The sequence below is a fragment of the Psychrobacter fozii genome (assembly GCF_003217155.1).
Lineage (GTDB): Bacteria > Pseudomonadota > Gammaproteobacteria > Pseudomonadales > Moraxellaceae > Psychrobacter > Psychrobacter fozii.
In genome coordinates, this window is record NZ_QJSU01000004.1 from 173015 (window position 1) to 230685 (window position 57671).

Sequence of the window (57671 nt, forward strand, 5' to 3'; positions counted from 1 at the left end):
GCTACCTCAGAAATATAATTCAATCTCGCTTGCTTATAACCCTAACGACAAGAATAGCGGTGATAAAGAAATAGATATCTATACCTTTAATAATAAAAATAATTTTAATGACTTTGCTATCTCAGCACGTATCAATTTAACTTATCAAGATACTGTTAAGGCAACTATTAAAGAGGACTACCTCGTATTTGAGCAAGGCAAAACGACTAAACGCTTTGTTCCTGAAATAACAAACGAAGACGATTCATCATTAGAAGATATGGAAAACCTTGCTGTATCACCCAAAACTATTTATCAGAATATAGCGGGTAAACCCTTTGTTGAACCGTTCGTCAATCCGAAAGACTATACTTTTGATAATAATATAAAAGCATATGTCGCTATTAATAAATGTCGTACAAGCTGTCCAACAGAAGAAGAGTATGGTTATTTTGATATTTTCTACGAATATCAATTATTAGAAGATATTACAGTGCAGCAGAGTAAATTTAAAATAGCGAACACAGTTGCTGTTCCTTTGGCTTTAGAAGAGTAATGCTAATCAAGCCTAATTAAGGATGGTTCATGAAAAATTTTAAGACCTCATTACTACTATCAACACTATTGTTAGCGACTAGCAGTTATGCTGAAACGACAAATAATGAAGAGATAGAGGTAGAAGTCAATACACGTGACCAGTGTGGTTACTATTATAGAGAGACATTAAGCCATCCTCTCATCAAACGTGACGCTGCCGTAACCATAGATAAAGAAGCTGCTAAACTCATTCAGCTAAAGCGTCAGTTCGCTGATAAATACATTATGAATGCTGATATTGCAACCTTTAGCGAAACAGGCAGCATCTCTGATTATGACAGTTATGCTCAAATGCAGGACTTGATAGACAGAGGTCATGTCATACCACAGGAAGTCGCTGTAAAAGAACTAATAAGCTTATTTGGCTATTATTACTTAGGCGAATACGTGCCAAAAGATGACTATCAAGCCATCGCTTACTTAGAAAAGCTAGTTGAATATTATGATCATGCCCGTCCAGAGTATGTTGACGAGCTGATACTAGGCGTAGCTATGTCCTTAGATGGAGGCATCAGCAAGGCCAATCCGCTTTGGAGAAATGATGATCCAACTCAAGTATTCAATTTACTCATAAAAGCAGGGTCACTCGATACAGAAGTGATGATGATTGATGAAGACTTTGACAGCTCAGATGCTGATTGTGTCAAAAACGTACTGCCTAAGATTGAAGCGCTGGCTAACCAAGGCAGCCGCTTGGCCATTCATAGGCTAGCAAAGCATTATAAAAAGTTGAGCGCTAAAGGCACTGAAGCAGATAATGAGAAGATGATGTATTGGCAACAAAAAGCTGAAGAAAATCCCTTAATAGGCATCAAATGGTCCATTTAATTTAGGACATATCATTGAAATACACAAACAATAAAAATGACGGAGGTCATGTGCAATATACCGCAATCATCAAAGACGGTGGTTTGTTTATCCCAAATGTATTTTCAGACCTAAACGATGGTGGCTCGCATATCGTACAAGTCGAGGTTGATATTGCAGCGGTGCGTCAGCAGTTAGAGGCGAGCGAAGCACCAAAGGCAGCCGTCACCAAAAAAACTGTCGCAAAAGCAGCCAAAAAACCAGTATCGAGAGCAGCTAAAAAAGACTTAAAAACAGCAGCGGAAGAGTCTGATGTGAGTACCCTCCGCAAAAGCGCACTCGATGAATTAGAAGCGCTCGATGATAGTGAGCTGAGCGAGATATTCAAAGCCTATATGAACGATGGACAAGAGTCGTCACAGATATCGTTAGAAAACTTGTAATACAATTAAATGAAAGCCAGTCACAACTATATAAATCAATAACCGTATCAATTATAAAGGCAGTCTCATGACCTACTCGATTTTTTCACAGACACCAAACAATGCGCTAAAAGAGCCAATGTTCTTTGGTAATCCAGTCAACGTAGCGCGCTATGACCAACAAAAGCACCCTATCTTTGAGCAATTGATTGAAAAGCAACTCTCGTTCTTTTGGCGTCCAGAAGAAGTTGATGTGTCAAAAGACCGTATGGACTTTGGCAACCTGTCTTCGCATGAGCAGCATATATTTTTGAGTAACCTCAAATACCAGACCCTACTCGACTCTATCCAAGGCCGTAGCCCAAACGTGGTGCTATTGCCGCTCGTGTCTATCCCTGAGCTTGAGACTTGGATTGAGACATGGTCATTCTCTGAGACCATTCACTCACGCAGCTATACTCATATCATTCGTAATATCGTCAACGATCCAAACATCATCTTTGATGACATCATGCAAAACGAGCACATCTTAGAGCGTGCCTCGGATATTGCACAATATTACGATGATCTGTACCGCAACTCGCAGCTATATAGCTTGTACGGCGCTGGTACGCACAACGTCAATGGCGAGGAAGTGACTGTTGATTTGCGATCTCTGAAAAAGCAGATGTATCTGTGTATCGTCGCAGTCAACGTCTTAGAAGCCATTCGCTTCTATGTGTCGTTTGCTTGTTCATTTGCCTTTGCTGAACGTAAATTAATGGAAGGTAATGCTAAAATCATTAAGCTGATTGCTCGTGATGAAGCACTGCATTTGACGGGTACGCAGCATATGCTCAACCTCATGCGCAATGGTCGTGACGATCCTGAGATGGTCGAGATTGCCGCAGAGTGCTATGAAGAAAGCATCGAGATCTTCCGCAAGGCTGCCGAGCAAGAAAAAGAATGGGCAGGTTATCTGTTCAAAGATGGCTCGATGATTGGTCTAAATAAAGACATTCTTTGCCAATACATCGAATTCATCACCAACTTGCGTATGGAAGCCGTTGGCCTGCCAGCCGTGTTCCCGAACTCGAAATCAAATCCGATTCCATGGATCAATACATGGTTGTCGTCTGACAATGTGCAAGTGGCTCCGCAAGAGACAGAAATCAGCTCTTACTTGGTTGGTCAGATTGACTCAGACTTATCAGACAGCGACTTTGATGATTTTGAATTATAAGAGCTTTGAATTATAAGATCTTTGAACTGTAATAGTTTTACGCTTTAATAGTGTTTTAGGTGTCAACAGTACTTTAGGCATTAATAGTGTTTTACGCTTCGATGGCTGTAGGATATAGCAGCAAGATAGTCAAATCCAAATAGGATGAATTATGACGTGGGTAATGACCAGTAAGCAGCAGTTTTACTTGCATGACGATGAGAGTCTGCTCGATGGACTGCTGCGCACCGGACATGAGGTTAATTATCAATGCCGCGAGGGCTATTGTGGGAGTTGCCGAGTCAAACGTATCGCAAGCTCACATACGGTCGACTATCCATTTGAGCCACTCGCCATGATTGACGAGGATGAGATACTGCCTTGCTGTTGCCGTGTACAAGGCGTTATACATATCAATCATGAGCCTATCGTAAAGTAGAGAAAAACAAATAAAAAGCGCGCTATCTTATATAGATAGCGCGCTTTTTTTATACTAATATCTCATTGCTATGAGCGATGACGAGAGATGTTAAAGGTAACTACTGAGGAGCACCATCATTCTCAAACAGTTTTAGCAGCTCTTCACGCATACGGTCACGCTCTGCTTCCGACATCATTGGAACGTTCTGCTGTTCGCTTTGTAGATCAGGCTGAGCAAAGCTCTCAGTTTGCACAGAAGCAGGAAGTGCAACAGGCTCTTGCTCTGGACGTACTTCTAGCGAGATGGTGACCTGCTTGTTATTACCATTACGCAATATCTGTGCATCAAGCTGTGTATCAGGAGACTTGCGAGCGACATATTGGATCAACGTGTTGGCATCCGTCATCTCAATACCATCAATGGTCAAGATAATATCACCCACGCGTAGACCACTCTTCGCAGCTGGGCTTTTATCAATGACGTTTAGCACTTCTACACCCGTTGACGTCTCTAACTGCGTTGGATCACGTAGCTGTGATTGTATCTCGATACCCAACCACCCTCGACTGACCTTACCATCTTTAATCAAGGCATTCATAACCTGCTCTACGATAGAGGTAGGAATGGCAAAACCGATACCGAGAGAGCCACCAGATTGTGAAAAAATCACGGTATTGATACCAACCAACTCACCGCGAGCATCCACCAATGCGCCACCTGAGTTACCAGGATTGATCGCAGCATCCGTCTGAATGAAGTCTTCAAACTTATTCACACCTAACCCAGTACGACCTGTCGCTGAAATGATACCTTGGGTCACAGTCTGACCCACCCCGAACGGATTACCAATCGCCAATGCCAAATCACCCACACGAATAGGATCTTCGCGGAATCCTAACGGCGTCAATCCTGTCATATCAACTTTAATTACGGCCAAATCACTGTCTGGATCGGTACCTACCACTCTAGCGCGGCTCTTACGACCGTCATTAAAGGCAACCGTAATCTCATCGGCTTTTTCGACGACATGGGCATTGGTCACGATATAGCCATCTTCTGACACAATCACACCAGAGCCTAAGTTGGTATTGCCTTGCTCTGCTGATTGGCCACCATGATACTCAAAAAACCGACGCAGCACAGGGTCATCCATATAAGGATGCTCTGCTACTGTCTGTGTGGTATAGATATTGACGACCGACTGGGATGCACGGGCGACCGCATTATGATAAGAGGAGATAGGTGCTGGCGTATCGGCAACAGGTTCTGACGCTTGCTGATCAGCCGCTGAGGTTCTCGGCGGCTCCCACTTAGCCTCTGACGTCGATTTCATACTCGTAAACAACCAGATAAACGCTGCCAGCACTAGCAGCAATAAGACCCAAGGTAACCATTTTAATAAAGAAGTCTTGTTATTGGTGTTCCGGGATGACGACATATACAACCTCTATAAATTTAATACAAAAAATGATGATAAGTAATGAGTGTACACTGCTGCTGATTTGATTCTTTTTATTTAATACTAAAACCAGTATTGATGCCACGCTCTAATAAGACGCTATCAATCAGTACAGCTCACGCCTACAAATTATAACCGCCAACCATACCAAATGGTAACGTATCGTGTACCATTTCAGTTAGTAGCTTTGTCTACTCTTTTACAACACCATGTTAAAATGATTATTATAAAAAACTATGGATTATTTGCAATCATTTGACCGATTGCGACAACAATAAGGGCATACCATGACGGCTATCGACATTTCGACAGAATCAACCAACACCACCATAACAGTAGAGGCGCTAACGCAGTTTTGTGACGACTATTTGTCAGCCAACGCATTTAAAGATTATGTACCCAATGGCTTACAAGTGGATGGTGGGCGACCTATCCAACGTATCGTCACGGGTGTGACCGCTTGTGAAGCGTTGATTGATGCGGCTATCGCTGATAATGCCGATGCGATCATGGTACATCATGGTTACTTCTGGAAAGGCGAACCTGCCACTATCACAGGTATGAAAGGTCGACGTATTCGCAAATTGATGCAACATGGTATCTCTATGATTGGCTATCATTTACCGCTAGATGCCCATCCTGTCGTTGGCAACAATGCCATGCTCGCTGAGATGCTAGATCTGACCATCACTGGGCCACTCTATCCTACTGAATCGCACCCAGTTGGCAATATTGCCACTTGTGTACCACAGAGCGTCGATGATCTTATCGCGAAGATTACTCAAGCATTAGGACGTACACCACTACATATCGCAGCTGAATATCATGAAAACTCATCTTCTAAAACAAGTAATAGATTGATAGAACGTATCGGTATCTGCACAGGTGGCGCACAAGATATGATCGAACAAGCTGCATTGATGGGCTGTGACGCGTTTATCTCTGGTGAAATCTCTGAGCGCACCACCCACATCGCACGTGAGCTTGGGATTGATTACTTTGCCTGCGGACATCACGCAACAGAACGAGGCGGCATTCAGGCACTGGGTAAGATAGTATCTCAAGAATTTGGCGTCCCTGTAACCTTTATTGATATCGACAACCCTGCTTAAAACCTCAGTTTAAAATCTTAGGTATTATCTCTAGATTCAGAGTTCTTTGTGGGAATTGAAAGTTGAAGCGACTATTTCAATTCTCACAATCAATGTTTTACCTTAATTAATGCACCAAAAAGGATGCCTTTTCTGACCGTCTGTAGCCCTATTGTTAAGTTTTATCGCTAATTTCTTAACCATACTTGAATAATCGGATGAATATCCGCATATTATTACTTGAAGAAAGAACGTCTTGTCATGAGACTTCCCATTTATTACAGCTTCCGGTTATGGCGCTTAAATGATGGTAAATATCTAAAATCTCATTGTTCTATATGATAAATGAGCTGATATGGCTCAGCCAAAATACATTTTTATGGCTGACTACTCCTGAATTTTAGTGTTGCAATAATGGTTTAGTGATACCTGATTGATAGCTTATTTCGATAGATATTCTATTCACTATCAAACAGACTTATCTGCTGACCTTTGTTGCTGAACAAAATATTTGAGTTGTTATTTACTCCACTACAAACCATTTAAAGAGTAGATAGCGACTGATTTGACGTAGAAAAAGTTGGATACTCAGAGTTATTGGTATTCCTTCTATTTTTGCGTTTTTGTTTCAATAACTTATTTCATGACCTTACCTATGTTTAATATATAGTTGTTTTAGTATTAGCCTTATCTGTTCACTGTTGAAGGAATCATTTGATTTATACCCTTCTCGGTGTTGTGCGTTTTTGTGATTTAGATTGATACATTAGGGGCAATATTTCAGCTCTGAATGTGTCTGCCAACAGATAATTAGCTAGTAAAAGACGATACCGCTCATGCTAATAAAGCAGCGATTAGTGCTATTGTTATTAAAAGCACTGTTATTAAACAAGTAATCTCACGCTTATACTATTAAGAAGTGTGAGATTATTTAAATGTGACATCGATGTATGCCTCTGTTATTAGCATGCACCCATGAACGTTTTACGGTAAGCAGGATGGCTAAAATCAGGAGACATCCATGCAGCGTATTACTTATCGTGTAAAAGTATCTGCGCAAGGGGCCAAACGCCGTATTTCTTATTTACTGCGTCCATCTAAACGCCTACTAAACACTAAAAGTAACATCGTTTCATCCGTTACCCCAATGACATCGGCCCATTTTGCCAAAACAAAAAAATTGGTGCAGTTGTCTAGTATTGCCCTTCTCTCTTTACCTGCTGAGAGTTTGACTATCATGGGTTCGCCAGTGCCAGCCTATGACAATGTCATGCTACAGAACACTTTAACCATTGCTGCTGTCCCAGGCGACAGCACTTATTTTGCAACCGATGGCTTTCAACATGGCTTCGGCTTTGATCTGGTACGTACCTATGCTGACGAGCTGGGCGTCGATGTCAATCTAAAAGCTTACGCCAACGAAGAAGCGGCATTAAAAGCGCTAAGATCAGGCGAAGCAGACATGGCGCTGACAACCGCCAGCACTAAGCTAAAAAGCAGCTTTAATCTGTCATCGATTAACGTGAGCTGTGGTTATGATGCCAGCTTGACTAAAAACGGCTTACACCCAAAGGTCAGCTGGACGTTTAACTCGTCTAATGACCCGCTATCAGAAAAAGCCAGTTACTTCTTATGTGACAGTATTAAGCTGCAAAATACGCAAAAGCTTGCGGCCTTTTACAATCAAAACTTGCTAAAAGACGCCTATAGTCAGGATCATTTCCAAAAGACGCTAACTGAGAAGTTACCAGACTACCAGTCTTCGTTTGAAGAGCAAGCACGCAACTATAATCATGATTGGGAGCTGTTGGTAGCCATGGGCTATCAAGAGTCACATCTAGATGCGGATGCAGTGTCACCAACCGGTGTACGTGGCCTCATGATGCTGACCAATAACACGGCCAAAGCAATGGGTGTATCAGATCGTGTTGATCCATACCAAAGTATCGGTGGCGGCGCACGTTATCTAGAGCAAATGAAAGATGACTTCGCCGATGTACCAAAATCGGATCGAATTTGGTTTGCGCTGGCAGGCTACAACATGGGACCCAATGCGGTAAAAAGTATTCAGCGCACCTTACAAGCGCAAGGTGTTAATGATAAAAGTTGGGCCAATGTCTATGCATACCTCGCTGAAAACAGAGCGTCTAATAGCCGCTACGGTCAAGCGATGCATTATGTGAGTAATATCAGAAGCTACCTTGAGACGATTAAGACGCAAACTGTCTAATTGTCTTTGTCAGCTCAGATAGCCATATAAACCTTGCAATAAAAAAGCTGCTCTTATTATAAGAGCAGCTTTTTTGTGACTAACCATCTACTTTCAAGCAACCTGCTTTCAAGCGACACACTTTCAAGATGCTTGTGCTTATTTTTAGTAATAAGCTATTGCTTAGCGATTAGGCACTGTCAAACGCTGACCACGCTGTAGCATGGTATCTGCTGCGATATCGTTCATATCCGCCAACTCCTGCGTAGATACGCCATATTTGCGTGCTAAGCCAATCAAGCTATCTCCTGACCCAACCGTATAGCTCACTGTGGCTTTTGGTACTTTGAGTGTCTGTCCACGTTGTAACTGTGCGTTGGTCGCCAGACTGTTGGTCGCAGCCAAGTCTTCTACCGAAACACCAAATTGACGAGCCAAGGCAATCAGACCATCACCTGATTTTACTTTATAGCTTTCCGTGTTGCTCAACGTCTTACCACTGCTGCTCGCGGTGCTAGTGCTACTACTCGTAACGCTACTGCTTTGATTACTAGAAGACGCACTGGCGACACTGCCACTGGCAGGAATGGTAATAGTACGACCAAGTATGAGATTAGAGTTGGTGTTCAATTTGTTCGCTGATGCCAAATCACTTAAGCCAATATTGTAACGTTTGGCCACACCTGTCAAGGTATCACCGGATTTTACTTTATAGCTGACAGCTTTATCGTTTAACTGACGATCGACCAGTTCTTTAGAAGCTGGTACTTTGATGGTTTGACCGCGTTGTAAACGAGCTTTTGCATCGAAGTTACTGTTTACTGCAGCAAGCTCCGCTGCACTAACGCCAAGGTCATTGGCAATCCCAATTAAGGTTTCACCAGATTTAACTTTATAGTTAGTGGTTGCCACTGAGCTTGAACTGCTTTGGCTACTAGCGCTGCTGCTAGTGCTAGTAGACGCCGAGCTAAAGTCAACGCTCGCTGGTACTTTAAGTGTCTGACCAACATACAATGAGCTTGTGGTACTGATACCATTAAGACTGGCTAAGGTATCAGTAGATACATTGAATTGACGCGACAATGCAATCAGGCCATCGCCTGCTTTTACTTTATAGTTTTTAGTCGCAGTGCTTGATTTGGTCGGTTTGGTAGAAGGCGCTGCAGATGTGGTTGCAGGCGCAGTCACTTTACCTGGTATCAGCCATAGCTTTTGGCCTCTACGCAGATCAGAACGGCTGCTCAGGTTGTTATAAGTTGCTAGTTGAGTGACTGATAAACCAAAGCGATTGGCCGTACCAATCAGCGTATCACCACTTTGTACTGTGTAACTCTCTGGTTGGCTATCTTCTGTACTGCTCGCACTGCTTATTGGCTCGATGCTTTTTGCATTGTATAGATACAAAGTGCTACCCGATAGTAAACTAGCGCTAGCATCTATTTGGTTCCATTCTGCAATATCACGCCAGCTCACACCAGCACGACTGGCAATGTTAGATAAGGTATCACCACGTTTGACGGTATAAGTGGTACGCGTGCCTTGTGGTTTTGGTTTACTTGCCGACGTCTGTGCAAAACTCAGCTTTTTCTCTGTACCACTGGCTTCTAGAATCGATTGCTGCGTTTGAACTGCTGATAGATTGATATTGCCATCAGCATTGATGACGTTGGTTTCCGATGTGCTACTACGGATTTGATTGGCAATAAAATCACGCTCTGCATTGCTTAGCGGTGGCTCTTGGACAATCGTATTGTTTTGCGTAATCTGCGCAGAGGTAGTTGGCAGACTGTTGCTGCTCTTAAGCTCAGCATTGATTTTATTGGTCTCTGCGGCACTTAATGGTGGCTCAGTACGTGATGGCGTATTACCATATGAAGAGCTACTGGTTGGTGTGACTGACGGCGAGATATAACTGGTTGTCTGCTGTGGCACACTCGCACTAGCCGCATAATCAGCCAACGCACTGCCGGTAGATGGCAATGAAGTACCACTATACGGCTTATTGTTATAGCTTGGCGTAGTAGTCGTCGTACTTGGCGTATTTACTGCGGCCAGTACGTTGCCGGTACCGTTGCCTCTTAATGTGCTCAATTTGGCATCAGTCGTTAGGCTGACATCATTAGGAATGATAACGCGCTGCGGACCTGAAGAATCAACTCGTCCAGAGGTAAGTGCTGTATTCAACTTTTCTAGCTCGTCGTAAGTCACACCTGTCAATTGCGCTACTTCAGATAAGCTGACACCATAATTTACTGGCACACTACGGAAATGCTGACGGTTAGCAATGGCTGGCAGGTATACGCCATACTGTTCAGGCTTAGCGACGATTTCGGCCACTGCCAAGAATCGTGGCACATAGTTCATCGTTTCAGTAGGCAGTCTAAGCGACCAGTAGTCCGTAGGTAAACCTTGAGCTCTATTGGCATCAATGGCTTTTTGAATACGACCAGGGCCAGCGTTATAGGCGGCCAATGCCAATTCCCAACTGCCAAACTGGTTATGTAGCGCGGTTAAGAAATCATAAGCAGCACGAGTCGATTCGATAACATCACGGCGGCCATCATAAGTACTGCTTTGGTTCAGACCATAAATACGACCCGTACTTGGAATGAACTGCCACAAGCCTGCAGCCGCTGCACTACTAGTACCGCTTGGATCGTAGGAGCTTTCGATGACTGGTAATAATGCAAGCTCAGTTGGAATATTGCGGCGCTCAGCCTCTCTCACCGTATGATAAATATAACGACTGGCACGCGCAGTTAAGCGGTTTAAATAATCTTGTCTACTGGTAAACCAGCTTTTTTGTCCTTCAATACGCTGATTATAAATCGGTTGGCCACCATTCATACGATAACCAGCACGCAAGCGATTCCACAAATCACCATATTGCTGAATAGCAAGCTGATTGCCTTCTACCATTGTCATGTCAGAGGCTTCTAATAAGTCTGCCAATTCGTCTAAGCTATCTGCATCCAAATACGCAGTTGAGTAATCAGTACTCGTGGCAGCAGTCTGATTGGCGGCAGGCTTAGTAATAACCGATGAGCTATTGGTCGCACCATTGTTTTTTACCGTCGACGTATTGCTACACGCACTGATAAGCAAAGTCGAGACGGCAAGCGTTAATGGCAACGCAATAAATGAGCGAGAGGTTGATAGCACAGTAGACATGATATTAAGAGTTTCCTAACGACAAGAAGTGATGAGATAGAATTGCTTGATAGTATAATATGCAATATAAAGCAAAGACCAGTTAATATAAAAAGATAATAGTCATAAGTTGAGTCGACATCTAGATTGGTCTACTAAGACGCCAGATTATTCCGTCCATGCAGACAATCATGCAAACAACCAACATCGTACAGAATTAGCAGGCTTCAATAGATAATGGTTGTCTTTTTAGTAGATAGTAACTGTGTTTTTGAATGAAGCAGCTTTTTGAATAAATCAGATTTCTAAATAAACCCGTTCAATACCAAATTGGTGTTAATGACTGAATGGTTCATATAGCGTGTAATCAATGCTGAATCGCTAGAGCATGTCCTTAATTTTAGAACACGCTCTAGGGTGTGTCCTCATTTTAAAAATGGTGATAAAAATGAGATAAATTGCAGTCAAACAAGGAAAATAGCACAAGTAATATCGAGATATTAGTTAGCTATTTGACACCGTTTGGCAAGATTTAGCCATTTTCAACCCATTTAGATTACTATCGATTAAATTGAGGACACGCCCTAATAAGCTGGCTAGTTAATCGTTATTTGTGATACCGCACGCAGCAACACTGCATTGCCAGTTGATAGCGCCAAAGTCACTCTAGATGTGGTGACGAACGAGACCGTTTGACCGTCTTTTACCCAACTTTCATTAGTGGTGACATTGGCTTTGGCCTGCTCGCCCGTAATGACAATGTTGTCTACAGAGATGTCATAGCGATAGTTAGAGGTGTCATTCCAGCTATTTTGTAGCAGTTTCAAATAAGCATCTTTGTCCAAGCTAGTAGACTTACCCTTTCTAGACAACGAAATCAGCGCATCATCAGAGACGAGACGAGCAACCTGACTGACATTTCGGCTATTTGCTGATGACTTCATTGCTGAGGCATAGTTCTGCACCAACGCTTCGGTCATGGGCGCCGCTTGCGCACTGATACTTACGGTACTTGCAATAGCCACTACAGCAGCCACGCCTGCGCCTTTGATTAACAACGCCAAAAGCCCTTTTCCCCATAATCGTTTCATGATAATCCTTAGCAATACAGTTTCCGTTGTTGTCATATATTGACGACTAACGTGTTTCTATCATTTGATTCAACATATTACCTAGTTATGTAATCATAAACTAAGCGAATGCTGTTGGCTCTCATGCTTTGGTTCAATAGCGATACTTCTTAGCTAATGAGACTTCTCAAATAGTGATACTTTTTATACAGTAATAATCTTCAGCTAGCTAGTGATACCTTTCAGTAACTGTCTTTATCATAACCATATATTTAATAGTCGTGACAGCGTTGTTGTATCATAGAGTGAGCCTATCATTTAATTCTCACAGCTATGTGACACCCTGTGTAATTATTGCGAATGTCAAAACAGGCATATTCATCACCTTTAAAGTACGAGTAATATCATGATCTTATAATAAGTACGCATCAGCGAAGACTGAGTCATCTCTTTCGAACTATAACTCAACCTTCGCTTCAGCTTCAAACCACTACCTGTCAATCGACACCAAGTCTGACGGTGCTATTTTAAAGCCTGGTGTCTGCACTATTATTATCATAGCGCTCATCATCACTGAGCTTCATACCCAGACGCTCTACTCGTCTGTCCATCATTTGTCGAGCCAGTGCCTGCATGTCTTCAACGCGATCTATCTCATCAACAATCTCTAGACCCAATAAAGTCTCAAACACGTCTTCTAAAGTAACCAGACCTTTGACCTCGCCATATTCACCGACAGTAATCGCGATATGGATGCGGTTCTTTAGCATGAGCTCTAATAAATCAAACAGTTTCATTTTGGAAAATACAAAAGTGATTTCACGTTTGAACTGAGTCAATGGCTTATCTACAGCGTGATTCACTTTTGCTAACAACATATCTGTTTTTAATACAAAACCAGTAACATTGTCCAAGTCACCATCATAAATTGGTAATCGTGAAAACGTCAGCTTTGGGCGATCAACCAATAATTCGGCGACTGTTTTATTTTCCTCAAACGCGAGCATTACCGAACGCGGCGTCATAATATCTTCAACTTTAATGGCGCCAAATGCCAGTAAGTTACGAATGATCCGCGACTCTAAAGGATCAATTTGTCCTGACTCTTCACCGATACTCGCAAGTGCTGCAAACTCACGACGACTAAATGCTTGAGGTTCTTTGCCACGCACCAGTAGTTTTGTCAAACGCTCTGATACCCAAATGAGTGGGTACAACAGCAGAATAATACCACGGACAAAATAAGCGACAATGCCACTCAACTGACGCCAGTAGACTGTACCTAGTGTCTTTGGAATAATCTCAGATAAGAATAAAATAGCCAATGTCATAATGGCAGAGAATAGACCAAACCATGCACTACCAAAGACAATCGTTGCCTGAGCACCAGCACCGATAGAACCCAATGTATGAGCGACGGTATTCAATGTCAAAATAGCTGCCAACGACTGGTCAATATTATCAACCTTTAACCGTCTGAGCATATTTGCTTTTTTTGGGTTAGTTTCTTGAACGTCAGCGATGTAGGACGGTGTCATGCTTAGTAATGCGGATTCTGCTAAGGAGCAAACAAACGAGATACCGATGGCCACAACCACAAAGAATATCAATAACAGAATATTGATCGCTGTGGGATCTGCTGAAGCATCAGCAGCAAATGCCGGATAAGGTAGTAGCATTGCGAGTAACGCTAGTAGCCCAAAAATAGGCTTCATGCTTCTAAGACGCTTAAAATAGTGCAGCGTCGGAGGAGGTTTGGCTGACGCTTCTTTAAAAGCGCGCGGACGACATAAACGAGGTACAAACATAAAAGTGGTGAACAAGTTGGGTAACCTAAACAGAAAAGAGAAAAAGGAATTTTAAGCAAACAGCAACAGATATAGAGAGCAAATAACAGCACCAAAATAAAAATACATAACGGTATCTGCCAATACTTTCTAGATAGCTCTTTAAAGCTAACTTCACACTGTCTGTTAGGCTTAATGACATTCCAATAAATAGTGGGCTAAACACAGCCAATTATTGCCATTTGATAGTAGCACTGATGCTGATATTTCACAATAAGTCGCTTTTTTTAAGTCTTTGCTTTTTGATACCTTGTATTACGCTACGATTGCCTAATATCCACTAAATATCTGAAATTTGCTATAATCGCAGCACTTTGTCATCACTTATCGTATTACAACAGAAATAACTTATGCGTTGCATTAGAAATACTGTCGTCAGAAATACTGTTATCAAAAATACGGCCACTAGAAGTAATGACCGCTGGCTTGACGATTACCTTAAGAAAAACGTACTCAGGCTATGATTAACAGTTACCAAGTCTGGGATTTTTTGTTACTATGCGTTTAATTTTATTATTATCCATGACTTACTGAGAGAAACTATGTTCTTATTTATTCAAGCTGCTCATGCTGCCGAAACTGCAGGTGCTGCGTCACTATTTGGTCAGATTCTACTGCCTGTTGCTTTTTTTGCGATTTTTTACTTCTTGGTTATTCGCCCGCAGTCTAAGCGTACCAAAGAGCATCGTGCCATGGTCAATGCTTTGAGCGTTGGTAGTGAAATCATTTTTGCTGGTGGCTTAATGGGTCGCATCAAAAACCTAGAAGGCGACTATGCAGTGGTTAGCTTAAATAATAATACTGATATCAAAGTACAACGTGCTTCTGTTATCTCAGTATTGCCTGCTGGCACTATCGAAAGCATTTAATCATCAATCATTTCTATGAATGAATGATTGTTTGATGGTCGTATCATCAGTAGATGTCACGACTAAAAATGACCGTATATTATTTACGGTCATTTTTCGCTATAAAGAAATGAGACAAAGCGGTCTTGTAGACTGCAAGATAGTCTATATTTACTCTTATTGAGTAGGTTGTTTTTATTTTTTGTTTTACTATCACCGCGGATGATCGCAACGGTACATGATGATGGCTTTTATACGCAGCATTAGACCTTTGCTATCGCTAACTTCCCATCTGCTAACTTGTGGCCTACGTCGCCAGTTGTTTATCAACTTAAAGAAGTGATTATGCAATATCCCGCTTGGAAATACTTACTTATTACCGTCGTGATACTCATTGCCGGTCTATATGCTGCCCCTAACCTCTATCCTGACGAGCCCGCTGTGCAGATTACGAGTGCTGCTGCAGGTACACAGCTGTCTGAAGAGATATTAACGCAGTCGCAAAGCTTACTCAAAGATGCCGGTTTGGATAACCATGACGGCACATTTGAAGGCAATAGTGCACTGGTTCGTCTTGATAATTCAGTCGATCAGCTAAAGGCGCAAGAAGTGCTACGTCAAAATTTGGGCGAAAACTATGTGGTCGCTCTAAACTTAGCACAGACAACACCGCAGTGGCTACGTGACATCGGCGCAAAACCGATGAAGCTTGGTCTTGATTTACGTGGTGGTGTGCGCTTTGTACTCGAAGTCGATATGGACAAAGCACTTGAGCAGCGTCTGACCGGTGCTAGTAGCGACATGCGTCGCGAGCTACGTGCTGAACGCATTGCAGTCAAAGGTATCAAGACCGAAGATCAAAGCGTGGTACTACATTTCGCTGATACAGACACTCGCAATCGTGCACAAAACATCCTACAAGGATCGATGGGCACCACGTTTAGCTTGCAGTCTTCTATTGACGATCAAGGTCCTGCATTACTCTTATCGTATAACGATGCGACACTTGACGAAATCAATAGCTATGCCGTCAATCAAAACTTGACGACGCTACGCAACCGTATTGCTGAACTGGGCGTTACTGAAGCCCTAGTGCAATCACAAGGTGCCAATCGTATCGTCGTAGAATTGCCAGGTGTACAGGATACTGCAGAAGCAAAACGTGTCCTTGGACGTACTGCAAACCTTGAATTCCGTATGGTCGCAGAAGATGCCGACAACTATACAGGTGGTATTCCTCCAGCGGGCACCGAAGCGTTCCCGTTTGAAACACTAGATGGCTCGCCTGTACTGCTTGAACGTCAAGCGATTGTCAGCGGTGATAAAGTAACCAATGCTCAAACTGGCTTGGATGAAAGCGGTCTACCTGAAGTAAGTATTACCTTGGACAGTGCTGGCGGCAAGCTCATGCAGAACGCCACACGTACGGCTGTTGGTAAACAGATGGCTGTATTGTTCATTGAAAACAAACAAAGAATCACTTACGAAGAAGACCCAGTAACTGGCGAGACTGAAGAAATACGTACGCCTTATGCTGAAACCAAGGTCATTAACCGTGCTAACATTCAAGCCGTTCTAGGCTCCTCTTTCCGTATTACTGGGCTAGACAGCAGTGCTGAAGCCGCTGAGCTTGCACTATTACTGCGTTCAGGAGCACTTGCGGCACCGATGTACTTTGTAGAAGAGCGCACCATTGGTCCTTCACTGGGTCAAGAGAACATTGAAAAAGGTCTATTCTCTACGCAGGTCGGCTATCTACTAGTCTTTGCGTTTATGATTATCTTCTATCGTCTGTTTGGTGTCATCGCTAACGTAGCACTAGCAGTCAACGTGATTATCATCATCTCTATCATGTCAATCCTAGGCTCATCGCTTACCCTACCCGGTATCGCTGGTATTGTTTTGACCATCGGTATGGCAGTTGATGCAAACGTACTAATCTTTGAGCGAATACGTGAAGAGATTGCTAATGGAGTAAGGCCGAAGTCCGCTATCGTGGCAGGTTTTGACCGAGCTTTTAGTAGTATTTTCGATGCCAACATTACAACTTTATTGGTCGCATTTATCTTATTTGCGATTGGTACTGGTCCGATTAAAGGCTTTGCGATCACGCTAGCTATTGGTATTATCAGCTCACTGTTTACGGCTATTCTGGTCACACGTGCGCTGGTACAAGTTGCTTATGGCAAGCGTAAATCCATCAAACGTCTGAGCATCGGTTAGGAGAACATTATGGCTATCGAGAATAAACATCCTCTAGAACAGCAGAATAGTCCAGATCGAAATGGTTCAGGCGGCTCAAATGGCGATGGAAACAATGCAAGCACGCGCCGCCGTAACAAACCACGCCGTGATGGCAAAGGTAGCAATACTAAAACCAACAACCCTGTCACAGCGCAGCCGAGTAACAGTAAAGCTCGTCGCAGTGGTAAGGGTGCTGGTAAAGACAGTCAAGCACTGGCCACTCAAGCAACTGATCCTAATCTAGCAACAGGTGATGCGGCAGATGATGCGGCGGCACAAGCTGAAGGTGGTATCAAAGCCATTGGCAACCAGCGTATCATTCCTTTTATGAAGATAGAAAAGCCCATGGCCATTTTATCTTTATTGATGGTTATTGGTAGTATCATTGCTATCGCCGTAAACGGTCTGAATTTGGGACTTGATTTCACGGGTGGTGTCTCAGCAGATGTGCGTTATGAGCAGTCTGTTGAACAAGTTGATGTTGTCAATGCCTTGTCAGACAATGGTTTTGATGATGCTGTCGTACAGTACCTAGGAACATCACAAGAGCTACTGATTCGCCTACCACCTCAGTCTGATAATGTTGATGGACTCAATACCAGTCTGACCAAAGCATTGACCTTAGCTGATAATAATGTTGAAATCAGTAACGTCAATATTATCGGTAGTCAAGTCGGTAGTGAAGTCTACTTAAACTCAGTGATGTCGTTAGCGCTAGCACTAGCCTGTATGCTTGGCTATGTTGCCCTGCGTTTCCAATTCAAATTATCCCTTGGTGCAGTCATGTCGCTGTTTCATGATGCGGTTGTCACTATTGGTGTATTTGCCTTATTTGGCTTTCCATTCGACTTAACTGTGTTGGCAGCTATTTTGGCCTTGATTGGTTACTCATTGAACGATACGATCGTTGTCTATGACCGTATCCGTGAGAACTTCCGTCGCGTTCGTGGTATCACGCCGCGTCAGACTATCGACTTGTCTTTGACAGAGACGCTGCGCCGTACGATTATGACCATCTCAACGGTATTGTTAGTGGTATTAGCAATGCTGTTCTTAGGTGGTGATGGTCTATACTGGTTCTCAGTTGCCCTCTTCATCGGTCTAATTGCTGGTACTTATTCATCAACTTATATCGCAAGTTCGATTCCGTTACGTATGGGTCTATCTCGTGATGACTTTATTGTAAAAGTAAAACCAGAGTTTGAAGAAGAAATTGTTACTTTTAACGATCCAAAAATGTTTGAATAAGTGTTTAATGGTATTAGGGTCTGTTGAACATTCAAACGTGGTGCTGGCAGTCACTATTTTTTAGACAATATGCAGTGAAATTTTTGATGCCTAGTCATTCTAGGTTAAACAATTTCGCCATATATTGGCAAAAAAGAGTACTGCCCTGAAAGGCTGATGCTAAAACCACCCCAAACGTTGTTGAAAACCTAGCTAAGGTCTCGACATTATCGTCAATTTTCGCCTAGTTTGGTGCATTTTTAGCGATCAGCAGCCCTAATGTTTGAATGTTCAACAGACCCTATTTAATTTATATAAATTTGACTATAAAGTCTGCCATAAATAACAGTAGTAACGTTTAAATCAAAGCACCTGACTCATGAATAATGAGTCTAGGTGCTTTTGTCTTTGTAGCTGTGTTTGTCATAAATAGCACATATGCTACGCTCAATCCTTGTTGGGTTTTAAGTATAAACGAGCCAAAAATGACTACTCCCATATCTAGTCCAATGCCGCCCATCGATACCCGTTATACGCGTATTATTGCCATAGCTTTGCCAGTATTATTGGCCAATCTTGCCATGCCTCTACAAAGCGTTATTGATACAGCGATCGTCGGTAATATGAATGATACGGCTAAACTGGCTGGTATGGGACTCGCGATACAGTTATTGTCGTTATTGCTCGTCAGTTTTAACTTCTTACAATACGCATCGTCCGGACTGTCAGCACAAGCAATGGGACAACTGGCCAATCATACCACCAATGCTACAGATGGTACGGCAACGTCAGTTAATACGGCCCCTTCACCTCTACTGTCTATCTTGCAACGTGCTTTGCTACTGGCATGTGGTATCGGTGCTATCTTGCTATTGGCAAAACCATGGTTGATAGATTTTGGTTTACAGGCGCTATCAGCCAATCCAAATAGTGGACGTGCTGCACAGACTTACTTAGATGTTAGGTTTTGGGGCGTGATTGCTGAGCTGATGAACTTTGCATTTATCGGTTGGTTTGCAGGGCAAGGTAAAACTCGCTATATGCTATATCAACAAGGTTTTATTGCCATACTCAATATCGTCTTAACCTTGTTTTTTGTCTTTACGATGAAAATGGGCTTGGTTGGTGTGGCACTAGGTACGACCATTGCCTTTTGGTTTGGGGTATTATTAGCACTGTGGTTAAGTCGTCATCATCTGCAAATATCTTGGCGGGCTTTATTTACTGCCGATAAGCAATATTTTACTAAAGAGCGAATACTTAGGCTGTTCTCATTAAATAAAGACATTTTTATTCGTACGCTTATCTTAACTTTGAGTTTTGCTTGGATTACTCGTCTCTCTGCTCAAAGCGGTGATGTCATACTAGCAGCCAATGCTATTTTACTCCAAGTTCTGAGCATCTCAGCCTTTGCCCTTGATGGTGTTGCGGTATCTGCTGAGACGTTAAGTGGTCAAGCGGCTGGACGCCGAGATTGGCCACGTTTTCGCATTATTATCAAACGTACAGGTATTGTCAGCTACGGACTTGCTATCGCCTTGAGTGCTATATGGTGGCTTGCAATGCCAACATATTTGGGGTTCATGACCAACATCGAGACGGTTTTTACGTTGGCATATAATTACCATCTTTATGCCGTATTACTACCCCTCGTCGGGGTTGGTGCCTATTGGTTAGATGGTATATTTTTTGGCTTAACGGCTGGTCATGTAATCCGTAATGCCGCTCTGATACTCGCCGCTATATTTTTCCCACTCAGCTGGCTTCTCTATCAGCAGTGGGACATGACTGGTATTTGGTTGAGTGTGTGGTGTTTATTATTGCTTAGGCTAATTATTTTAGGTGGCTTCTTGTACCACGCACATCAAACAGGCAGCTACGAAAATCTACAGCCTGAACCTTAATACCACTCTTAACTACATGGTTTTGAATAACGTATTTTTATAAAGTGTTTGTAATATAGTCGGTTCAATATAATTTGGACACAAAGACCATTAGGATATTCTGTGACTACTCGTTCAAAAGAATTGCATCAGCCATATAAGATGCGCTATGACTGGGCTGAAGGCTTCAAAAAAAGCTTACCCGTGGCAATGGGCTACTTACCTGCAGGTATTGCCTTTGGTGTGCTCGCGCAAGTTGCTGGTATCCCTGTGTGGGCTATCATTATGCTCAGTATCGTATTGTATGCTGGCGCTGCACAGTACGCTTGTTTACCCATGCTGAGTGCTGGTTTGCCGATTGGCAATATCGCGACGAATATTGCAGCTATTAATTTGCGCCATGTGTTCTATGGTATGCCTTTATTGCAATATCTACCAAAGAACAAACTTGCCAAAACCTATTGCCTGTTTGCACTGACTGACGAGACTTTTTCAGTCATGACCAGCTTGCCCAATGAGTCGCGACAGTCCCTGATACTACCAATCAGCCTCTTTAACCAAAGTTGGTGGGTACTGGCCAGTACGATTGGTATCATGATTGGCAGTACGCTCAGCGACTTGGTACCTCATTTAGATTTCGCTTTGGTTTGCTTGTTTGCGATTTTGGCTTATGAGCAGTTTCAAAGCATCAAGCGCTACTTTCCAATTGGCATTGCCGTAGTCTCTCTAGCAGCAGCCTCGTTATTTACGAGTAACTGGTTACTATTGGTTGCGATTACCATTTGTATGTTGCTGATTTTAGCACGTGGATTTTGGGTACAGCGAGGCATGGAAGAAAAAAGCAACATGGCAGGAGAAACTGATGACCAGTAGTTATCTTATTTTCGCGACTTTTGCGATGGCCGCTGTTACCTTTATTACGCGCGCCCTGCCTTCTTTAATACCCAGAAAACTATTAGACACACCTTGGTTGCATCGATTGAATGAGAGCTTACCGCTATCCGTTATGGTGTTGCTTATTTTGACCAGTCTCTCTTATCAAGACCTGTCTGCGACCACGACTCTAAATAGTGCTGAATTGCACTTATTGATGGCACAAATTGGTGCCCTACTTTTAGTCTTACTTGTCTACCATATCAGCCGTCAATTATTAGTCAGCATGATTGTCGGTATTGCCGCTATTAATGGTTTGCTATGGGTATTAAATAACTTTCTAGGCTAAAAGCATTAGCTAGAATTTAGTGCCAAACAAAGCGTTAAACAATATTTCAAACATAAAAAAGGCTGGATTCTTAATAGAATCCAGCCTTTTTCTAAGCGTCCTGTATAGAGCTAGCTAAGAAGAACTGCTTCTTAAAGCTCTTCAACACCCATCATATCGACGGGGGTATCAGCCACTATCTGCACGCCTTTTTTACCTGTCTTAGCTGTGTCATTACGCTGCTCTTGTAGATGATCCAGATACGCTTCATTGATTTGCCCAGTGATGTAGCAACCATTGAATACAGCACAATCAAAACCTTCAACTTTACTATGCTTGGTATCTTTTACTGCATCAATCAAGTCATCCAAGTCTTGGAAAATTAATCGATCAGCACCAATGATTTCACGCACTTCTTCAACTGTGTGACCTGAAGCAATAAGCTCACTACGTACTGGCATATCGATACCATATACGTTTGGATACTTAACCGGTGGCGCAGCACTCGCAAAAAACACCTTATTGGCACCAGCGTCTCGAGCCATTTGAATGATTTCATGACACGTCGTCCCGCGAACGATAGAGTCATCGACCAACAGTACGTTTTTACCTTTGAATTCTAACGGCACAGCGCTGAGTTTTTGGCGAACTGATTTTTTACGTTGCTGCTGACCTGGCATGATGAAGGTACGACCGATATAGCGGTTTTTCATAAACCCTTCACGGTACTTAACATTCATCTTAAGTGCCAACTCCATCGCGGAAGTACGCGAGGTATCTGGAATAGGAATAACCACATCGATATCGTGATCTTCGCCCCATTCAGCCATGATTTTATCTGCCAGTTTTTCACCCATACGTAAGCGGGCTTTATAAACTGAGATATTGTCCATGATTGAATCTGGACGAGCAAAATAGACATACTCAAATATACATGGTGTATATTCTTTTTGCTCTACGCACTGATGAGTGTGTATTTTATGATCGAGATCAATAAAGATAGCTTCGCCTGGTTTAACATCACGAATGATCGTAAATCCAGATCCTGTCAATGCGACTGACTCTGAAGCGACCATATACTCAGTGCCACCGTTTGGTGCCATACGCTTACCATAGATAAGCGGACGGATACCGTTCGGGTCACGAAAGGCAAGTAAACCATGACCAGTAATAAGTGCGACAACACCATAAGCGCCTTCGACACGGCCATATACAGCCGTGACTGCTTCAAATATATCAGCAGGCGTTGCTTTGGTTTTACCCAAATTCTGCATTTCATGGGCCAGTACGTTCAAGAGTACTTCAGAATCTGAATCAGTATTAAGATGGCGGCGATCTTCGATGTACAAAGACTTGGCCAAGCTCTCAGCATTGGTCAAGTTACCATTATGCGCAAGGGTAATACCATAAGGTGAGTTGACATAAAATGGTTGAGCTTCGGCACTGCTTGACGTGCCTGCCGTTGGGTAACGAACGTGACCGATACCGAATTTACCAACCAGTTTCATCATATGACGATTCATAAACACGTCACGTACCATGCCATTCTCTTTACGTAGATAGAGTCGTCCATCTTGCAAAGTGACAATACCTGCTGCATCTTGCCCGCGATGCTGTAGCATCGTCAAACCGTCATAAAGTATCTGATTGACTGGTTCGTGAGCTGCAACTCCAATGACTCCACACATAATAGCTATATCCTATTTTGACCCATACATTAGTACTACAATAACGGCAAAAAATTAGACGGCACGCTATCTAAAATGCGTGCTGCCACTCACCGTCGACCTGATGATATTTACGAAACATTAAACAAGCATTTATCTTTTTGGTTTTCAAAAAATCAGCATCCATCATTAATTGATGCTGATTTATGAGCCTTAACTGCTATCAAAAATTATTTTTTCAAGAATGAATGTTGAATACGATGTTATTGATGCTATAAAAGCTTGAGTGGTAAAAAAGACATGATAAAAATCATAGCGTTAATACTTAGAAATATGACGAGTTAGCTTATGATTGATTGACTTGATCCCAAGCCATACCAAGCACATCTGACACCAACGCTTTACCCATCGGTGCATAAGGCATTAGCTCTGGCGCTAGCACTGAGGTTTGCCATTGCGGCATCTGTACCAATAGTGGCGCACTGACACTCAGAACCACTAAGACCATTAATACGTTTTTGGCTGCACCAAGGACGCCACCTGCCATCTTATCAACGATATCCAGACGTAAGGTTTTGAGCACCCCTGAAAATACAAACGCAACTGTGTGCATGATGGCTAATATTACGATCACCACTAATAGAAATGCCATTGCCATTTGTAAGACAGGGTTTTCTACGATACCTGCTAATTGAGGCGACACAACACCCGCCAGACGCGTAGCAGCGACTAGCGCAATCAACCAACCGACCAAACCAATGGCTGTTTTAATCAAGCCTACTTGAAAGCCGCGCCACAAGCCAACCAAGACAACGATAGCAATCACAATATCCAGACCACTCATTTTCTATGCCTCATACCCTATGGTATTTTTATCAAGTATTTACTTAAATGTTTATGACAAGGTTAATCTTTGAGCATTCAATTTGTAATAGGTTTATGGACAGTCTAGCTTTCCATGGCATCGTAATAGCCACCGATTGCCTGAATACAAGACTGTACCAATCCAGGTCCACGATAGATAAGCCCCGTATAGAGCTGCACCATGTCTGCACCAGCTTGAATCTTCTTAACGGCTTTAGCACCGCTATCGATACCACCGACACCGATCAGCGCGACCTTACCATCCAACTGATCAGAGAACTGTTGTAAAATCTGAGTACTAATATGGCTCACTGGACGACCAGATAGGCCACCCATTTGATCACCATCACGTAAGTCTTCTACGCCGACACGGCTCAAAGTCGTATTGGTCGCAATCAAACCATCAATTTCAAAATCTATCAGCTGCTGTGAGATATAGTCTACTTGTAGAGGCTCTAAATCAGGAGCAACTTTCAGTACCAATGGCACATAAAAACCATATTCGGTTGCCAATTGGCTATGGCGATTTTTGATGGTATCTAAAAGCTGAGTTAGTGCTTCACCACTTTGTAGATCACGTAAATTTTTGGTATTTGGCGAAGAGATATTGACGGTAATATAAGAGGCATGTGGATAAGCACGCTCTAAACAATAGACGTAATCATCTGCTGCCTGCTCTACTGGTGTATCAGCATTTTTACCGATATTGATGCCAATATTGCCTTTGTATTTGCAACGCTTGACATTTTCGATCAGATAATCGACGCCTTGGTTATTAAAACCCATGCGATTGATAATGGCATCTGCTTGCTTTATTCTAAACAATCTTGGCTTGTCATTACCTACCTGTGGCCTCGGTGTGACCGTTCCGACTTCTATAAAACCAAATCCTAACTCAGCCAAGGCATCAATATAGTCACCGTTCTTATCCAATCCTGCGGCTAAGCCTACTGGATTAGAAAACTGTAAGCCCATACAGTCTGTTGGCTGCATCGACTGACCGTACACCAAACCTAAAACACGCGCTTTATGAGCTTTATCCAATAAGGACAAAGTCATCTCGTGGGCGTGCTCGGGATCCATCTTAAAGAAAAAAGGACGAAGTAAGGCATAAGACATAGTAATGACAGACCCTGCTAAAAAGAACGAGTGAATAAAAAGTGCGAATGAAATCAGGCGCTGCGATTATATCAGCTTAACAGAAATAAGAGCAAAATTTCATGCGGTAAATTTCTATATTAAAACCACAGCCTATATAGATAGCGATTAATTACCTATCAAGGCACAGGACGCCCATCGGTTAATGCTATCCAGCCACGAACGATACGGTATAGATGCCAGACAAAGGTAAATATCATAATTAAAAAACCAAATGCGGCTAACAGTAACGAGCCAATAGCGATATGACCACTATCAGCCAACATGCTGACACCAAAGCCGCCCAAGGCAAACGTTATAATCATAATACCAATGACAAATAAAACAATGCTGTACCAAAAAGTCTTAATCTGCCAATCAAAATGTGTGGCCAGCCATGTTCCATCTGCATCGTGACGCTTGGCATAGTTCATCACAATCGGCACAATCCACAATAACCCAGCAGTGAAATAGCTAATCACGTATAGAAAATAAGTAATGTGGTTATAAGTGGTGAGAGAACGGCGCTTGTCATTATACATATTATCGTTATTCATACTGTCGCTCATCGTATTATCTTGTCGTTGCTGAGACACACTATAATCAGAACGCTCACCATTAAACCCCTCATTATTAAAACTAGCCCCACCTGATTCATGATGACTGTTATCAGCAGTTTTTGTCTGTTTTTGCAAACGATCATCAGAATTGTGATTAGGAGAATGATTCATAGTAAAGTTCCATAACTGATAGTAGCTAGTTACTATTTGATGGGAGCAGACGAGCTGCTTTTCAATAAGTCTCATGATAAACAGTGATTTGAAAGCAATGTACTAATAATACTGTGCTGGAAGATACCGCATGCTTATAGAACACACAGGCATGAAATGGTGAGCACTTATCCCTGAATTAGATTATTTACTCTGAATTCTTTTAAGAGTCTCTGATAGATATTGTTTTGCGTATCGGTTTTATAATTATCATGGACAACTGCCATAAACAGAAATTTTTTGACCGTTCGTATGATACGCTTTGGTCGGAAATCAATCATTAATAATTGACTTATAACTGTAAAAAAATACATGCGTAAAGAGCTTAGTATGGCTGCTCAGGTACAAAACGCCCTATTTCATTTGCCATACCAGTCATCACAAACTCCATCTCAAATACTCTGGCTTCTGCCAAAGAAAACGATTCAGGATAATCACCCGTTAATAGACCAGCGATATAAGCAACGATAGACATATGACACACGACGACCAGACATTCAGCTTCAATATTAGCCAAATCTATGAGAGCCTGACGCGCATCATCAGAAGGAGTAATGTTTTTTAATACGACCGATGGTACTGTAGATGCTCTCGACTGAAATTCTGCTAGTGTCTGCTGCGCTCTGTCGTAAGGGCTGACGACAAAGTAATCGGGATTGTAATGAGTCGTCACATACTCTGCCGTTTGTATGGCTTGCTGTTGACCAAAATCCGTTAACTGACGCACGCTGTCTGGGCGCGATTCATCTTCTGCTTGACCGTGACGAACGAGTATAATTTTCATAACCTTCCTTGATGTACTGTCATGATGGCGTTGTTTGTAGAATCATCATTCTTAAAACAACGTCATCAGTTAACATTGGGGTTTTTACTTACTATCAGTATCACCACTTTCATCAGCAGTGCTGTCGCTTGACGTCTTCATTTGCGCGGTAAGTGCCGCATTGCTGTGGTCATGTGCCATGACAAATTCGACATCACTGCGGAATCCTGCTTCCATGAGATGTAACGCCACACCCAATGCTGCTTTATCTTCATAAATAACCGCATATAGCGCATGCGTAATAGGCATATAAATGCCTTCTTTGGTGGCTTTCTCATGCACTTGCTGAATGGTGTTGACCCCTTCAGCCGTCTGACCGAGTTTTTTCACTGCTGCATCGATGCTCATACCACGGCCAAGCATATTACCGATACGGTAATTACGACTCAACTCTGAGCTACAAGTGGCGTATAAATCGCCAACGCCAGACAACCCTAAAAACGTCAGTGGATTTGCACCCGCTTCCACACCAAAACGACTCATTTCTGCTAAGGCACGAGTCAATATCATCGCTTTGGTGTTTTCGCCGACATCGTAAGCCGCTGCCATACCCATTGCGATCGCATAGATGTTTTTGAGCGCACCGCCCAGCTCCACACCTTTGACATCATCACTAGCAAACACTCGAAAGAACGCACTGTGTAGTGCGGCTTGTACTGCATGGCGTAGTGGCTCAGATTCACTAGCGATGACTGTAGCAGACGGCATGTTTTTCATGATTTCTATTGCAAGGTTTGGCCCTGACATGACACCAAAATTCACTTCTGGCAAAACCTCTTTAATAATGTCGCTCATCATTGCAAAGGTGTCCTTCTCCATCCCTTTGGTCAATGACACAATAGACTGTCCACTGATAAATGGCGCAATATTTTTTAAGGTTTCTCGAAATGCCAAACCCGGTACAGCAATAAAAATAATGTCTTTGTCTTTGACGCTTGCCGCCAAATCATGGCTGTATTTGAGGCGATCATCAAGCTTATAACCTGGTAAATATTTTTTATTGGTTTGAGTCTTTACCATCGCTTTTACGGTGCGTTTATTACGTACCCATAGCGTTGTATCACAGCCATTGCGGGCCGCCAAATTTGCCATTGCCGTACCAAAACTGCCACCACCTAAAAATGCCAAACGCAGCTTGGTAGGATTACTGTGAATATCCGCCATGTTTTTTGCCACTGCGGACTCTACCGCACTAGGATTTAGCTTTTTACGGCCAATACCTGATTTGGTTGCACGCTCGATGATACCTGCCAGCAGACTGTTTTGCTTTTCTGGCGTATTCTTATCTGTTTCGCTATTTTCGTGACTGGTTTTTTTATGGCTATTATTGGGGCTGGTCATATTCTTTTATCCATGTTGACTGACTTATTATTAATAGAACGTATCATGACTTAGGCATTTTGGGTGCTGAGGCTATCTGGCTTTTTTGACTAAATAGATGAGGCTCAGAGGCGCTATGACTCAAATCGTACTAGCGACTCGATATCAATAGCTTTACGTGGTGCCTCGTCTTTAGGACTGGTCCCAGTATAAACAAAAGCCGTGACATAATCATCTAGACCAACATCAAAGTAGGCTTTGACAGCTGGTTCGTTACATAACAATCCAGTACGCCACACGGTACTAAATCCTTGTGCTTTTAGTGCCAAAATAAGATTTTGAACAGCAGCACCAGCACTTAGCATTTGCTCAAAAGGTGGGACTTTTTTGTGCGCTTGTATTTTAGTAACGACAGTAATAATCATAGGCGCACGTAAAGGCATATTATGAGCCTTTTCAATGTCTTTTTTAGACAGCTCTTCTCCTTCTTGTACCGCTTTCGCTTGGGCAGCTTCTGCTAAAGCATTGCCTAGCTCATGACGAGCATCGCTTTCAGTGACGATAAAACGCCATGGTTGTAGTTTCTTGTGGTCTGGTGCTGTTGCCGCACATCCGATCGCTGTTTCAACCTGTGCATGAGTGGGTGCTGGTGCATCCAGATTCCCCATACTACGTCTTGAATTGATCCAGCCAATCATTTCTTCACTGGTAATCGGCATACTGTCAGTGGTTACGTCTTTGATAGACAGTTTTTTATCATTGTTGTTAGATGTGGTCATTATCGTTCCTTAATTATTATTTTTATCTAAAAAACTGCTGCTTTTATGCTGGTGTAACTTCGACACGATGCTCCATGCGCAAATAATCTTCTGACTGCATCTCAAGCAAGCGTGAACGTGTACGCTCAATCTCAAACGCTAGCTTCTCTCCTTGATACAACTCCAAAATAGATTGCTCTGCTCGCACCAAAAGTTTTACACGGCGATCATAAAACTCATCGACCAGATAAATAAAACGACGTGTTGGATCACGGTAAGTGTCATCCTCTAATGCAGGCACAGCATTGACTAACACCGTATTGAACTGCTTAGCGATTTCAATAAAATCAGATGCTGAGCGTGGTTCCATGCACAAATGACGGAAGTCGCAAAATAGAATATCTTCGGTGCGAGCATTGATTTTTATTTCTCGTCCATTAATAGTGATTGGCTCATTACTAATTTTCTGATTATTAGACAAACTGGCAAAACGGTTGGCTAACCAATGGTGGTTGGCTTTGGTCATCGGCGACTCATATAACTCAGCCTGTTGTAACACGCGCAGACGATAGTCAATACCGGAGTCGATATTCATCACCGCCGTATGGCGTTCAACTTCAGCAATAGCCGGCATAAAACGGTCACGATGCAAACCATCTTTATATAACCCCGACGGCTCGATATTCGAGGTGGCGACCAACGTGATACCACGATTGAACAGCATGGTAAACAAGTCGCCCAAAATCATGGCATCAGAGACGTTAGAGACAAAAAACTCATCAAAACAAATGATGACCGCCTCTTCATAGATAATATCAGCCACTTTCTCTAAGGGGTCACTCTCGCCTTGTAGCTTGTGTAGCTCTTGATGCACACGTTGCATAAAATGATGAAAATGCAGGCGCATCTTGCGGTCAATGGTCAATGAATCATAGAACATATCCATCATCCATGTTTTGCCACGACCTACACCGCCCCACATATATAGGCCTGTGGGTGCTACGGGCTTGGCTTTTAAAAAGCTAAAAAAACTTTTCTTTTGTGGCACACTATTGACGAGCTGATGATGTATCTCATCAAGATAGCTCATGGCCTTGAATTGTTGCTCATCTTGAGTAAACTCATCTGTACTGACGGCTTGCTCGTAACGTTGCAATGGAGATAAACTCATAATACGACTCATCATTAGGCTAGGGCGTGTCATCAATTAGTACATGAATACATTTAGTGGTCTTAAAATGGCTAAATTTTGCTCAACATCGTTAGAAATTTTGTCAATATGTGCATATTAACGGCAATTTCTTCCTTGTTTAGCTACAATTTTTCTCATTTTAAGCCTCACAATCTAATTGATGACACACCCTAAATAAATATTAAAATAACAGATAAATTTTACCTGACCACATTCAAGTAAAACCTTTAAATGCTGTGTTTTTCTAGCAAACCTTTCAATTCTGACAAGCGTCCGTGAAAAAAGTGACCTGCTCCGTCTACGATGCTCACAGGAATACCCAGTCGATCAGCAAATTCTTGCATATTATTAGGGTCGATGACTTCATCCGCATTGCCATAAATCTCAAAGGTTTTATCAGCAGGTAGGCTAATATCGCTGCTATCATTTTTTTCAACTGATGGTGCGATCAGCGCAATGTTTGACACCTCAAAGTCACTTAGTCCCCATATATGGGAAGCCTCAATCACTTGCTCAGCCACACGCGCTGTCACATAACCACCAAAAGAAAAACCACCCAGCCATAACTTGCGAGCATTGGTCTGCTCAGCAATCCATTGTAGCACGGTCATTGCATCCACCACTTCGCCTTCAGCATAATCATGCTCGCCGGTGGACTGCCCTACACCGCGAAAGTTAAAACGCACCACATGCATCCCATTGTCACGGGCAAAACGATACATGGTCGTAACGACTTTATTATTCATCGTACCGTCGAATAGCGGATTTGGATGGCAAAGCAGTGCCACGGTATCAGTATTTGGATCATTAGGATTGTCTTGTTGCCACAGTGCGTCAACTTCTAGCACGCCAGCAGGAGCAGGAATCAATTGCATAGTATTACTTATTAATAAAAAATGAATGCCTCAATTATCCTAGATATGGTTTTTATTTCAAGTGATTTGCTGTGTACGGATGCGACTTGTTTTATTTTAGGTCAATAAAGGTTGTCTACCGTTTTAAAATATTGCTGTTTTTTAGGCTTTACACTGATTGATACCTAGCGCAATATTCATCGGCAATATCGCTGTAATACAGCACACAATAACCGTCTAGACACTTCATATATAGATAGGTTACATTCATAAAGCTTCACTCATAGCCACGACGTGTTGTTTATACAAATCAGGAATTATTTATGAATACTTTTAATAACACCGCCACTAAAACTGCTACCTTAACCGCGACTATGGCTGCTGTACTCGCTTTGAGTGCTTGCCAAAGTACGCCTTCGTCACCCGTTATCCAGCGCGCCAACTCTATTTATGAGACAACGGGCATCGCCGATACCAAAGTCAAAGCACAGCAGAATGCGATAGACAGCGCGCAAAAAACTTGCCGAAGTAAGCAAGTCATTATCGTCGATGACAAAGTAACTTATAACGGCATTTTAGATGAACGCACTGGCCGTATGGTTGGGCAAGTGGGTGCAGTCGTCGGTTCAATTTTTGGTACAGGCTCGCCAGAGTTATCACGTGACGACGATTATGAGTACATGATTAATTTCCGCTGCCAATAATATCAATATCCTTCAGAAAAAGATTGCTGTTTAGCATTTAGCCAACAAGTCTGCGATTAATATATTATTCTTATCGCAGACTTGTTGGCTTCTCTTTTTGTGTGTACGCTTTTGGGGTAAACTACCCTATTCAATACTCAATAGCTTCTAGTCAATCTATAAGTTATCGGTCTATAAAAAACCAATAAACAACTCGCTTTTAAGCTTTCATCTTCTTCGGTCTACTATTTATGCGCAAACCCAATCTTTCAAGTATCAAACAAGCGAAGGTAATAACGCCTGCTAAAGATTTGGCGACGTTAGAAGCCGAGTTGGCTGAGCAAGCAAACAACCTTGAGGTCAATTTAGAAGATACCGTATTGCGTCTGAGCGATTATTTATCGGCGGTTGATATGGTTATCAAACAAACCTTTAATCACCGTGTATGGGTAAAAGCTGAAATCCGTAATCTGTCGAGTAAAGGTGGTCATTACTATTTTGAATTGGCAGAAAAAGATGACGATGGCAAAGTTATTGCTAGCTGCCGTGGTAACCTTTGGCGCTTTAAAGCGGCACGTGTCTTAGCAAAGTTTGAGCGCGCAACCGGTATGCCACTAGATCGTGATTTGACGGTTTTATTAAAAGTATCGGCAGGTTTTCATGCGCAATATGGCTTCTCGCTCACCATTGAAGACATCGATCCTAGCTATACGCTAGGTGATCTGGCACGACAATATGCGGAGATGGTCGACCGTTTGACAGGCGAAGGGTTATTACACCTCAATCAGCAATTGCCTATCCCGTTTGATATCGAGCATGTGCTGGTCATCGCTCCTGAAAAGGCCGCTGGACTGGGTGATTTTCAGGCAGATGCTGATCGCTTAGCAAGTACGGGTGCTTGTCATTTCCATTATCATAACGCCACCTTTCAAGGCAATCATGCGCCTGCCGAAATCCGTCAAGCCATCGTCAGCGCTCAGCAGCAATTTTACGACACATATCAGCGACTACCAGATTTATTAGTCATTATTCGTGGTGGCGGTGCCGTTGGTGATCTGGCCTATCTCAATGATTATGAGCTGGCCGCTTTAGTCGCTGAGCAGCCTGTCCCTGTGTGGGTGGGCATTGGGCATGAGCGTGACAAAGTCATCTTAGATGAAGTCGCGCATACCAGCTTTGACACACCCTCAAAAGTTATCGCTGCGATTGGCAGTCATTTGGCGCAACTGGTCTCTCAGACACTACAATATCAAGCGCAAATCAAGCAAGCTGCTCAGCGTCAATTGAATACCGCCGAGCAACAAACCGCACGCCAATTGAGCCAAATACAGTCACAAACGATTGGGCAACTGACCGCCCTACGGAAAGACAGCGATTATGCATGGCGCAATATTCAACAAAGCGCACAGCGCCAAGTAAAGCAAGCCATCAGACTGACAAGTGAGCTACGCGTACAAACACAAACCTCTGCTGAGCAGCAATTAGTAACGGCTGCTACTTATAGTCAGAATCATCAGAAATCTGTCATGCAAAATGCTCAGCAACAAGTCATACAAGCACAACGTGACAGTGAGCATCTACGTGACATTGTGCTACTGCATCGACCGTCTCGTGTGCTCAAGCAAGGCTATACCATGCTGACTGACACAAAAGAAAAAAAGATACTGACCAGTAGCACCCAGCTATCTCCTGAGCAAACTGTGCATATCGTCCTAAAAGACGGTAAGGCAAAAGCGCAGATTATTGATGTCAGTACGGATCAAAAAGCGACGGAAACCTCAGACATTCCAACTTAACCACATAATAATATCTAACGATTACCCATCTACTTATCTTACCTTTAAAAATTAGGAAACTTTATGACTACCCCTACTCGCCGACGCAAAAAAGCCGCCCCAAAAACCTTTAAGGCGGCTTATGATATTCTAAAAACCAATGCGGCTGAATTACAGCAGCAGGACGAGCCTGACATTGATAACTTGATGACAACGGTTGAAGAGTCCATTGCGGCTTATCGCGTTTGTGAGACCCGCATCAATGCGGTACAACAAGCACTAGATGCCGCCTTTGCTGAAGACGTTAAATCTGATGAAGTAGACAGCTAAGTTACACTTACTCTGGCTCATCCACCTCAAAGACTTGGCGCAAATAGGCAAGATACGTGTCATTATTGATCATGGTCTTGCCTGGGCTATCAGAGAGTTTAGCCACTGGCTGACCGTTACACTCAACCAATTTCAGCACGATATTAATCGGTGTGATTCCCATATCATTGGTCAGATTGGTGCCAATGCCAAAGCTGGTTCTAATGCGACCTTTGAAATATTGATGCAGCTCCCAAGCCTTGTCAAGATTCAAACCATCACTAAAGGTGAGTATTTTAGTTTTGGGATCTATCTTCAATTTCTCATAATGAGCAATCGCCTTATCACCCCAAATATAGGGATCACCACTATCATGACGTAATCCGTCAAACAGCTTGGCAAAATATAAATCAAAATCACGTAAGAATGCATCCATCCCAACGACATCGGTCAATGCAATACCCAAATCACCACGATACTCATGTACCCATGCTTCAAGCGCAGCTTTTTGTGAATCACGCAAACGCACATCCAATGCCTGAAATGCCTGCATAAACTCATGCGCCATAGTGCCGATTGGCGTCATGCCTAATTTCTTTGCCAGATATACGTTTGATGTGCCACTAACGATTTTTGGTTCAGCGTGATGTAACGTCTGCACCACATGCGCTTGCCACGCTTTGCTAAACCGCCTACGAGTACCAAAATCAGCAACAATAAACGGTGGTGTATCACCGTTTTCTTTTGTCTGTTCTGCTGCATATTGATGCAATAAAACAACTTTTTCATCGAGCCTACGCTGACCTTCTTCAATCACAATGTCACTTGATAATGCATCAAAATATAGTTCATTAACAATGGCTAAGACGAATACTTCAAAAAACATCGCTTGAATCATCGGCCCTTCAATATCGATAATCAAGCGACCTTCTTCATCGATACTGACAGTGATAAAGCGACGTTTCAGCTTAAACAGTTCTAGATAATCGACGAAATCTGAACGCATAAAGCGTAAACCGCGCAAATATTCCAACTCATCTTCTAAAAATCGCAGCTCGCACAAACTGTCTAATTGCCTCTCTAACTGCTCTTTAATATCAGCCAATGGATAGAGGGCATCTTGATTATTACGGCAGCGAAAACGATAGACACCATGCGTCTGTGGAAACTGATGCAGCATAGCTTGTAACATCGTAAATTTATATAAGTCATTATCAAGTAACGAGGTAATAATAGGTGCATAGGTAGCGGTCATGCTATGGCCTTAAAAAACACAAAAATAAGAAATAAACGCCACCCAATACTCAAAGCGACATCATATGCGAATAAGAAAAGATGAGGAATCATTAACAAGCCGTCAAGTATAACGAAGTTTGCCGTTTATTTCAGAGTTCGCGATTAATTGCAGCAGAATTACTACGATTACTCACATCTTCCATTTAAATATCGCACAAACCTATCAATAAATACTGAACACGCTTTACGCTTTAGCACGCATAAACTGTGCGACATAGTCATCCGCCGGATTGTGGCGTAAATCATTGGGTGTGCCCGTTTGTACTAAGCGTCCGCCATTCAAGATACTGATACGCTGACCAACTTTGACCGCTTCATCTATGCCATGAGTGATAAAGACAATAGTCTTATGTAACCGCTCTTGTAGCTCAAGTAGTTGGTCTTGCAATTGAGCACGAATGAGTGGATCAAGTGCAGAGAACGCCTCATCCATCAGTAAGATTGGATTATCAGTGGCCAAAGCACGCGCCAGACCCACACGCTGCTGCATGCCCCCTGACAACTCATCCGGATAGCTATGCTCCAGATTAGGTAACCCCACCTCATTTAGCCAATGCCGCGCGACCTCGTGGCGCTCTTCGGTACTCATTTTTCGCACACGTAAACCGTAAGCGACGTTTTGCATAACTGTCATATGCGGCACGAGGCCAAAGTGCTGAAAGACCATACTGACAGTTTGTTGGCGATAGTGTTGCAGATCCTGATCATTCAGCTCTAATACATTGATAGCCGCAGATGGTTTTTGTGTAGCTGCAGGTTCATCGGCATCTGTGATAGTGGTCTGCGTATCGATACTCGTATCAACCCATATCTTGCCACTGGTTGGATCAATTAGACGGTTGATATGCCGTATCAAGGTTGATTTACCGGATCCTGACAGCCCCATAATACAGTGTAGCTCGCCCGCTTTAACGTCTAAATTAATATCATACAGCCCAACCGAATAGCCCGTTTGCTGTTTTACCGCAGCACTATCCATGCCTTCAGCCAATAATGCCATCACAGACTTTGCTTGCGTACTGCTAGCATTATAAATCTTACTGATATTTTCTAGCCGGATATGATTCATTGCGGTTCTCGCTATTGGTATTTTTTATTGAGGCGTATCTTCATTGTTAGCCCATTCAAACGTTCATCTTCAAACTCTCATATTCAAATGTCAGCTTACTTTCTTTTATAGTCGACCAAACCATTAACCAATCGAGTGTCTGCTCGCGTCAATCGTTTTTTGACGGGCACGTTTGCCTTGACCAAATGCCTGAGTAATACGGTCAATAATAATAGCCACGATGACAATCGCCGTACCTGCTTGTAAGCCTTGACCGATATTGAGGGTTTGAATAGATTGCAAAACATCTTCACCAAGACCAGGCGCGCCAATCATAGAAGCGAGGACCACCATAGATAGAGACATCATCACCGCTTGATTGACGCCTGCCATGATACTAGGCAATGCTTGTGGCAATTTAATCCAAATAAGTAACTGCAAATGTGTGCTACCAAATGAGCGCCCCGCCTCTACCATCTCATGATTGACTTGCGTAATCCCTAATGTCGTCAGACGAATTAATGGTGGCAGTGCATAAATAATGGTGGCAAACAATGCAGGCACTTTACCAATCCCAAATAACATGAGCACTGGTATGAGATAAACAAAGCTTGGCATGGTCTGCATGACATCCAGTATCGGTGTCACAATCTTGCGCAGCAGCTTACTGCCAGCCATCGCAATACCAATAGGAATACCAATCACCACTGTGACCAATACTGACACGATGAGCAAGGCAAAAGTATCAATCAACGCACCCCATAGTCCAAATGCACCAATGAGGAACAGCCCTGCACCGCATGCCAGCGCAAACCAAACCTTACGCACACCAAACCAGCCCAGCACCGTGACAAACGCAATAATCAACCATGGTGGAATGGCTGTTAATAGGCGCTCAATCGGTAGCAATAAATAGGTTAATGCCATCGTACTGATGCTGCGAAATACGTCACCGTAATTTTGGACGACACTTGCCAATATATTATTAAGCGGTGTCTCAAGTGACCATGAGGGGAAGCTTGATGCGAGGCCGAGCTGGTTATCACTGGCAGAGTTATTATTAACAGCCGTACTGTCGATAGCATCGCCTGTTAAGCTGATACCTAACTTCGCCGCAAGATTGGTAGCAGCCTCATCGGACAACCACGCTTGCCAAACATTCGGGTTCTCACGCAAAAACACCAATGCTTGCTCGTCTCCGCTACGTTTGCTTTCACTCATTTCTAAGATAGCGCCATTGAGCTCATCAGAAGTAAACTGTATTTTTTTGAAGACATCCGCCAGCTCAGGATTAGACTCAATAAATGGCGTAGAGACTGCAATACCTAAAGGCGATACAGGGAATCCAGAGACACAATCCATAGCACCATCTGCTAGTAACAAATCCTGCCAACAGGCGTCGTTATGGGCAGGAAACGCTAATGGCGCGAAATCATACTTTGCCATCAGGCCAGTAGGCTGCCAGTAGTAAAATAAGAGTGGCTTATGCTGCTCAAAGGCAGAAGAAATTTCGGCATCAAGCGCAGCACCTGTACCAGGATGAGCATTGTTGAAGGTACTGTCTAGACCTGTGGTTTTTAGCAATCGTGTATTGAATATCTCACACGTCCAACCAGAGGGACAGTTCATAAAACGAGACTTGCTAGGGTCTTCAGGATCTTTAAACAGCTCAGCGTGTTTAGGCAGATCCTGATAACTGCGTAGACCTGGATTTTCTTCTAATACATAGTCAGGAACATACCAACCTTGGGTTGCGCCGCCCTTAAGCGTATCACCAATGATTGCTACCTTATTCTGCTCAACGGCCTTCTCCATGATTGGTGAGCGACCAACCCACTGCTCCCCAATGACTTGGATATCATTTTGTGACAACGCCGTATCAAGCGCAGGACCTGCCCCTGGTACCTCTTCGACTGTACAACCGTAACCCTCTTCAGCGATGTACTTGAGCACCCCTGAGGTAAACTGACCACTCTCCCATGTCAACGCGCCAAATTTAATCGGCGACTCGCAAGCTGCTGACGCCGATATCGGCAGTAACAGCACGCTCATACAGAGTAAACTTAACGCAATCCATTGGCGCATGGGGTGTCCTATTAATAATTGATACGGTACTAGAGCGATGATACGATACTTCTGTCTAGACTTATAACAAAGTGTAGCGACTTATCAGACTGATGACAAATGCTTATTTTTTGGTTATTCAGCTCCATTGTCACTCTGCTAATAGTATGAAGAATAGCGATTAAACCTTATCAATCTACTCATATTTTTGACAAAAAAATAGCACTTACCTAAGTAAATGCTATTTCTTATCATATTGTCTGTTTAGCATATCAATGATATGACCCTGACATAGTCAAAACAGCTGCTTAAACACAGTAATATTAAAAGCATCGCTATTTCAAACTTGAATATATCACTACTTCAAAATACTATTTCAAAAACAGTGCCATAGCCTTTTTGAACAATCCACCATAAGGCGGTAATAACAGATTCAGACCGTTGAGCTTCGATTGTATAAACACGGGTTTCATATGACTTAAACGCTCGAATCCCGCTTTGCCATGGTAAACACCAGTACCTGATTCACCGACACCGCCAAACGGCAGATCATGCTGGGCCACATGTATCAGAACTTCATTGATACACAGACCGCCAGAGACCGTGTTATTACGCACTTTTTCGATACCACCATAGTTCTCACCGAAAATGTATAAGGCTAACGGTCGTGGACGTGCATTCACAAACGCAATCGCATCATCAAGCGTCTCGTAATGCATCAATGGCAGTATCGGTGCAAAAATCTCATTTTGCATAACGGCACTATCAGGTGCAGGCTCACTCACAATCACTGGCGGCATTAAACGCGTTTCGATATTGGCCTCAACAGCAGTAAGCGGACGTATCTCGTTACCTGACAACGAATCAAGATAGCCTTTGACTCGTTTAAACTGGTCACCATTGATGATGCGCGAATAATCTGGATTGTTTTCAATATTAGGATAGTGTTTTTCCATCCACGCTTTTGCCAAACTGATGAACTGCTCATGATATTGACGTTGAATCAACACATAGTCAGGGGCAATACAGGTTTGACCAGCATTTAATGTCTTGCCCATCATCACTCGATTGACCACAGACTCTAGATTGGCATCATCCAATACAACCACGGGAGACTTACCACCAAGCTCAAGCGTGACTGGCGTCAAATTAGGAGCAGCCGCTGCCATGACTTTTTTGCCCACTGCCGTTGACCCTGTATAAAGCAGGTGATCAAACGGTAACGAGCTAAATGCAGCAGCGATATCGACCTCGCCTAAAACCACACAGACCATGTCTGGAGAAAAATACCGCGCAACCGCATCCGCAAATGCTTGGGCAAATTGCGGTGCTGCTTCACTCATTTTAATCATCACCCGATTGCCCGCCGTCAACGCATCAATCAACGGCCCTACTGCCAAAAACAACGGGTAGTTCCAAGGCACCATGATACCGACGACACCTAGTGGCTGCGGCTGGATTTCGTTGTGAGCTGGCATATACAAGGCTGAAATAGAAGCACGCTGAGTTTTCATCCATTTTTTGCCATGTTTTTTGGCATGGCTGATACCCGTAAAGCTCGGAAACAGCTCGGCAAACTGCGTCTCCGACTCACTACGATAACCAAAATCTGCATTGATTGCCTTAGCAAAACTGACTTGATTATCGCTGAGCATGATCTCTAAGTTGTCGAGTTGCGTCTCACGAGTTGCCCAATCATTGATTGGCTTCGTCCGGCTTAGTGCTTGCAGATGTGCAAACTGTGCGTGCATCTCATCAATAGTATTGGCGGTACTAAGCATTTTAGGCGCTCCTTGTGTGACTAGACTGGTATCGATTGCAGTCTGCTCGCTAGTATTTTGGTTGTTATCTGTCATTTAGCTTCCTTGTTATATGTCTTGGCGTCACTATACTATCTTGGGTTATAGCTTTTATATTGGGTCACAGACTCTATATTTCTAGTCAAGGGATTGCGGCAATGGCAACCTCTAAACGACAAATAATCGTGAGCCTCCATTCATTACATTCTAATGTAGCCTAGTCGATAGCCAATGAACAGCAGATTCAGTTGACTACTGCGTCTGTACACAGCTGGCCTTTATGAGTTTTACAGAGGCGGAATTTACAAAGTCTCAATTTATAAAGGTACAGTGTACTGAGGCAGTTTTTACACAGGCATAAAATATAACCTTGGGTGGCAATCTGAAAAACTGCTACACTTCATATCAAGAAACGACACCTCCAAAATATTAATAATTCAAACTTTTAAACCAGAAACAATAAGACTGTTACTCTCATGGAAAATATCACGCAACCGCTCAATGAAACATTTATCACTAAATATCTATCAGCAGCCGACTATAATCCGACCCATGATGCAATGCTTGAGCGTACGCTTGAGCGTATTGCCTTAAAAAAAGAGCAAGGTGTACGCACACCTGATGAATTATGGATTGTCGATCACAATGACGTCTATACTTTAGGGCAGGCAGGCAAAGAAGAGCACATATTACAGCGCACTGACACCCCAATTATCAAGACTGATCGCGGTGGTCAAGTCACTTGGCACGGACACGGGCAACTGGTTGTTTATTGGTTATTCGACTTACACAGCTTGGGCTGGAGTGTGCGCAACTTAGTCTCACATGCAGAACAAGCTATCGAAGATGTGATGAACGAATGCTTACAAGACTCAGATGTCTCGAAGAGTGACAATATCAGCGCCCACGCACGTCGCGATGCACCCGGTGTTTACTTATATGCGGATATGCCTGAACCAGATAGCCATGCCGATATGCAAATCAACGACACACCTGATGATGATAAAATCATGCTAGGCAAAATGGCCTCGCTGGGCTTTAAGATTAAACACGGCTTTAGCTACCATGGTATCGCTGTCAATTTAAATTGTGATCTGTCAGCATTTAACGCCATCAATCCTTGCGGTTATGCTGGCATGCAAATGTTGCGACTGTCTGACTTTGTAACCATGCAGAAAGCGCCAAGTGCACAAGATACTCAACAGATAAGCAACGCTTTAAGCTATGAGCAAGTAACTCAGAAGCTGATTGATAATATTGCCAAACGCCATGCTGGACTGATTGAGTTACGAGCACTCGCACCCAAATAAATGCTTTGAGTTCATTTTTGTATAATCCTTTTTTGCATAATCTCTTGCGCCCTTAGACTTAAGCAATATGAGAAAATTTGTAGCAAACTTGCTATAATCGCTGTCGGTACAATTGGTGCAGCGATGATATGACAATATTGCAGCCCAACCCCTATATACTATTCAAATATTTAAAACAAAATAGAACTGGAGCAGTTTATGGCTGATTTTAATAAAATTCTAGACGCAGGCGACGTAGATGGCGGCATCATCAACGTAGTAGTAGAAATTCCAGCTGGTAGCAGCCACAAAATCGAATGGAATCGCGAACTAGCCGTATTTGAGCTTGATCGTATTGACCCACAGATTTTTGCTAAGCCTTGCAACTATGGCTTTATCCCACAAACGCTTGACGAAGATGGCGATGAGTTAGATGTATTATTGCTTACTGAGCAACCATTACCGACAGGCATTTTCTTAAAAGCCAAAGTGATCGGTGTCATGAAGTTCGTTGATGATGGCGAAGTGGATGACAAAATCGTTGTCGTACCTGCTGACGACCGTGACACAGGCAATGCTTACAACAGCCTAGCTGATTTACCAAAACAGCTAATCAACCAGTTAGAGTACCACTTCAGTCATTATAAAGACCTGAAAAAACCAGGTAGCACAGTGGTTGAGTCTTGGGATGATGTTGCAGAAGCCAAAGAAGTGATCAAAAAATCTATCCAACGCTGGAAAGATCTATAATTTATCAAAGATTGGCAGAAATGCTGATAAAGATAGATATTAAAATACCGCAGTCATGATCATGATTGCGGTATTTTTTTGCTTGAATATTACGTCTGTAAAGCAGCTATAATAAACGCAACACTATATTTATATTTTTACGTCGCAATAAGGACAACCATGTTTAACGCCGATCCTAGCTCAAAACCAGTCAATACAAAGCTGCCAAAAGAAATCACCATCATGATTGAAAAAAACAATCTGGTGATGGCCATCAAAACATTGGCATCTGACGAAAACATCAGCATGGATGAAGCCAAGATACGGATTGATGCTTATGAGACACAGCTAAAGGTAAAACAGCAGCAGAAGCTCAATACTATCGCAAATAAACAAGGCATACCCAGTCAGGCTATTAGTTTTGATAGAGAACCAGAAACGGAAGATAAATCTGATAAATTGGTCAAAAATCGTCTCAAAGTCAATAAGACAGGTAAATCGTTTAAGAACCTGCAAGATGGTGTAGAGAGTCAGCTTGATGACTTAGGATATAAAAAACCATTACTGCCTTATTGGGTAAAACGGTTGCTGGTTATCGCTGTCGTTATGGCAGGGTTGTTTTGGATATTATGGCAAGTGTTTGGTTAAGTAAAAGCACCATACTGTGTCGTTCTTCTTATAAACATTTATACCGACTAGCGGCAGCTAGTGAATCTAATTATCTGCATAGATGACGCTAAAATTCTAAAGAGCTCTGCTAATGGCGTTAGTCTGTTTTGAGTGGTTCCATTATACCAGTCTGTTTTGAGTAGTCTGTTAATAGGTTTGAAGGGTGAAATAGCTGGTTCCCTTGGGGTATACCGTGCACATCTATACAATTTGTATAACTTTTTTTAAATTGTACATTAGTTTAATTTACTTGATTTATATTAACCAATCGTTTAGTTTAGTGAGTTGAGATTAATCCACAAGGTAATATTTTGCATAAAAATAGCTCAAGTAACAAGTAAGTCACTACTAATAACCAAGTCAGTGTCATGACCGTAGGTATGGGTCTGAGCACGGAACAAAGCATCTTTCCAGACACTGGTGGTGCGGCGCGTGCTATCAGTATGGTATAGCTCTGGTGGAACTTCGTCGCGGATAATAAGCAAGAGATCAATTGTCGATTGGAATAACGGTCATAAGCGTTTTGGTAATGTCGACTCTGACATGCAACGTCTGCCAGCGCCTGAATCACATCAAAGCTTTAAAGGTTGATTACCATTTAGCTGTATAACTTAGTTCTTAGACTCATAAATAATCACTGGAGAAAATTATGTCAAATTTAAAAGACTTACAACAACTAGCCGAAAAGCGCCGTTCTATCTATGCACTAAGCGATCAGCTGCCTGTTTCTAACGATGAAGTGGTTAAACTGGTTGAGCATGCAGTCTTGCATACGCCATCCGCTTTTAACTCACAGTCGGCACGTATCGTGGTGTTATTCGGTGAGGATCATAAAAAATTATGGGACATCACTGAAGAGACACTTAAGGCTATCGTCGGTGATGACGAGAAGTTCCAAGGTACTAAAGATAAAATCGCAGGCTTTAGAGCGGGTGCGGGTACAGTATTGTTCTTCGAGGACAAAGGCGTTGTGAGAAACATGCAAGAAGCAGCACCTTTGTATGCGGATAAATTCCCAATCTGGGCACATCAAACCAGTGCTATGCATCAATATGTGATTTGGACGGCATTGGCAAGTATTAATATCGGTGCCAACTTACAGCATTATAATCCTGTCATCGATCAGAAAGTTACTGAGGCATGGAATATTGCTGATGATTGGGAGTTGAATGCGCAAATGGTGTTCGGTGCTATTGAGCAGCCAGCAGGCAACAAAGAGTTCCAGCCCGTTGAAGATCGTATGAAAGTATTTGGCTAACATATTAGCTTTTAATAAAATACAACCAATGACGCTGCTATGAATATATCTGAGCGGTTTCATTGGTTTTTTTATAATTATAAGCTGGAGTAATGTAATGAATGTTTTTGATGCCCAAGCGCTACAAAAAAATATGAGCGTTAGCATGAGCTACATGAATAGATAAAAGGTGCGCAGAAAAAATGGGTGGCAGCCTGTACATTATTGTCTGAGCTACAAACTTACTACCAAAGTGAGCAGTGGAGAGACGGTCATGAAGGCAACCTGATGGTTGATTGCGCAGATAATAGGTGTTCCATCATCAGTGAAGACGCTCTTTGGAGTGCATTAACCGATCACCAAGAACAGGTAGTTTTCTGGATGAGGCTGGAACTAGATGTTATAGACCGTTGATTCTAAAACTTTATTTTTCGAAGTAATATATATTAACCAATCGTTTAGTTTAGTGAGTTGGTCATCTTGAGGTAACTATGAACACTAAAAATGAGAAGCAAATAAAAAAACGCTCCGAACAAGAGCGATCCCAAGAGACTAAGTTAAAAATTCTTGAGGCGGCATTATCTGAGTTCGCGTCTTCAGGTTTTGAAGGTGTCTCTGTCCGAGTGATTGCTAGCCAAGCAGGTGTGAATCACACCCTTATTTCTCATCATTTTGGAAGTAAGGAAGCACTTTGGAAGGCCACAGCGGAATGGGTTTTTGAAAGATACGATAGGCTATCTAAAGAACGGATTATGGCACTGAAAGGAATAGAACCTCATGCCATGATTCGTGTACTCCTCAGAAACTTCATAGAGTTTTGCGCCATCGTTCCAGATTTTAATCGGTTCATGGTGCAGGCAAATCAAAATGGTTCTGAGCGATTGAACTGGCTGGCCGATCGATTCCTGACGTCAGGGTCTGAAGCTGAATTAAGTATTTTGCGTCAAGCTCAAGAGTTGGGATTGATTCCGCAAGGTAATGGTCTGCACATACGGTATTTGTTTATTGGTGCTGCGACCTCTATCTTCACTTTTGCACCTGAGTTCGAACGATTATCAGGCGAAGATGCTTTTTCTGATGAGGTTATAGAGCGACATGTTGACTATGTTTTAATGCTCTTTAGTGACAAAAACAGCCTTAGTTAAAAGCGATGAACCACACTCATTAACCAAAAGATATTTCTAGGTAAAATTCCTACTTAAAAGAGGTTCGTAAATGACGGATTATATTAAAGCAGACGCAACACATATCGATTTCCCAGTAACCAATCGAGAAGAACACATGGAGTGGTGGTACTTCGACGCCCATTTTGATAATGGCGACTACCTTGTCGTTATGTACTCGCTAAATGACACTCGGTTAAAACCAAGGCAGCCTTCTATTAGATTAAACATCTACCCTAAGGGGCAATCTGAAATCGCTAGAATAAGAACATACACAGAAGCAGATGTCACAACGAGTTATGAAAAATGCGATGTGACCTTTGGTGAAGAAGAGTACTGCAAAGACTGTGGCGACTATTTGGAGTTCTATACCATGATTGATGGTTATGGAGCTAAGTTAACGCTCAACAAAGGTAATCACCCGTATACCTCTGAAGGTACCGACACGCCTATGCCTTGGACGGTTGCAGTTCCTTCTGGTGATATAGAAGGTGAGCTTTATAAGGATGGCGAAACCATCCAAGTAAAAGGCACTGGCTATCACGATCATAACTGGGGTGAAAAAAGCCTAGCAGGCATGGTAAAAAACTGGTACTGGGGAAAAGTGCATTCACCTGATATCTCCGTTGATTATTCAGTCATTATGAATTTTGATGACACTATATTGCAGACCGGCGCATTGGTCACTGACCGTGAAAATCTCATCATATCTCCTTCTGAGTCGATAACAGACCCAGAGAACGTTCAGGCCACGGCAGTCATTAATGACACCATGACAGAACAAACGATGGGTTACACCTTCTCAAAAAGCTTGACGCTGACAGGCTCAAAAGGCGATTTAAGCTATATCGTCAATATCGACCTTAAAGAATTAGTAATGGTTGAGCCAGGACAGTTTATGCCCGGAGAAGATGCTTATCGTTACATAGCTAAGGAAGAACTCATCGTTACTCGTGATGGTGTCACCCAGACCTATCTGTCAGAAGGTTTGCATGAAATTGTTTACCCAAAAAAATAAGAGATATCAAGAATGACAAAGAAAATTATAATAGTCGGTGGCGGCTATTTAGGCGCTGAACTGGCCAAATCATTAGAAAATCATCTAGATGTTACGCTCATAGAGCAACGAAAAGCCTTCGTTCATGCACCCGCGATGATACGTGCCATAGTTAACCCAACGCTGTTGGATCGAGCTTTAATGCCTTACGATAATCTTCTTTCAGTAGGTAAGGTGTTGCACGGCAAGGTAACTAGTGTCGATGAAAGCGGTGTCACATTAATGGATGGCATACGGGTCGATGCTGACTATATCGTGATCTCGACGGGCTCCACTAATGGCGCTGCATTCAAACCTGCGGGCGATAGTATCGATGACTTCCGTGCTGTCATTACAGGTTTACATGCCAAGTTAAAAGCAGCATCGTCTGTTGCTATTGTCGGCGCTGGTACGGTTGGCTCGGAAATGGCGGGTGAAATCAGCTATGGCATGCCTGACAAACACGTCACGTTAATCTCTAGCGAGGCGAGCCTGTTTCTACAAATGCCACCGAAGTTTGGTGCTGAACTTACATCAAAACTTAATGACGCTGGTGTTGATGTAAAATTTGGTGTGCGAGTGAATAACCTTGAGAGTTTAACAGATCCCTATTCAGGCACTCTTGAATTGTCAGATGGGACGACTGTCATTGCAGATTTGATCATTCCAGCCGTTGGTTCACATGCTGTATCTGACATATTAGCCAGACTACCTAACATTAATATAGAGAAATCTGGAAGAGTGAAAGTCGATAACTACTTACGCCCTTCTTCTTTTGCTAATGTATTTGCAGCAGGTGATGTGGCGAGTGGGGGTGATGCAATGACGATTGTAGCTGTTGGCCGACAGGTGCCTTGGCTAAGCAAAACGTTCAAAGCACTAGCAGCAGAACAGCAACTAGCAGAAATTAAACCTTATGAACCATGGAAAGACGGAAAATCTCCGTTATTTCTACCGCTAGGTCCTAAAAAAGGCAATTCATTTTTGGTTATTGGTACGTTTGGAAACTGGATAACGAGTGCTATCAAAGGCAAAGATTTATTCATTAGTAAATATCGTAAACTCTTTGGTTTGGAAGATTAAAATTGATAGGTTGGAAATTCAACAATGATAAACACAAAATTTCAACAACAAACCATGTGGATGTGTATAGCCTTACTTGCTGTACTAAACTTCATTCTCGGAAGTACTGGTGATGGCTTACTTGGCCCATTAACGCCTTTTTATACAACGATTGTATTGTTCGTATTTGCATGTGTTCACGGAATACACAAATATGGTCTTAAAAAGTTTCTAATATTTTTTATCATTACTTGTGTTGTAAGTTGGACTTATGAAACGATTAGTATTCTGACGGGCTTCCCATTTGGGAGTTATGACTATTCTGCATTTCTTGGACAAAAGATATGGCTTGTTCCAATTCAGATAATGCCTTCATATTTTGCAGTGGGGTACCTAACATGGACAGTAGCACATGTGTTACTAGATAAGTTTGATGCTAAACTTAAAGATTCTTCAGTATATACAGTTCCACTGATAGCATCATTCCTTATGGTAATGTGGGATCTTTCAATGGATCCACATAGAGCCACTATGTTAAAAGCATGGACATGGGAAAATGGCGGTGTATTTTTTGGAGTTCCTTTTAGTAATTTTCTAGGATGGTTCCTATGTGTGTTCACAATATTTCAGATTTTTGCACTGTATCAAAGATCACAAAGTGAGAAGTTTCCTGAAGAAGCAATATCAATATATGACAGAAACCATTGGTTACAACCTATTTTAATGTATGGCGTTATTGCTGTTGAGTTCATAACAACCTATATCTTTAATGAAAATACTTTAATTACGACATTGGATGGTCATCAATGGTGGACTAAGGATTTACTTGGATCTTTGGCATTGGTTTCTATATTCACAATGTTTTTTGTTACTGTTCTAGGTACAGTAAAAGTTTTAAGCAATAAAAACATGAAAAAAAATTAGGCTAATAAGCTTTACTATTAAGGTAGATAAACTATTCCGGCATAATCATAATATTGTGCCGGAATATTATTGGGTAATTGGGTTACTGGTAAACTTAAAGGCAAAGATCTGTTTATAAGCAAATTAGGTAGACACTTATAAGTGTTTTACCGCAACGTCATCTAACGTAATAGAAGAAAATGAAATGTTTAAAAATAAAGTTTTTAAAACGATAACAATTTTTTGTGTAGTTGCTTTTTTAACGGCATGCACGTCAGAACCAATAAATGATGGCGTTCATGAGTTTGCAGGACAAGCGAAATCAGCAGAAATGTATGAAAAGTTAGGCATTAAAGAAGGTGAGACGGCCATATGGGAAGACGGTATGAGAACAGATGGGAAATCTGGCTCATATGAGTGGTGGTATGTTGATATGGAATTAAACGATGGAATAACAGTCGTTGCCGCATTCTATACAACGAGTGGTTTTGATATATCAGGCCCTTCTAATCCAAACGTAAAATTAACGATTACCTACCCTGATGGAACTGAGGTAAAAAGAAGTGTAAATGAGCCAGAAGGGACTTTAATTAATGCCTCAAAAGAAAAAGGAGACGTTAGCGTTGGAGACTCTTATTTAAAATATGTAGATGGAGACTATCAGTTGTATTTTAATGATGGCTCAGTAGAATTTAGTGCTTTTATGAAATCCACTCTTCCTATGTGGAGACCCGATACAGGATATGCCTACTTTGACGATAAAAAAGAGAACTTTATGGCATGGTTTGTTGCACAGCCTTCATCAGATATTACCGCTAATTTAACCGTTGATGGTGTTACTAAAGAGCTTAAAGGCACGGGATACCATGATCATAATTGGGGAAATATCTCAATGGATAAAATTATTAATCATTGGTATTGGGGGCGAGCTAAAGTTGGAGAATACAATATCATTGCCAGTGATATTATCTCGAAAGAAGAGACAGGATTCACTCAGATATCTCAGTTTATGCTTGCAAAAGATGGTGTTATTTTCGAATTTGACCAAAGTAAAACAGTTGTTATTAGAGGCGACACGATACAACACCCAGTGACAGGTAAGTTCTATGATAATAGCCTAACTTATATTCAAGAGTCTGATGACGGTACGGTATATAAAGTAGAATTTATACGAGAGAAGGATATTGCTGTGGATAGTCTTCTTAGCTCTCTTTCCTTTGCAAAAAGAACAATGGCAAAAATGATGGGGGCTAACCCAACGTATATAAGAACACTAGGTAAGGTAATTCTAACAATTGAAAAAGATGGAAAGGTGCAAGTAATTGAACAAGAAGGATTATGGGAGCAAATGTTTTTTGGCAATAATAAAAAGGCTTATATTTGGAATTAAATAAATCTGATTATTTAATTCCTATTTTGGATTATGGAACAAGTCGTGGATTCAACTAGCAGTGCAACATAAAGGTCTGAATGAAGAGTAAGTTGGGGTGTAGTGGTCAACTAATTTAGGACACCTGATAAGAGGTTTTGAGCCCATCCGTCAATCCGGACACATAAACTTGGGAAACTCCCGAAATTTTAGTTACGCAGCCTGAAGATAATAATCAAACCACACCTGTCTTGGCGATTTATTGCAGGTGACTTGGTATTCGACTTCTTTCATGCACCTCCATAGAAAACGGTATTATTTCTAGGCAAATGTATCAGTGTCATCAAGTTTAGAGCCGTATTTATTTAAAATGATTTTGTTATCTATTGTTAAGTATCAGCCGATGCTCAATATAGCCTTGGAATACTGTACAACAACGGCCAAGGCATGCATCAGGATGATGCTAAAGCAGCTGCGTGGTATAAAAAATCGGCTAATCAAGGGTATGCTGATGCTCAATATAACCTTGGAGTGATGTACTACAATGGCCAAGGTGTGCATCAGGATTATGCTAAAGCAGCTGCGTGGTATAAAAAAGCGGCTGATCAAGATAATGCTAAGGCTCAATATAACCTTGGAATGATGTACGACCATGGCCAAGGTGTGCATCAGGATTCTGCGAAAGCCATTGAATGGTATAAAAAATCGGCTAATCAAGGGTATGCTGATGCTCAATATAACCTTGGAGTGATGTATGACAAGGGCTTAGGCGTGCGTCAGGATTCTGAAAAAGCAGCCGAGTGGTATAAAAAATCTGCGGATCAAGGAATTCCTGAGGCTCAATATAACCTTGGAGTGATGTATCTCAAAGGCGAGGGCTTACGCCAGGATTATGCGAAAGCGGCTGTGTGGTATGAAAAAGTAGCGAATCAGGGCGATGCTAAGGCTCAATACAATCTTGGGTTGATGTATGACGCAGGCTTAGGCGTGCGTCAGAATTCTGAAACTGCTAAAGAATGGTTTGGTAAATCTTGCGACAATGGGAATCAAGATGGTTGTAATAAGTATCAACAATTAAATGCAAGATAGAGAATATTAAACCTTTTCAGACAAGATAAAGGGATTATCGAAAATAACCCCTCAACTTTATGTTGCTCAATCTTCAGCGCTACTTACCCAACCAAATTCTTCCATGATACGCATCCATTGATCGTCTAATCCTGCTTTTAGCAATAACGGCTCGCCAGTGACCGGATGGCTGAGCGCTAACGTTTGAGCATGCAGCAGCATGCGCGTACAGTCATATTGAGTACGGAAAAATCGTGTGTGACGTATATCACCGTGGCTGGTATCACCTACAATGTGATGGAATAAATGTCTCATGTGCCGACGCAGCTGGTGTTTACGCCCAGTCTCTGGTGTCAAGCGCATGAGACTATAACGGCTAGTGTCATGCTTTTTTGACACTGCAAACGGCAGCTCAATTTGTGCCAAACTCTGCCAATGAGTCACCGCCTCTTGAGCGGGTTTGTCCAAATTGGCAAACTTGTCAGCGATGGCATCAGGCTTAAAGCTCAACGCATAATCAACGCTGCCCTGCTCTGACATAAAGCCGCGCACCACGGCTAAATATTGCTTGGTCACTTCGTGTGCCGTAAACGCCTCAGTAAGGCTGCGCGCCACGGCTGGGCTCTTAGCAAACAACAACACACCTGATGTAGGCTTATCTAACCGATGCACTGGAAACACATGACAGCCGACTGCATCACGGGTAAGTTGCATAGCAAAGCGCGTCTCGCCTTTATCCAGCCAACTGCGATGCACCAGTAGACCAGCTTCTTTATTAATCGCTACTAGATGCTCATCTTCATAGATGATTTCTATTGGGTTAGCTTGGTTAGCGGTTTCGCTTTCGATATCCATGTTTTCAGTGCTCATACTTTAGCCGTTTTAACAGTTGTTGTTCGAGTTGAGGACACGCCCTAGCCAAAACGCTGTTGCAAGTAAGCATTGATATCATTAGATTCATACATCCATTGAACATCGTTGTTTTCTTGAATACGTAAACAAGGCACTTTTATTCGCCCACCATTTTCAGCCAGCTCATTGCGAAATTGTGCATTATTTTTTGCATCTCGAAGCTCAATAGGTACATTCAACTTATGAATTTGACGACGTACTTTTACGCAAAAAGGACAAGATTGAAATTGGTACAACGATAAACTTTCACCAGCCTTATTAACAAGAGCTTGATCTTCTTCAGTACGTTTCATAGCATTACCTTGAGTCATGACACTTATACCAGCAATAATTCGTCCTAGACCTTCTCGTAGCAATTTAACTAACATTCTTACCTCTTTGAATTATCTTATGTGAATTCTTTAACACTCAGAGAATGAGTGCTTAATGTGCATTTGTGTGGCTGTTAGGATTTTTCGGATGTGCAAAGCTTAATTGGTAATCTCGTTGAGCATAGAAGTCGAGATGATTAAATCATGGCAAACTCATTCTACTATACTCTCAACCGCATTGGTTAGCATCGTAAACGAGGCATCTATGCTGAGGTGCTAAAAACAAAAGCTTAAAGCATCTAATAGTCTCGTGGTTCTAGTCACTAGATAGCTAAAAAGCACCGCTGCTCTACCCAGTATTAATATCTCTTCAGGTACTAAAAAAGGATACCGCAGTATCCTCTTTGATCTTATATCAGAACCAATCAATCTGCTGTTTTAATGATACTCACCAGGAAGGATTCTGGCAAAAGCACGCTGGGCAAGGTTTAACTTCTTATCGGTAGTCATTCCAGCGCGGGTGCTTGGGAAAATACGATAACCTATCGATTGAATGCCAACGTTGATCGCTGGTGCCAATGAATAAGTAGCTGACGCAAACTTGCCCATATTACTGGCAATGCTATTTGGCTTATCGACGATAGCTCTTGCGACCATCAACGCGGCTTCATCAGGCATCAACGCAGGCATGTAGCGGTATAGCTTGGTTGGGGCAATCATAGGCGTACGAACCAATGGCATAAAGATATTGGTAATCGTCACATTGTCCCCTTTTACTTCAGCGGCTAAGCAGCGACTAAAAGCATCTAATGCCGACTTGGATGCGACATAAGCGGCAAAGCGCGGACTGTTTGCCAGTACACCAATCGAGGATATGTTGACAATTTGACCCGTCTGACGTTCAATCATCGTCGGCAAAAATCCAAGAACTATTTTAACGGCGCCAAAGTAATTGATATCCATCGTACGCTCAAAATCATGGAAACGATCGACCGATTCATGAACTGAACGACGAATCGAGCGACCAGCGTTATTCACCAAGACATCAACATGGCCAAAATCCATCAAAATTTGCTCACTAACTTTTTCAATAGCATCCATATCAGTCAAATCGCAAGGGTAATAATCAGCATTACCACCAAGCTCCTCGATACTTTCTTTAACGGCTTTCAGTTTGTCTTCAGTACGTGCCAATAGGATAACATGAGCACCGCATTCGCTAAGCAAAAAAGCCGTACGTTCGCCAATACCACTTGAAGCTCCTGTAATAATAATATTCCTACCTGTTACTGCTTTGGTTATCGCTTGTTTCGAGGGATTGGCCATAAAAATTCCTTTTTGTTTGTCCTATGCCTATGAACATCTCAATTATAGAATAGCAAGAAAGCATGGACTAAAGTGAATAAAACAGCCATCGCATCCAGATAATTTGACGACTTTGGGAATTCAAAAACTTATAATAGCGTGATTACTGCATTTGCGATTTCATCGATTCAATAACCCAATACTTCTGTGGCAGTAAACACTTGCGCTACTTATCACTCATGGGCTTTTAAAAAACTCTCTACAACGCGAAACTGACCAGCAGTACTCTCTTCACCATACATCGCTTGCCTAAAGGCGTTAGAGTTTGGAATACCCGTCGTATACCAAGCGATATGTTTGCGCGCGATACGGCATCCAGAATACTCACCATAAAAGCCATATAGCTCTTGTAAATGTGCCAATACAATCTCTTTGATTTCACTGACACTAGGTGCCTCTAGAGTCTCACCAGTTCGTAAGAAATGCCCAATATCACGAAATATCCATGGTTGACCTTGGGCGGCACGCCCTATCATCACGGCATCACAACCTGTCAGCTCATACACACGTTGGGCTTTTTGTGCGCTATCGATATCACCATTGGCGATGACTGGAATACTGATGCTTTCTTTAACTTCGCGTATCAGCTCATAGCGTGCTTCGCCCGTATACATATCCTCACGCGTACGCCCATGAATGGCAATCGCGGCAATGCCTGCTTGCTCTGCCCGCTTGGCCACTCGCAAGATATTTTCACGGCCATTTTCATAACCCAGTCGTGTCTTTAATGTCACAGGGGCATCGACTGCATTGACAGCTGCATCGAGCAAACGTGCAACCAAATCTTCATCTTGCAGCAACGCAGATCCTGCCAGCTTACGGCAAACTTTTTTGGCAGGGCAGCCCATATTAATATCGATAATCTGCGCACCATTATCAATTTGATAACGAGCAGCTTCAGCCAACTTATCCGGTTCCGCTCCTGCTATCTGCGCAGAAATAGGCGCAATTTCATTATCGAAATTGGCACGATAGAGTGATTTTTTGCGTGCATAAAGAGCAGTATCAGCGATAATCATCTCGCTGACTGCGTGACCTGCGCCAAATGACTTACACAGTCGGCGAAAAGGATTGTCTGTCACACCCGCCATAGGAGCCACCATCAGACGATTTTCAATCGTCAGACCACCGATAGTTAACGGCTGCAATAATGGATGATCAGACACTGGCAAAGACGAGGGTAAAACAGGAGAATCTATAGACATAAAAAAAACGGCTTGATCTGCAGAGAAAACAAGCCGTTATTCTAAGGAATCCTGCACTTATTGCAAGCTATTAACGTGAATAACTTGCATCGATAAACACTAATTCATCATCAAGCCGATTATTTATCAAACACACTGCCCTGCTCTAATGTAATGTCTTCATCGTGCTCTTGCATACGCCATGGTAGGCTATCTGGAGACACGTTTAAGAAGTGCAGATATTTTTCGAACTGGTCGATGATATCATTGATGACAGAGTCTGACTTATAACCATACAAATCATAGGTTTGACCGCCACGGCGCAGATATACTTCTGCACGGTGATGATGCTCTTGTGGCAAATCATTGGCCATTTTTTCAGTGTAATAATCAGGGGCATCATGCTCTGACAAGCGCACTTCATACCAAAACTCAACATCGTCACCGCGCTGTAATTCAAGTATCGCGCGATTATTAATAGCATCATAATTTACAGAGGGCTTCCAACCTGTTTCAGCGAACTTCTCTGAAACCTCAGTCATCGATGGCATCACCACGTTTTTAATATAGCTTAAGACTTTGTCACGTGTAGGCTGATCGGTGATGTAATCAATACGATCGCGCCATGCTGATGAATTTAATAGATGCGGTGGTAGCTTGCTATTATTATCCAAACTTTGGTTACGATGACCTTCGATACGTAACGCACGCCACATCCCAAACATCGCAATCAACATAATAACGGCAAATGGCAAGGCACTCACAATAGCAGCTGTTTGCAAGGCTTCTAGTCCACCAGCCAATAGCAGTGCTGACGCGACCGCACCTTCCGTCACGACCCAAAACGTCCGCTGCCACCATGGTGTATCACTACGGCCACCAGCCGCTAGCGCATCAATGACCAATGAGCCAGAATCCGATGAGGTCACAAAAAAGGTAATAATCAATAGAACTGTTAGTGAAGAGACGAATTGAGTAAATGGTAAGTTCTCTAATAGTTTAAACAAAGCAATCGCTTGATTGTTTTGCACGTCACCAATTAGTGAATTATAGCCATCAATCATAATCATATTCAGTGCAGTGTCACCAAATACGGCAAACCAAAAGAAAGTAAAGAAAGTCGGTACTAACATCACCCCTAACACGAACTCACGAATCGTACGACCACGGCTAATTTTGGCGATAAACAAGCCAACAAACGGCGCCCACGCAATCGTCCATGCAAAGATAAACAGCGTCCAGTTACCAATCCAGTCATTATGCTCATAAGCTTGCAGACTAAAGGTACGCTCAACAATATTACCCAAGTAGCTACCTGTATTTTCCATAAAGGCGTTAAGGATAAATATCGTCGGCCCCACAATGAATACAAATAGCATCAAGGCGGTTGCCAATAGCATATTCAAGATAGACAGTCGCTTGACGCCTTTATCCATACCTGCCAGCACTGATGCCAGTGCAGCAGCGGTAATCACTGCAATGGCAATGACCTGAACCCCTGTGCTAACAGGAACCAGATCTGGCATGAGATAATTCAGACCCGCGTTGATTTGCGATACCGATAGCCCCAAACTGGTCGCGATACCAAACATGGTACCGACAATCGCAAACACATCGACTGCATGACCGATAGGGCCATGTATCTTATCGCCGATCAAAGGATATAACGTGGAGCGCATCGACAGCGGCAAGCCATGGCGAAAGGAGAAATATGCCAGCGATAAACCTACTACTGCATAAATTGCCCAAATGTGAAAACCCCAATGGAAGTAAGCAATTTGCATCGCTTCTTTTGCAGCGGCAATGGTCTCTGGCGCAGACATAGGCGGACTGGCAAAATGCATGACAGGCTCTGCAACACCAAAGAAGAGCAGCGCAATCCCGTAGCCTGCCGAAAACAGCATGGCAAACCACTCTAGGAACTTATACTCAGCCTCTGCATGATCAGGCCCAAGCTTAATCCCGCCATAAGGCGAAAAGGCCAATGCGATAATAAATAATAAAAACAATGCTACTGCCAGCATATAAAACCAACCAAACGTTTCGGTGGTAAAATTCAGCACATCACTGAACAGCGCTCCCGCTGCATCAGGATTGATAGCCGTACCAACCACCAATAACAGCATAATAATCGCTGCTGGTACAAACACTGGCAGTAAAATAGTCGAACGAGGTAATTTACTCATAAAAAATAATGTCCTCAAAATGAATCAAACGAACGTAGATAGGTATGATTTTTATCACACTCCTTTCAGAAACCCTAGGTAAGCACTGGATTCGTAACATTACTTCAAAGATTGTTACATGACTATTACCAAGCAATAAAAAAAGGCAGCTTGTTAGCTACCTTTTTATTGATATAGACCTATTCGAGATTTATAACTGCCGTCTCAAGCGAGATTAATGTTTCTAGGGCGTGTCTTCATTTCAAAAATGGTGACAAAAATGAGATAAATTGCCGTCAAACAAGAAAAATAGCGCAGATAATATCGGGATATTAACCAGCTATTTGACGATGTTTGGCAAGATCTAGCCATTTTTAGCCCATTTAGATGACTATCGAGTGCATTGAAGACACGCCCTAATCTCTGATTATATTTTATTTATTCAGCATCAATCACCGCTGCCAACTGCTTAGCCAAATTGGCCAACTGCTCTTGATCAGCCATCACAGCGGCATGGCGACCCAGCTCATGAATACTGCTAGGAATCAAATGTATATGATAATGAAACACTGTCTGCCCTGCCTGCGCACCATTTAATTGCATTTGAATAATTCCTTCTCGCTCAAATACTTGGCGCTGGGCTTGCATGACTTTCTTAGACGTCATTAACACCGCAGCAGCATATTCAGGCTCCAGATCCGCCAAATCAACGGCCTTCTGTTTTGGTATGACCAATACATGGCCTTCTGCTTGCGGCATGATATCCATAAAGGCGAGCGATTTATCATCTTCATACACTTTATGATAGGGAATATCACCGTTTAGCATTTTGGCAAAAATGTTGTTGTCATCATAAGTAGTTTGTTGATTCAATTCAGTCATTATTTTTCCTTTGATTACATGATTATTAGATACTTCATTATATTTATAATGGTGCTGATCACTTTTTATATAGTGGACGAAATCCAAACTGAGTACAAGCCAACAATGTGAGATCAAGATTATTAAATCAATTATAACTGGCTTTATTAACGAGCTTTAAAAAAACACTTTTCCAAAAAACGAGCCAGCCATAAAAAAACCGGATACCAAAAACGATAAATATATATAAACCGTTGATATATAAATTCTCGAACCATGCTTCTTGATCTATCAGACCTAATGTGAACCAGTTTGCATTGGTTAAAAAACCTA

Annotated in this window: 52 protein-coding genes (2 of these 52 running past the window's edge); 27 read left to right on the forward strand and 25 right to left on the reverse strand. The window is 42.4% G+C overall.

All coding sequences use genetic code 11. The features are described from left to right. The 5 genes from DFP82_RS06815 to yfaE all read left to right on the forward strand — a co-directional run. A protein-coding gene (locus tag DFP82_RS06815) for a hypothetical protein (protein ID WP_146221329.1) crosses the window boundary here: on the forward strand, positions 1 to 535 show its 3' portion. The gene continues 542 nt to the left of window position 1, outside the view; the window shows 535 of its 1077 coding nt (coding positions 543–1077); the start codon falls outside the window, past its left edge; it ends in the stop codon at positions 533 to 535. 29 nt (positions 536 to 564) lie between these two features. Further along, on the forward strand, positions 565 to 1404 hold the full coding sequence (locus DFP82_RS06820) for a hypothetical protein (RefSeq protein ID WP_110922983.1): 840 nt from the start codon (positions 565 to 567) through the stop codon (positions 1402 to 1404). A 14-nt stretch (positions 1405 to 1418) separates the two neighbouring features. Further along, on the forward strand, positions 1419 to 1826 hold the full coding sequence (locus DFP82_RS06825; RefSeq protein WP_227680823.1) for a hypothetical protein: 408 nt from the start codon (positions 1419 to 1421) through the stop codon (positions 1824 to 1826). A gap of 67 nt (positions 1827 to 1893) precedes the next feature. Further along, a complete protein-coding gene (gene nrdB / locus DFP82_RS06830; protein ID WP_110922984.1) occupies positions 1894 to 3027 on the forward strand; it encodes a class Ia ribonucleoside-diphosphate reductase subunit beta in 1134 nt (377 codons plus the stop codon). A 151-nt stretch (positions 3028 to 3178) separates the two neighbouring features. Further along, positions 3179 to 3445 (forward strand): class I ribonucleotide reductase maintenance protein YfaE, encoded by a 267-nt coding sequence (gene yfaE, locus DFP82_RS06835; RefSeq protein WP_110922985.1) that lies wholly within the window; start codon positions 3179 to 3181, stop codon positions 3443 to 3445. A 100-nt stretch (positions 3446 to 3545) separates the two neighbouring features. Here yfaE and DFP82_RS06840 read toward each other — a convergent pair whose 3' ends face one another. Beyond that, positions 3546 to 4865: a S1C family serine protease gene (locus DFP82_RS06840; RefSeq protein ID WP_110922986.1), complete on the reverse strand. Its 1320-nt coding sequence runs from the start codon at positions 4863 to 4865 to the stop codon at positions 3546 to 3548. A gap of 308 nt (positions 4866 to 5173) precedes the next feature. Between DFP82_RS06840 and DFP82_RS06845 the strand changes: the two genes are divergently transcribed. Together DFP82_RS06845 and DFP82_RS06850 are read left to right on the forward strand one after the other, a co-directional pair. Then, a complete protein-coding gene (locus DFP82_RS06845) occupies positions 5174 to 5998 on the forward strand; it encodes a Nif3-like dinuclear metal center hexameric protein (protein WP_110922987.1) in 825 nt (274 codons plus the stop codon). Between the two features lie 1000 nt (positions 5999 to 6998). After that, the gene (locus DFP82_RS06850) at positions 6999 to 8207 is read left to right on the forward strand and encodes a transglycosylase SLT domain-containing protein (protein ID WP_110922988.1); all 1209 of its coding nucleotides are present in this window, start codon (positions 6999 to 7001) and stop codon (positions 8205 to 8207) included. Between the two features lie 162 nt (positions 8208 to 8369). Here the strand turns inward: DFP82_RS06850 and DFP82_RS06855 are convergent, their stop codons facing one another. The 3 genes from DFP82_RS06855 to DFP82_RS06865 all read right to left on the reverse strand — a co-directional run bounded on the left by DFP82_RS06855 (position 8370) and on the right by DFP82_RS06865 (position 14085). Then, the gene (locus tag DFP82_RS06855) at positions 8370 to 11357 is read right to left on the reverse strand and encodes a LysM peptidoglycan-binding domain-containing protein (protein ID WP_110922989.1); all 2988 of its coding nucleotides are present in this window, start codon (positions 11355 to 11357) and stop codon (positions 8370 to 8372) included. A 575-nt stretch (positions 11358 to 11932) separates the two neighbouring features. Further along, positions 11933 to 12427 carry a nuclear transport factor 2 family protein gene (locus DFP82_RS06860; protein WP_110922990.1) on the reverse strand — a complete coding sequence of 165 codons (495 nt, stop codon included), beginning with the start codon at positions 12425 to 12427 and terminating at the stop codon, positions 11933 to 11935. Between the two features lie 506 nt (positions 12428 to 12933). Next, positions 12934 to 14085 (reverse strand): hemolysin family protein, encoded by a 1152-nt coding sequence (locus DFP82_RS06865; protein ID WP_425450599.1) that lies wholly within the window; start codon positions 14083 to 14085, stop codon positions 12934 to 12936. A gap of 710 nt (positions 14086 to 14795) precedes the next feature. Between DFP82_RS06865 and yajC the strand changes: the two genes are divergently transcribed. The 6 genes from yajC (at position 14796) to DFP82_RS06895 (ending at position 21677) form a co-directional block, all read left to right on the forward strand. Beyond that, the gene (gene yajC / locus DFP82_RS06870; protein WP_110922992.1) at positions 14796 to 15122 is read left to right on the forward strand and encodes a preprotein translocase subunit YajC; all 327 of its coding nucleotides are present in this window, start codon (positions 14796 to 14798) and stop codon (positions 15120 to 15122) included. Between the two features lie 324 nt (positions 15123 to 15446). Further along, positions 15447 to 17324 (forward strand): protein translocase subunit SecD, encoded by a 1878-nt coding sequence (gene secD, locus DFP82_RS06875; RefSeq protein ID WP_110922993.1) that lies wholly within the window; start codon positions 15447 to 15449, stop codon positions 17322 to 17324. 9 nt (positions 17325 to 17333) lie between these two features. Beyond that, positions 17334 to 18593, forward strand: coding sequence for a protein translocase subunit SecF (secF, locus tag DFP82_RS06880; RefSeq protein ID WP_110922994.1), 1260 nt, complete (start codon positions 17334 to 17336; stop codon positions 18591 to 18593). A 464-nt stretch (positions 18594 to 19057) separates the two neighbouring features. After that, positions 19058 to 20476 (forward strand): MATE family efflux transporter, encoded by a 1419-nt coding sequence (locus DFP82_RS06885; RefSeq protein WP_110922995.1) that lies wholly within the window; start codon positions 19058 to 19060, stop codon positions 20474 to 20476. A 102-nt stretch (positions 20477 to 20578) separates the two neighbouring features. After that, the gene (locus tag DFP82_RS06890) at positions 20579 to 21328 is read left to right on the forward strand and encodes an AzlC family ABC transporter permease (RefSeq protein ID WP_425450594.1); all 750 of its coding nucleotides are present in this window, start codon (positions 20579 to 20581) and stop codon (positions 21326 to 21328) included. Continuing rightward, positions 21318 to 21677, forward strand: a complete 360-nt coding sequence (locus tag DFP82_RS06895) for an AzlD domain-containing protein (RefSeq protein ID WP_110922996.1) — start codon at positions 21318 to 21320, stop codon at positions 21675 to 21677. The genes DFP82_RS06890 and DFP82_RS06895 overlap by 11 nt, the downstream gene beginning before the upstream one ends. Before the next feature lie 131 nt (positions 21678 to 21808). Here the strand turns inward: DFP82_RS06895 and purF are convergent, their stop codons facing one another. The 9 genes from purF to DFP82_RS06940 all read right to left on the reverse strand — a co-directional run bounded on the left by purF (position 21809) and on the right by DFP82_RS06940 (position 31062). Next, positions 21809 to 23344: an amidophosphoribosyltransferase gene (gene purF, locus DFP82_RS06900; RefSeq protein ID WP_110922997.1), complete on the reverse strand. Its 1536-nt coding sequence runs from the start codon at positions 23342 to 23344 to the stop codon at positions 21809 to 21811. 325 nt (positions 23345 to 23669) lie between these two features. Then, positions 23670 to 24167 (reverse strand): CvpA family protein, encoded by a 498-nt coding sequence (locus DFP82_RS06905; RefSeq protein ID WP_110922998.1) that lies wholly within the window; start codon positions 24165 to 24167, stop codon positions 23670 to 23672. A gap of 104 nt (positions 24168 to 24271) precedes the next feature. Next, on the reverse strand, positions 24272 to 25306 hold the full coding sequence (locus tag DFP82_RS06910; RefSeq protein WP_110922999.1) for a quinone-dependent dihydroorotate dehydrogenase: 1035 nt from the start codon (positions 25304 to 25306) through the stop codon (positions 24272 to 24274). Between the two features lie 158 nt (positions 25307 to 25464). Then, entirely contained in the window at positions 25465 to 26055 is a 591-nt protein-coding gene (locus DFP82_RS06915; RefSeq protein ID WP_245905662.1) for a DUF4870 family protein, read from the reverse strand. Between the two features lie 364 nt (positions 26056 to 26419). Further along, the gene (locus DFP82_RS06920; protein WP_110923000.1) at positions 26420 to 26878 is read right to left on the reverse strand and encodes a SixA phosphatase family protein; all 459 of its coding nucleotides are present in this window, start codon (positions 26876 to 26878) and stop codon (positions 26420 to 26422) included. 84 nt (positions 26879 to 26962) lie between these two features. Beyond that, positions 26963 to 28258 (reverse strand): NAD(P)H-dependent glycerol-3-phosphate dehydrogenase, encoded by a 1296-nt coding sequence (locus DFP82_RS06925; RefSeq protein ID WP_110923001.1) that lies wholly within the window; start codon positions 28256 to 28258, stop codon positions 26963 to 26965. Between the two features lie 113 nt (positions 28259 to 28371). Beyond that, positions 28372 to 29016 carry a nitroreductase family protein gene (locus DFP82_RS06930; protein WP_110923002.1) on the reverse strand — a complete coding sequence of 215 codons (645 nt, stop codon included), beginning with the start codon at positions 29014 to 29016 and terminating at the stop codon, positions 28372 to 28374. A 43-nt stretch (positions 29017 to 29059) separates the two neighbouring features. Then, positions 29060 to 30166: a cell division protein ZapE gene (gene zapE, locus DFP82_RS06935; RefSeq protein WP_110923003.1), complete on the reverse strand. Its 1107-nt coding sequence runs from the start codon at positions 30164 to 30166 to the stop codon at positions 29060 to 29062. Between the two features lie 248 nt (positions 30167 to 30414). Next, the gene (locus tag DFP82_RS06940; RefSeq protein WP_110923004.1) at positions 30415 to 31062 is read right to left on the reverse strand and encodes an alpha/beta hydrolase; all 648 of its coding nucleotides are present in this window, start codon (positions 31060 to 31062) and stop codon (positions 30415 to 30417) included. 302 nt (positions 31063 to 31364) lie between these two features. Here DFP82_RS06940 and DFP82_RS06945 point away from each other — a divergent pair, with 302 nt between their 5' ends. The 3 genes from DFP82_RS06945 (at position 31365) to xseB (ending at position 33829) form a co-directional block, all read left to right on the forward strand. Beyond that, positions 31365 to 31745: a hypothetical protein gene (locus DFP82_RS06945; RefSeq protein WP_110923005.1), complete on the forward strand. Its 381-nt coding sequence runs from the start codon at positions 31365 to 31367 to the stop codon at positions 31743 to 31745. 230 nt (positions 31746 to 31975) lie between these two features. Continuing rightward, the gene (gene xseA, locus DFP82_RS06950; protein WP_110923006.1) at positions 31976 to 33520 is read left to right on the forward strand and encodes an exodeoxyribonuclease VII large subunit; all 1545 of its coding nucleotides are present in this window, start codon (positions 31976 to 31978) and stop codon (positions 33518 to 33520) included. 63 nt (positions 33521 to 33583) lie between these two features. Then, the gene (gene xseB, locus DFP82_RS06955) at positions 33584 to 33829 is read left to right on the forward strand and encodes an exodeoxyribonuclease VII small subunit (protein WP_110923007.1); all 246 of its coding nucleotides are present in this window, start codon (positions 33584 to 33586) and stop codon (positions 33827 to 33829) included. A gap of 7 nt (positions 33830 to 33836) precedes the next feature. Here the strand turns inward: xseB and pncB are convergent, their stop codons facing one another. From pncB to DFP82_RS06975, 4 genes are all read right to left on the reverse strand, one after another. After that, positions 33837 to 35063, reverse strand: a complete 1227-nt coding sequence (gene pncB, locus DFP82_RS06960; protein ID WP_110923008.1) for a nicotinate phosphoribosyltransferase — start codon at positions 35061 to 35063, stop codon at positions 33837 to 33839. Positions 35064 to 35288: 225 nt separating this feature from the next. Then, positions 35289 to 36173: an ATP-binding cassette domain-containing protein gene (locus tag DFP82_RS06965; RefSeq protein ID WP_110923009.1), complete on the reverse strand. Its 885-nt coding sequence runs from the start codon at positions 36171 to 36173 to the stop codon at positions 35289 to 35291. 123 nt (positions 36174 to 36296) lie between these two features. Further along, the gene (locus tag DFP82_RS06970) at positions 36297 to 38237 is read right to left on the reverse strand and encodes a glycine betaine ABC transporter substrate-binding protein (protein WP_110923010.1); all 1941 of its coding nucleotides are present in this window, start codon (positions 38235 to 38237) and stop codon (positions 36297 to 36299) included. Positions 38238 to 38587: 350 nt separating this feature from the next. After that, positions 38588 to 40072, reverse strand: coding sequence for a coniferyl aldehyde dehydrogenase (locus DFP82_RS06975; RefSeq protein WP_110923011.1), 1485 nt, complete (start codon positions 40070 to 40072; stop codon positions 38588 to 38590). A gap of 419 nt (positions 40073 to 40491) precedes the next feature. Here DFP82_RS06975 and lipB point away from each other — a divergent pair, with 419 nt between their 5' ends. The 3 genes from lipB (at position 40492) to DFP82_RS06990 (ending at position 42681) form a co-directional block, all read left to right on the forward strand. Next, positions 40492 to 41325, forward strand: coding sequence for a lipoyl(octanoyl) transferase LipB (lipB, locus tag DFP82_RS06980; RefSeq protein WP_110923012.1), 834 nt, complete (start codon positions 40492 to 40494; stop codon positions 41323 to 41325). Between the two features lie 198 nt (positions 41326 to 41523). Then, on the forward strand, positions 41524 to 42054 hold the full coding sequence (locus DFP82_RS06985) for an inorganic diphosphatase (protein ID WP_110923013.1): 531 nt from the start codon (positions 41524 to 41526) through the stop codon (positions 42052 to 42054). 159 nt (positions 42055 to 42213) lie between these two features. Further along, on the forward strand, positions 42214 to 42681 hold the full coding sequence (locus DFP82_RS06990) for a hypothetical protein (RefSeq protein WP_110923014.1): 468 nt from the start codon (positions 42214 to 42216) through the stop codon (positions 42679 to 42681). Between the two features lie 347 nt (positions 42682 to 43028). Here DFP82_RS06990 and DFP82_RS14700 read toward each other — a convergent pair whose 3' ends face one another. Further along, positions 43029 to 43187, reverse strand: coding sequence for a hypothetical protein (locus DFP82_RS14700; protein ID WP_181416263.1), 159 nt, complete (start codon positions 43185 to 43187; stop codon positions 43029 to 43031). A 164-nt stretch (positions 43188 to 43351) separates the two neighbouring features. Between DFP82_RS14700 and DFP82_RS07000 the strand changes: the two genes are divergently transcribed. The 8 genes from DFP82_RS07000 to DFP82_RS07035 all read left to right on the forward strand — a co-directional run bounded on the left by DFP82_RS07000 (position 43352) and on the right by DFP82_RS07035 (position 50561). After that, on the forward strand, positions 43352 to 43960 hold the full coding sequence (locus tag DFP82_RS07000; RefSeq protein WP_110923015.1) for a nitroreductase family protein: 609 nt from the start codon (positions 43352 to 43354) through the stop codon (positions 43958 to 43960). 186 nt (positions 43961 to 44146) lie between these two features. Further along, positions 44147 to 44353 carry a DUF4298 domain-containing protein gene (locus DFP82_RS14940; protein WP_181416264.1) on the forward strand — a complete coding sequence of 69 codons (207 nt, stop codon included), beginning with the start codon at positions 44147 to 44149 and terminating at the stop codon, positions 44351 to 44353. A gap of 77 nt (positions 44354 to 44430) precedes the next feature. After that, positions 44431 to 45084 (forward strand): TetR/AcrR family transcriptional regulator, encoded by a 654-nt coding sequence (locus tag DFP82_RS07010; protein WP_110923017.1) that lies wholly within the window; start codon positions 44431 to 44433, stop codon positions 45082 to 45084. 70 nt (positions 45085 to 45154) lie between these two features. Further along, positions 45155 to 46120, forward strand: a complete 966-nt coding sequence (locus tag DFP82_RS07015; protein ID WP_110923018.1) for a hypothetical protein — start codon at positions 45155 to 45157, stop codon at positions 46118 to 46120. Between the two features lie 12 nt (positions 46121 to 46132). Beyond that, positions 46133 to 47221 (forward strand): NAD(P)/FAD-dependent oxidoreductase, encoded by a 1089-nt coding sequence (locus DFP82_RS07020; RefSeq protein WP_110923019.1) that lies wholly within the window; start codon positions 46133 to 46135, stop codon positions 47219 to 47221. 24 nt (positions 47222 to 47245) lie between these two features. Next, on the forward strand, positions 47246 to 48124 hold the full coding sequence (locus DFP82_RS07025) for a carotenoid biosynthesis protein (protein WP_110923020.1): 879 nt from the start codon (positions 47246 to 47248) through the stop codon (positions 48122 to 48124). 184 nt (positions 48125 to 48308) lie between these two features. Next, entirely contained in the window at positions 48309 to 49493 is a 1185-nt protein-coding gene (locus tag DFP82_RS07030) for a hypothetical protein (protein ID WP_110923021.1), read from the forward strand. Between the two features lie 426 nt (positions 49494 to 49919). Next, on the forward strand, positions 49920 to 50561 hold the full coding sequence (locus tag DFP82_RS07035) for a tetratricopeptide repeat protein (RefSeq protein WP_197100237.1): 642 nt from the start codon (positions 49920 to 49922) through the stop codon (positions 50559 to 50561). Positions 50562 to 50627: 66 nt separating this feature from the next. Here DFP82_RS07035 and truC read toward each other — a convergent pair whose 3' ends face one another. The 7 genes from truC to DFP82_RS07070 all read right to left on the reverse strand — a co-directional run. Then, positions 50628 to 51395, reverse strand: coding sequence for a tRNA pseudouridine(65) synthase TruC (truC, locus tag DFP82_RS07040; protein ID WP_110923102.1), 768 nt, complete (start codon positions 51393 to 51395; stop codon positions 50628 to 50630). A 59-nt stretch (positions 51396 to 51454) separates the two neighbouring features. Continuing rightward, positions 51455 to 51820 (reverse strand): glutaredoxin domain-containing protein, encoded by a 366-nt coding sequence (locus tag DFP82_RS07045; RefSeq protein ID WP_110923022.1) that lies wholly within the window; start codon positions 51818 to 51820, stop codon positions 51455 to 51457. Between the two features lie 381 nt (positions 51821 to 52201). Beyond that, positions 52202 to 53089, reverse strand: coding sequence for an SDR family NAD(P)-dependent oxidoreductase (locus DFP82_RS07050; protein WP_110923023.1), 888 nt, complete (start codon positions 53087 to 53089; stop codon positions 52202 to 52204). A 212-nt stretch (positions 53090 to 53301) separates the two neighbouring features. After that, positions 53302 to 54333, reverse strand: coding sequence for a tRNA dihydrouridine synthase DusB (gene dusB / locus DFP82_RS07055; protein WP_110923024.1), 1032 nt, complete (start codon positions 54331 to 54333; stop codon positions 53302 to 53304). 119 nt (positions 54334 to 54452) lie between these two features. Then, positions 54453 to 56498: a BCCT family transporter gene (locus tag DFP82_RS07060; protein ID WP_110923025.1), complete on the reverse strand. Its 2046-nt coding sequence runs from the start codon at positions 56496 to 56498 to the stop codon at positions 54453 to 54455. A 417-nt stretch (positions 56499 to 56915) separates the two neighbouring features. Next, positions 56916 to 57359 carry an HIT family protein gene (locus DFP82_RS07065; protein WP_110923026.1) on the reverse strand — a complete coding sequence of 148 codons (444 nt, stop codon included), beginning with the start codon at positions 57357 to 57359 and terminating at the stop codon, positions 56916 to 56918. A 127-nt stretch (positions 57360 to 57486) separates the two neighbouring features. Then, positions 57487 to 57671: the final stretch of a hypothetical protein gene (locus DFP82_RS07070; RefSeq protein WP_110923027.1), read on the reverse strand. Its footprint extends 835 nt past the window's final position; only the last 185 of its 1020 coding nucleotides appear in the window; its start codon lies off the right edge, out of view; it ends in the stop codon at positions 57487 to 57489.

Bases quoted from the DNA above. Each gene is read 5' to 3' on its own strand.
- DFP82_RS06820 (WP_110922983.1), top strand. From the start codon at position 565: ATGAAAAATTTTAAGACCTCATTACTACTATCAACACTATTGTTAGCG.
- nrdB (WP_110922984.1), top strand. From the start codon at position 1,894: ATGACCTACTCGATTTTTTCACAGACACCAAACAATGCGCTAAAAGAG.
- yfaE (WP_110922985.1), top strand. From the start codon at position 3,179: ATGACGTGGGTAATGACCAGTAAGCAGCAGTTTTACTTGCATGACGAT.
- DFP82_RS06840 (WP_110922986.1), bottom strand. From the start codon at position 4,865: ATGTCGTCATCCCGGAACACCAATAACAAGACTTCTTTATTAAAATGG.
- DFP82_RS06845 (WP_110922987.1), top strand. From the start codon at position 5,174: ATGACGGCTATCGACATTTCGACAGAATCAACCAACACCACCATAACA.
- DFP82_RS06850 (WP_110922988.1), top strand. From the start codon at position 6,999: ATGCAGCGTATTACTTATCGTGTAAAAGTATCTGCGCAAGGGGCCAAA.
- DFP82_RS06855 (WP_110922989.1), bottom strand. From the start codon at position 11,357: ATGTCTACTGTGCTATCAACCTCTCGCTCATTTATTGCGTTGCCATTA.
- DFP82_RS06860 (WP_110922990.1), bottom strand. From the start codon at position 12,427: ATGAAACGATTATGGGGAAAAGGGCTTTTGGCGTTGTTAATCAAAGGC.
- DFP82_RS06865 (WP_425450599.1), bottom strand. From the start codon at position 14,085: ATGCTACTACCTTATCCGGCATTTGCTGCTGATGCTTCAGCAGATCCC.
- yajC (WP_110922992.1), top strand. From the start codon at position 14,796: ATGTTCTTATTTATTCAAGCTGCTCATGCTGCCGAAACTGCAGGTGCT.
- secD (WP_110922993.1), top strand. From the start codon at position 15,447: ATGCAATATCCCGCTTGGAAATACTTACTTATTACCGTCGTGATACTC.
- secF (WP_110922994.1), top strand. From the start codon at position 17,334: ATGGCTATCGAGAATAAACATCCTCTAGAACAGCAGAATAGTCCAGAT.
- DFP82_RS06885 (WP_110922995.1), top strand. From the start codon at position 19,058: ATGACTACTCCCATATCTAGTCCAATGCCGCCCATCGATACCCGTTAT.
- DFP82_RS06895 (WP_110922996.1), top strand. From the start codon at position 21,318: ATGACCAGTAGTTATCTTATTTTCGCGACTTTTGCGATGGCCGCTGTT.
- purF (WP_110922997.1), bottom strand. From the start codon at position 23,344: ATGTGTGGAGTCATTGGAGTTGCAGCTCACGAACCAGTCAATCAGATA.
- DFP82_RS06905 (WP_110922998.1), bottom strand. From the start codon at position 24,167: ATGAGTGGTCTGGATATTGTGATTGCTATCGTTGTCTTGGTTGGCTTG.
- DFP82_RS06910 (WP_110922999.1), bottom strand. From the start codon at position 25,306: ATGTCTTATGCCTTACTTCGTCCTTTTTTCTTTAAGATGGATCCCGAG.
- DFP82_RS06915 (WP_245905662.1), bottom strand. From the start codon at position 26,055: ATGAATCATTCTCCTAATCACAATTCTGATGATCGTTTGCAAAAACAG.
- DFP82_RS06920 (WP_110923000.1), bottom strand. From the start codon at position 26,878: ATGAAAATTATACTCGTTCGTCACGGTCAAGCAGAAGATGAATCGCGC.
- DFP82_RS06925 (WP_110923001.1), bottom strand. From the start codon at position 28,258: ATGACCAGCCCCAATAATAGCCATAAAAAAACCAGTCACGAAAATAGC.
- DFP82_RS06930 (WP_110923002.1), bottom strand. From the start codon at position 29,016: ATGACCACATCTAACAACAATGATAAAAAACTGTCTATCAAAGACGTA.
- zapE (WP_110923003.1), bottom strand. From the start codon at position 30,166: ATGAGTTTATCTCCATTGCAACGTTACGAGCAAGCCGTCAGTACAGAT.
- DFP82_RS06940 (WP_110923004.1), bottom strand. From the start codon at position 31,062: ATGCAATTGATTCCTGCTCCTGCTGGCGTGCTAGAAGTTGACGCACTG.
- DFP82_RS06945 (WP_110923005.1), top strand. From the start codon at position 31,365: ATGAATACTTTTAATAACACCGCCACTAAAACTGCTACCTTAACCGCG.
- xseA (WP_110923006.1), top strand. From the start codon at position 31,976: ATGCGCAAACCCAATCTTTCAAGTATCAAACAAGCGAAGGTAATAACG.
- xseB (WP_110923007.1), top strand. From the start codon at position 33,584: ATGACTACCCCTACTCGCCGACGCAAAAAAGCCGCCCCAAAAACCTTT.
- pncB (WP_110923008.1), bottom strand. From the start codon at position 35,063: ATGACCGCTACCTATGCACCTATTATTACCTCGTTACTTGATAATGAC.
- DFP82_RS06965 (WP_110923009.1), bottom strand. From the start codon at position 36,173: ATGAATCATATCCGGCTAGAAAATATCAGTAAGATTTATAATGCTAGC.
- DFP82_RS06970 (WP_110923010.1), bottom strand. From the start codon at position 38,237: ATGCGCCAATGGATTGCGTTAAGTTTACTCTGTATGAGCGTGCTGTTA.
- DFP82_RS06975 (WP_110923011.1), bottom strand. From the start codon at position 40,072: ATGACAGATAACAACCAAAATACTAGCGAGCAGACTGCAATCGATACC.
- lipB (WP_110923012.1), top strand. From the start codon at position 40,492: ATGGAAAATATCACGCAACCGCTCAATGAAACATTTATCACTAAATAT.
- DFP82_RS06985 (WP_110923013.1), top strand. From the start codon at position 41,524: ATGGCTGATTTTAATAAAATTCTAGACGCAGGCGACGTAGATGGCGGC.
- DFP82_RS06990 (WP_110923014.1), top strand. From the start codon at position 42,214: ATGTTTAACGCCGATCCTAGCTCAAAACCAGTCAATACAAAGCTGCCA.
- DFP82_RS07000 (WP_110923015.1), top strand. From the start codon at position 43,352: ATGTCAAATTTAAAAGACTTACAACAACTAGCCGAAAAGCGCCGTTCT.
- DFP82_RS07010 (WP_110923017.1), top strand. From the start codon at position 44,431: ATGAACACTAAAAATGAGAAGCAAATAAAAAAACGCTCCGAACAAGAG.
- DFP82_RS07015 (WP_110923018.1), top strand. From the start codon at position 45,155: ATGACGGATTATATTAAAGCAGACGCAACACATATCGATTTCCCAGTA.
- DFP82_RS07020 (WP_110923019.1), top strand. From the start codon at position 46,133: ATGACAAAGAAAATTATAATAGTCGGTGGCGGCTATTTAGGCGCTGAA.
- DFP82_RS07025 (WP_110923020.1), top strand. From the start codon at position 47,246: ATGATAAACACAAAATTTCAACAACAAACCATGTGGATGTGTATAGCC.
- DFP82_RS07030 (WP_110923021.1), top strand. From the start codon at position 48,309: ATGTTTAAAAATAAAGTTTTTAAAACGATAACAATTTTTTGTGTAGTT.
- DFP82_RS07035 (WP_197100237.1), top strand. From the start codon at position 49,920: ATGCATCAGGATGATGCTAAAGCAGCTGCGTGGTATAAAAAATCGGCT.
- truC (WP_110923102.1), bottom strand. From the start codon at position 51,395: ATGGATATCGAAAGCGAAACCGCTAACCAAGCTAACCCAATAGAAATC.
- DFP82_RS07045 (WP_110923022.1), bottom strand. From the start codon at position 51,820: ATGTTAGTTAAATTGCTACGAGAAGGTCTAGGACGAATTATTGCTGGT.
- DFP82_RS07050 (WP_110923023.1), bottom strand. From the start codon at position 53,089: ATGGCCAATCCCTCGAAACAAGCGATAACCAAAGCAGTAACAGGTAGG.
- dusB (WP_110923024.1), bottom strand. From the start codon at position 54,333: ATGTCTATAGATTCTCCTGTTTTACCCTCGTCTTTGCCAGTGTCTGAT.
- DFP82_RS07060 (WP_110923025.1), bottom strand. From the start codon at position 56,498: ATGAGTAAATTACCTCGTTCGACTATTTTACTGCCAGTGTTTGTACCA.
- DFP82_RS07065 (WP_110923026.1), bottom strand. From the start codon at position 57,359: ATGACTGAATTGAATCAACAAACTACTTATGATGACAACAACATTTTT.